This is a genomic window from Streptomyces sp. NPDC018026 (assembly GCF_044327745.1).
Taxonomy (GTDB): domain Bacteria; phylum Actinomycetota; class Actinomycetes; order Streptomycetales; family Streptomycetaceae; genus Streptomyces; species Streptomyces rubrogriseus.
On the sequence record NZ_JBIRFY010000002.1, the window covers coordinates 722175 to 777866 of the forward strand.

A 55692-nucleotide genomic window follows, 5' to 3' on the forward strand; every position below is an offset into this window, starting at 1 on the left:
GCCGCTGCCCGGCGGCGCCGACCTCGGCGACCACCCCTACACCGTCACCGCGGAACTCCAGGACGTGCTCAGCCTCGTCCCGCACTCCGCGGTACGGGTCAACGACGTCGCCGTCGGCCGGGTCACCGGCATCGAACTCGGCGAGGACGACTGGTCGGCCCGCGTCACCATGGAGGTCAACGGCGAGGTGCGGCTGCCCGCCGACGCCACCGCACGGCTCGAACAGTCCAGCCTGCTGGGCGAGAAGTACGTCCAGCTCGTCGCGCCCGCCAAGGAGACCGGAACCGGCCGGCTGACCGACGGGAGCGTCATCCCACTGGCCCGCACCAGCCGCAGCACCGAGGTCGAGGAGGTGTTCGGCGCGCTGTCGCTGCTCCTCAACGGCGGCGGCGTCAACCAGCTCAAGACCATCACCCGGGAGCTCAACGCCGCGCTCGGCGGCCGCGAACCCGAGGTCCGCTCGATGCTGAAGCGGGTCGACACCCTGGTGGGCGACCTCGACGACCACCGCGGGGACATCACCGACGCCCTCGACGCCGTCAACCGGCTCTCCTCGACCCTCGCCACCCGCAAGGACGACGTCGGCACCGTCCTCACCGACCTCTCGCCCGGACTGAAGACGCTGGAGAAGCAGCGCGGGTCCCTGCTGACCATGCTGCGCTCCCTCGACACGCTGTCCGGCGTCGCCGTCTCCACCATCAACGCGAGCAAGGACGACATGATCGCCGACCTCAAGGCCGTCGCGCCGACGCTGAGGGCCCTGGCCGACGCGGGCACGGACCTGCCCGACTCGCTCCAGGTGCTGCTGACGTACCCGTTCACCGACGAGGTGCTGCGCGGGGTGAAGGGCGACTACCTCAACACGTACCTGAGCATGGTCGCCGTGCCCGGGACCGAGGTGATCCCGCCGCTGGTGGACGGGCCCACGCCTGAGCCGACCGCGTCCGCGACGGCCTCCACCGCGCCCCTGTCGCTGCCTTCCGTGTCCGGGGCCGGACCGGCGTCCGGGGCCGGACCGGCGTCCGGGGCCGGACCGGCGTCCGGGGGTGAACACGGGTGATCACCCTCGCCGTACGGCTGAAGAACCTCGCCTTCCTCCTCATCGCCGTCCTCGCCCTCTCCTTCCTCGGCATCCGCTACGCCGACCTGGGCCGCTACGTGGGCGTCGCCGACTACTACACCGTGGACGTCCAACTCCCGCGCACCGGCGGACTGTTCACCCACTCCGACGTGACCTACCGGGGCGTCTCGGTGGGCCGCGTCGGCCCGATCGACCTCACCGCCGAGGGCGTCGTCGCCGAACTGCGCATCAAGAAGTCCGCGCCCCGCATCCCCGCCGACACCAAGGCCGTGGTCGCCGGGCTCTCCGCCGTCGGCGAGCAGTACATCGACCTGCGGCCCGAGAGCGACGGCTCCCCCTACCTCGCCGACGGCACCCGCATCGAACAGGCCGACACCGAGGTGCCGGCACCCGTCACCGACGTCCTCACCAGCGTCGACGACCTGGTCAGCTCCGTCCCGCTGGAGGATCTGCGCACGGTCGTCGACGAGTTCGGCAAGGCCTTCGAAGGGCACGGCGACGACCTCCAGGTGCTGCTCGACAGCGGCAGCGACTTCGTCGAGGCCGCCGACCGCGCCCTGCCGTCCACCACGCTGCTCATCAACGACGGCGAGACCGTCCTGCGCACCCAGGCCCAGGAGGCGCGGGCCATCCGCGACTTCGCCGTCGGCGCGAAGGACCTGGCCGCCGCCCTCAAGGGCTCCGACGCCGACCTGCGCCGCCTGCTCGCCGTCACCCCCGAGGCCGCCACCCAGGTCAGCGGCCTGCTGCGGGACCTCGACCCGAGCCTCGGAGTCGTCCTCGCCAACCTCCTGACCACCTCCGAGGTCGCCGTCACCCGGCAGCGCGGCATCGAGGAACTCCTCGTGAAGTACCCGGCGGCCGTCTCCGCCGGTGCCACCGCCGTCGACGGGGGCAAGCTGGACCTCGGCCTGGCCGTCACCTTCTTCAGCCCCCTGCCCTGCACCGACGGCTACGGCGGCACCCGCTACCGCAACGGCCTCGACCTCGGCACCGCGCCCGCCCTCAACACCGACGCCGCCTGCACCGCCCCGGCGTCGGGCGGGAAGAACGTACGCGGCTCGGCCAACGCCCCGAAGAGCGGCGCGGTCCCCGAACCGGCCCGGCCCGGCTCCCTGCCCTCGGGCGGCGGCGGGACCGCCCCGGCCAAGGGCGGCTCCCCGGCGCTGCCGGGCGCGCTCGCCCTGCCCGGACAGAGCGGTGAGGCTCCGAACGGCCTGACCGGACTCCTCGCCCCGGCCGCGGGAGGCACCCGATGAGGCGGGCCCGGATCCTCGCCGGAGCGGGGCTCGCGCTGGCCCTCGCCCTCTGCGGCACCGGCGCGTGGACGTACACGCAGGCCCGTACCGACGACGGGCTTGCCTACGGCCGGGAGCGGGACGAGGCGCTCGCCGACGGGCGCGCGGGCATCGCCGTACTCACCACGCTCGACGCCGCCACCCGGCAGCGGGCGGAGCGGAGCATCCGGGACTGGCGTGCCGTCTCCACCGGGCCGTTGCGCAAGGAACTCGGCGCCACCGAGGCCAAGGCGGGCAGCTCGGCGCGCGGCACGGTCACCGAGGCCGCCGTCACCGCGCTCGACACCCGGTCCGGCACGGCCAAGCTCATCGCCACCGTCCGCGTCCGGGTCACCCCGGCCGGGACCGCCGGGACGAAGAAGCCGGCCACCGACCGCAAGCGCCTGGAGGCGGTCCTGGCCCGCACGGGCGAGGGGGAGTGGAAGGTGAGGGCACTGAGCGCGGTGCCGGTCGCGGAGGAGAAGGGAGAGGAGCGATGACACCGACGTGGCTGCTGCGCAGGAGCGCCGCAGCGGAGCCCGGCACGGTGGACGAGCCGGCCCGCGACACGGACGCCCCTGCCGAGCCCGAGGCCGAGGCCACCGAGCCAGAGTCCCCCGCCGCCCGTCCGCCGAACGGACGCCTGCGGAAGGCGGTCCTGGTGGGCACCGCAGCCGTCCTCGTCCTCGGCGGCTGCGGATTCTTCTACGAGGCCCACCAGTTGAGGTCACAGGCGCCCGCCCGGAACCGGGCGCTCACCGACACGGAGGCCACCTCCCGCGTCGCGGGCGACGTCGGCAACGCCCTCGCCCGGATCTTCTCCTACACCCCGGACGGCACCGCGGCCGCCGAACGCTCCGCGAGCACCGTCCTCGACGGCCGCGCCGCCCGCCAGTACGAGACCCTCTTCGCCCGGGTCCGCGACGACCTCACCGAACAGCGCGTCACCCTGAGCACCCGCGCCGTGCGCACCGGAGTGATCGAACTCGACGGCGACCGGGCCCGCCTGCTGGTCTTCCTCGACCAGACCTCCCACCGCGAGACGGGCAAGGGCAAGGCCAAGGCCAAGGGCGACGCCGCGGCCACCACCGCGGCGGCCCAGCTCACCGTCACCGCACGGCTCGACGACGACCGCTGGCGGATCGTCGACATCAAGGCCCGCTGACCATGCGCGGGAGACTGGAGCACCCCATGAAACGCGCGGTCCGCCTCCTCGGCGTCGGTCGCTCCCGGCCGCTGCCCGCCCTGGCCCTGACCCTCGCCCTCGTCGCGGGCGGCTTCGCCGCCTGGGCCGGCCAGGACTGGTACCGGGCGGCCCACGACGAGCGGGCCGCCTACGCCGCACAGCGGGACGCGGCACTCTCCGCCGGCGAGCAGGCCGTGCAGAACCTGAACACGCTCGACCACCGCGAGCTTCAGCGCGGCCTGGACCTGTGGGAGTCGTCGACCACCGGCGAACTGCACGACCAACTCGCCTCCGGACGCGACGAGTTCGCCGACCGGATGAAGGAGGCGAAGACGGTCAGCACGGCCCGGGTGCTGTCCGGCGCCGTCACCGAACTCGACGACCGCGCCGGACGTGCCCGGGTGCTGGTCGCCGTGCGCGTCACCGTCGAGGCGGCCGACGGGGCGAAGAGCGACAAGGACAGCCGGATGCTCGGCGAACTCACCCGGACCGACGGCCGATGGAAGCTGAGCGCCCTGGGCCAGGCGCCCGTCGGCGGGACGTCGACCGGCTGAGCCGGTCCCGTACCGCGAGAGCCGGCCGCAGCGAGGAGGACAGCACCATGTCGACGACCCGTCACCACATCAACCGCCAGCGACGCCGCCAGGCCCGCGAGACCCGGCCCGCCGCCCCCGCCGGGCGCCCGCAGGATACGCCGGTCCGGACCGGCGGGCGCGGCGCCACGGCCGTCCTGACGCCCGCCGACACCGTCAGCGCGGACCCGCCCACGGCGGCCGGGGACGAGCAGGCCGCCCCGGCCCGGTCGCGCCGCCCCGTGGTCCTCATACTGCTCTGCGCGCTGACGGTGCTCCTCGGCGGCTTCGCGGGCTGGGCGCGCGCGGAGGCCGAGGGGCTCAGGTCCGAGCCCGCGCGGAGCAACACCGCGCTGACCGACCTCGCCCGCACCAGCGAGATCAAGGGCCAGGTGGCCAAGGCCGTCGACCGCCTCTTCTCCTACGACCACGCCGACCCCGGCGCCCTCGACAAGGCGGCGAAGGACCTCCTGACGGGCGAGGCCGTCGGGCAGCACCGCGACCTGCTCGCCGACGTACGCGCGCGTGCCGACGAGCAGAAGGCGGTGATCACCACGACGGTCACCGAGAGCGCGGTCGAACGCATCGACGGCGACCGGGCCCGGGTCCTCGTCTACGCCGACCAGAGCAGCGTCGCCACCACCGGAAAGAAGGCCGCGACGGAACAGAAGGACAAGGCGGGGGAGGGCGCCGCCGCCGCGCCGGACGAGGGCGTGTACGCGGCGGCCATGCTCGCCGTCGACGTCGTGCACCGCGACGGACGCTGGCTGGTCTCCGCCCTCGACACCTTCGGCCGCTGACCGCCGCCCGTATCCCCGACGGAACCGACAGGAGTGACGACCATGTCCGTACGCCGTGCCCGACGCCTGTACTCCGGCCGGGCCCGCAAGGGACTGCGCACGACCGCGCTCGCGGTGGCGGCCATGGCGGCCCTCACCGCCTCCCAGGCCCCCGGCCTCACCCGGGACGCCGAGGACAGCCACGCCGGGCCGGCCGCCGACGACCTGGGCCTGCCGACGGCGGACGGACCGTTCGCCGCGCTCGCGCCCCCGGGCGACGGCTCCTACCACACCGAACTCCCGCCCCTGAGAACGAGGAACGGCGGGCCGGTCCCGCCCACCCCCGCACTCGGGCCTCAGATCCGCGCCCAGTCCGGCATCCCGGCCACCGTGCTGCGCGCCTACCGCGCCGCCGAGACCGCCGTCGGGAGGACGGACCCGGGCTGCCGGCTGCCCTGGGAACTGCTCGCGGCGATCGGCAAGGTCGAGTCCGGCCAGGCACGCGGCGGCGCGGTCGACGGCAACGGCACGACCCTGCGCCGTATCACCGGACCGCCCCTCGACGGCCGGGGCTTCGCCCTCATCCGGGACACCGACGGCGGCGCCCACGACGGCGACACGGTCTACGACCGGGCGGTGGGCCCGATGCAGTTCCTGCCGTCGACCTGGGCCCGCTGGGGCGCCGACGGCAACGGCGACGGCCGCGCCGACCCGGACAACGTCTTCGACGCGGCGCTGGCGGCCGGGCACTACCTGTGCGCAGGCGACCGGGACCTGGGCCGGGCGGCGGACCTGGACCGGGCGGTCCTCAGCTACAACAACTCCCGCACCTATCTGCGACTGGTCAGGTACTGGCTGGAGTTCTACAGCCGCGGCGTCCACCCCGTCCCCGACGGCAAGGGCGTCCTCCCGAAGAGTCCCGGCGCGGGCGGCGACACCCGGGCGACCGAGCCCGTCGACGGCGAGGGCGGCGGGGGCCGGGGGAACGGCGGTGGGGGCGGGGACGGCGGCATCGTCATCGGCCCGGACCCGGGCACCACGCCGGGCAGCCCCGCGCCGTCCACCCCGACGGTGCCGTCGCCGAGCCAGGTTCCTTCCCAGCCGCCCACCGGGACCCCCACCGGGACCCCCACCGAAACGCCCTCGGAAACGCCCACCGGGTCCCCCAGTGGGACCCCCACCGACACCCCGGCACCCTCGCCGGACCCGACCGGTCCGAGCCCTTCGCCCACCCCCACGGACGAGTGCTCCGAGGAACCGGGAACCGCTTCCCCCGACCCCACGGCCGCCCCGACGGACGCACCCTGCCCGAGCCCGTCGGACACCTCGACGCCGGACACCTCGGCCGGGTAGGGGGACCAAGCACGGGGCAGCCGCGGGGAGTTCAGCCCGCCTGGCCCATGCCGGCCGCGTTCGGCCAGCCCGTGGCCGGGACCGACTCCAGGCCGTTGGTGCCCCTGACCTGGGCGGCCGTGAGACCGCCGCGGGCCGGGACACCGGGCGGGGTGGGCCCGAACGGCGCCGGGTACGCGGCGGCCGGGGCGGGCGCCGGAGCCGGGGCCGGTATGGGCTGCGGGGCCGGTGCCGGGTGGGGGACCGGCACCGGCCCGGGATACGGCACCGGCTGGGGGACCGGCACCGGCTGGGGCACCGGCACCGACTGGGGCACAGGTGCGGGGCCGGGCACGGCGGCCGCCGCCGGCGCCACCGGGACCGCGGCGGGGAGCGGCACGCCGGTGCCTGTGCCGGTGCCGGTGCCCGCGGCGGGGGCCGGAGCGGCGGCGAGCCCCGGGGCACCGGCACCGGCGGTCTGGGCGGTGATCGCGCGCATGCCGGAGCCGTTGGTCTCGTACATCAGGCGGTCCACCGCCGCCGTGCCCGAGCTGTAGCCGGTCCCTGTGGCCGGCCCGGGCACGGCGGCTCCCCTCCCGGCCCCGTAGAGCACCTGTTCCAGGCCGGACACCAGGCGGCGCACGTCCGCCTGGGGGCGCACCACGAGACGCAGGAAGCGGCTGGACGAACCGATCTTGTTGCCGCACTCCCGGACCAGCACCCGGTGCTCGGTGAGCATGCGGTCGCGCACGGCGGTGCCCTCCGCGCCCACGGGGAGGCGGACGAAGAGGAAGTTGCCCTGGGATGGGTACACGGTCAGGCCGGGCAGCGCGGACAGCTGGGCGGCCATCTCCAGGCGGTCGCGCCGCACCTGGTGCAGGCTCCGCGCGTACTCGGGGCCGTGGTCGCGCAGCATGAACACCACGTGCTCGGCGAAGGAGTTGAGGTTCCACTTGGGGAGCATGGCGCGCACCCGGCCCGCGAGCGCCGGGTTGGCGACGAGGTAGCCGAAGCGGATGCCGTGCAGCCCGAAGTTCTTGCCGAGGCTGCGCAGCACGACGACGTTGGGGCGCAGCATCGCCTCCTGGACCACGCTGGGATCGGCCTCCGCGTCGGCGAACTCCAGGAAGGACTCGTCGATCACGACGAGGTCCCGGTCGGCCATCGCGTCCATGAACTGCACCAGCGCCTGCTTGTGCAGATAGCCGCCGTCGGGGTTGTTGGGGTTGCAGACGACCACGGCCCGGGTGCCCCTGGCCCGGACGAACTCGCCGTACCGGGCGAGGTCGAGGGCGAAGCCGCCGGCCTCCTGGAGCGGGAACATGTCGACCCGCTTGCCGGTCTCCATGGGCTGGTCGGTCCAGCGGCCGAAGGTGGGGACGGGGACGGCGAGGGACTCCCGGACCAGCAGGTGGTCGATCCAGGTGATCAGCTCCGTGGAGCCGTTGCCCATCGCCACGCACTGCGGCGGGAGCTGGAGCAGACTGCACAGCTCGGCGGTGATGGTGTCGGCGCTGCTCGGGTAGTACGTGACGATGTCCCGCAGCCGGGCGGCCATCTCCTCGAACATCGCCGGGGTGGGGAAGTACGGGTTGCAGGGGATGCAGAAGTCCACCGGACCGGCGCCCGCCGCCTCGCCGCTCTCCCGCGCCAGCGCCGCCATCGAGGGGCTGTGCGCCGCGGTGCTGCGGAACAACGAGGTGACGTTGCCGGACAAGTGGACCTCCGTGAGTGGGCGGCCCGTGCGGGGACACGGGCCGCCCTTGTATACGGAGGCGGACGGGGCACCGTTCAACACGTGTGAAGAAAGTGTGCCCGCGCCGTCCGGGGTCCCCCGGCGTCGCCTACGCGTCGAAGGAGTGCACCGTCGACGTCCGGTACGTCTCGCCGGGCCGCAGCACGGTCGACGGGAACGACGGGTGGTTCGGCGAGTCCGGGAAGTGCTGCGTCTCCAGGCACAGGGCGTCGCCCTGGCGGTAGAGGGAGCCGCCGGTGCCCGTCAGGGTGCCGTCCAGGAAGTTGCCCGAGTAGAACTGGAGCCCGGGCTGGTCGGTGGCGATGCGCAGGGTGCGGCCGGAGGCGTGGTCCCGCAGGGTGGCGATGTGCTCGGGGCGGTCGGTGATGCCCTTGTCGAGCACCCAGTTGTGGTCGAAGCCCTTGGCGGTGACCAGCTGCGGGTGGGCGTCCCGGATGTCCCGGCCGACCGGCTTGGCCCGGCGGAAGTCGAAGGGCGTGCCGGACACCCGGGCCAGCTCGCCGGTGGGGATCAGGCCCGCGTCGGTGGGTGTGAAGCAGGAGGCGGCGATCGACAGCTCGTGGTCCTCGATCGTGCCGCTGCCCTCGCCGGCCAGGTTCCAGTAGACGTGGCTGGTGAGGTTGACGACGGTGGCCTGGTCGGTGGTGGCCTCGTAGTCGATGCGCCAGTCGCCGCGCCGGGTGAGGGTGTACGTCACCTTCGCCCTCAGCGTGCCCGGGTAGCCCATCTCGCCGTCGACGCTGGTGTAGTGCAGCACCAGGCCGGTGTCGGAGCCCTCGGTGAAGGGCTCGACGTCCCACACCCGGTAGTCGAAGCCCAGGGCGCCGCCGTGCAGGGAGTTCTCCCCGTCGTTGACGGAGAGCTGGTACTCCTTGCCGTCCAGGGTGAAGCGGCCCTTGGCGATGCGGTTGCCGTACCGCCCGATCAGGGCGCCGAAGTGCGGGCTGCGGGCGACGTAGTCCTCGATGTTGTCGAAGCCCAGCGAGACGTTCGCGTAGCGGCCCCGGCGGTCCGGGATCTCCAGGGACTGCACCACGCCGCCGTACGACAGCACCTTCATCCGCGTGCCGCCGTTCTCCAGCGACCAGCGGTACACCTTCGTCCCGTCGGCCAGCCTGCCGAAGAGTTCCTTCACGGGTTTCCTGCCTCCCGAGGCGTGCGCCGTGCCGCCGGCCGCGGTGGCGGCGACGCCGGCCGCGGCCGCCGACGCGATGACCGTTCGTCTGCTCAGTTCCATACGTTCGGCTCCTGTACTTCCGTGAGAAGAAGCGGGCCCCGCCGTGAGTGGCGGGGCCCGAGATCCGTTACGAACCGACCCTGCGCTTGTTCCACACGTCGAACCCGACCGCCGCCAGCAGTACCGCGCCCTTGATGACCTGCTGCCAGTCGGTGCCGATGCCGACGAGGTTCATGCCGTTGTTCAGCACGCCCAGGACCAGACCGCCGATGATCGCGCCGAGGACCGTGCCGACGCCGCCGCTCATCGACGCGCCGCCGATGAACGAGGCGGCGATGGCCTCCAGCTCGAAGTTGAGGCCCGCCTTGGGCGAGGCCGCGTTGAAGCGGGCGGCGAAGACCAGACCCGCCAGGGCCGCGAGCATGCCCATGTTCAGGAAGACCAGGAAGGTGACCTTCTTGTCCTTCACGCCCGACAGCTTGGCCGCGGGCAGGTTGCCGCCGATGGCGTAGATGTGGCGGCCGATGATCGCGTTGCGCATCAGATAGCCGAAGCCGACCACCAGCACGCCCAGGATGAGCAGCACGATCGGCGCGCCCTTGTAGCTGGCCAGCAGCAGCGTGACCACGAGGACCGCGGCGACCAGCGCGACCAGCTTGAGCAGGAACAGCTTGAGCGGCGGCACGTCGAGGGAGAACTCCAGCTGCCGCTTGCGGTCGCGGACCTCCTGGTAGACCACGAAGGCGATCAGGGCGAAGCCCAGCAGCAGGGTGAGGTTGTGGTAGTTGGTGTTCGGGCCGACCTCGGGCAGGAAGCCGTTGGCGATCTTCTGCAGGTCCTTGGGGAACGGGCCGAGGGTCTGGCCCTTGAGGAAGATCTCCGTCAGACCGCGGAAGAGCAGCATGCCCGCGAGGGTCACGATGAACGACGGTATGCCGAGATAGGCGATGAAGAAGCCCTGCACGGCACCGGCGGCGGCGCCGATGGCCAGGCAGAGGATCACCGCCACCGGCCAGGGCAGGTCGTGGTTGACCATCAGGACGGCGGCCGTCGCGCCGACGAAGGCGGTCAGTGAACCCACCGACAGGTCGATGTGGCCCGCGATGATGACGAGCATCATGCCGATCGCGAGGATCAGGATGTAGCTGTTCTGCAGCACCAGGTTGGAGACGTTGCGCGGCAGCAGCAGGTCGCCGTCCGACCACACCGCGAACAGCACCACGATCAGGCCGAGGGCCATCAGCATGCCGTACTGGCGCATGTTGCGGCGCAGGCCGTCGAGCATCAGCTGCAGCAGGCCGCCGCCGGAGGCCGGTCCCTCTCTGCCGGGCGGTGCCGGTGCGGGAGTCTTGGCTGTCACGTCCGTGCTCATCGGCTTACCTCTTCGCCCTTCAGGGTCTTCTGGTCCTGCTTGTCCTTCGTCATCTGCCGCATCAGCGCCTCCTGCGAGGCCTCGGCGCGCGAGAACTCACCCGTCAGCCGTCCCGCGGCCATCGTGTAGATGCGGTCGCACATGCCGAGCAGCTCGGGCAGTTCGGAGGAGATGAACACGACCGCCTTGCCCTCGGCCGCCAGGCGGTCGATGACCGTGTAGATCTCGTACTTGGCGCCGACGTCGATGCCGCGCGTGGGCTCGTCCAGGATCAGCACCTCGGGACCCGCGAAGATCCACTTGCTGAGGACGACCTTCTGCTGGTTGCCGCCGGACAGCTTGCCGACCGGCTCGAAGACGGTCGGCGCCTTGATGTTCATGGACTTGCGGTAGTCCTCGGCGACCTGCTGCTCACCGTGCTCGTCGACCACGCCCCGCTTGGAGACCTTGCCCAGCGCGGTCAGCGAGATGTTCCGGTTGATGGTGTCGATGAGGTTGAGGCCGTAGTGCTTGCGGTCCTCGGTGACGTAGGCGATCCCGTGCTTGACCGCCTCCGGGACGGTCTTCGTGCGGATCTCCCGGCCGTCCCTGAGGACCGTGCCGCCCGCGTGCCGGCCGTAGGTGCGGCCGAAGACGCTCATCGCCAGTTCGGTGCGCCCGGCGCCCATGAGCCCGGCGATGCCGACGATCTCGCCGCGCCGCACCTCGATCGAGACGTCGTCGACGACCTTGCGCTGCTGGTCGATGGGGTGGTGCACGGTCCAGTTGCGGATCTCCAGGGCCGGGGCCGTGCCCTCCTCGGGCTGGTGCGGGGTCCGGTCCGGGAAGCGGTTCTCCAGGTCGCGGCCGACCATCCCGCTGATGATCCGGTCCTCGGTGGTGTCCGCCGCCTTCACGTCGAGCGTCTCGATGGAGCGCCCGTCGCGGATGATGGTGACCGAGTCGGCGACCCGGCGGATCTCGTTCAGCTTGTGCGAGATGATGATCGAGGTGATGCCCTGCTCCTTCAACTGAAGGATCAGATCGAGGAGTTTGCCGCTGTCCTCGTCGTTGAGCGCCGCCGTGGGCTCGTCGAGGATGAGCAGTTTCACCTTCTTCGACAGCGCCTTGGCGATCTCCACCAACTGCTGCTTGCCCACGCCGATGTCGGCGACGCGGGTCTCCGGGTGCTCGTCGAGGCCGACCCGGCGCAGCAGTTCGGTGGCGTGCTTGAGGGTGTCGTTCCAGTTGATCAGTCCGCGCTTGGCGTGCTCGTTGCCGAGGAAGATGTTCTCCGCGATCGACAGGTACGGCACCAGGGCCAGTTCCTGGTGGATGATCACGATGCCGTGCTGCTCGCTCGCCCGGATGTCCTTGAACCGGCAGGCTTCGCCCTCGAAGAGGACGTCGCCCTCGTAACTGCCGTGCGGATGGACTCCGGAGAGCACCTTCATCAGGGTCGACTTTCCGGCGCCGTTCTCCCCGCAGATGGCGTGGACCTCGCCCTGGCGAACGGTGAGCGTGACGTCCGACAGCGCTTTGACACCGGGAAAGGTCTTGACGATCGAGCGCATTTCCAGGACGGGTCCCGCCATGGTCGTGCCTTCCAATCCTTGAGGGGGCCCGGTCAGTTGAGCTGGTCGGCGGAGTAGTAGCCGCCCTCGACGAGGACCTTCTCCCAGTTGCTCTTGTCGACGCTGACCGGCTGCAGCAGGTAGGCGGGGACGACCTTGGAGCCGTTGTCGTACGACTTGGTGTCGTTGACCTCGGGCTTCTTGTCGTTCAGGACCGCGTCGACCATGTTCGCGGCGACCTTGGCGAGTTCGCGCAGGTCCTTGAAGACGGTCTGGGTCTGCTGGCCCGCCTTGATCGACTTCACCGAGGCGATCTCGGCGTCCTGGCCGGTGACGACCGGCATGGCCTTGCTGCCGGAGCCGTAGCCGTCCGACTTCAGGGCGGACAGGATGCCGATGGAGATGCCGTCGTACGGCGAGAGCACCGCGTCGACCCGGGCGCTGCGGTAGCTGGAGGTGAGCAGGTCGTCCATGCGCTTCTGCGCGGTGCCGCCGTCCCAGCGCAGCGTGGTGACCTGGTTGAGGTCGGTCTGCTTGGAGCGGACGACGAGCTGGCCCTTGTCCAGGTACGGCTTCAGGACCTTCATCGCGCCGTTGAAGAAGTACCGGGTGTTGTTGTCGTCGTTGGAGCCGGCGAACAGCTCGATGTTGAAGGGGCCCTTCTTGCCCGCCTTCAGCCCGAGCTTGTCGACGATGTAGCCGCCCTGCAGCTCGCCGACCTTCTCGTTGTCGAACGAGGCGTAGTAGTCGACGTTCTCCGTGCCGAGGATCAGCCGGTCGTAGGAGATGACCGGGATGTCGGCGTCCTTGGCCTGCTGCATCACGTTGCCGAGGGACTTGTTGTCGATCGCGGCCACGATCAGGGCGTCCACGCCCTGCGTGATCATGTTCTCGATCTGCGAGACCTGTTGGTCCGGGTCGTCCTCGCCGAAGACCAGCTTGGTCTCGAAGCCCTTGGCCTTCAGTTCCTTCTCGACGTTGGCGCCGTCGGTGATCCAGCGCTCGGAGGACTTGGTCGGCATCGCGATGCCGACGGTGGCGCCGTCGCTGCCCGACTTGTCCTCCTCGCTGCCGCCCTCGCTGCTCTGGCCGCAGGCGGTCAGGGTGAGGGCGAGCGAGGCGGCGGAGGCTATCGCGGCGAGTGCGGCTCTGCGGTTGCGCATGGTCATCATCCTTGAGGTGAGGGCTGGTTCGGCGAGGCAGGTGTGTGGGATTGTGCGCGGTCGTGTCGTCTTTTGAGAAGGGAGTTTCCGGAACGTTATGACGAGATCTCGAACCGGTTGAGCGGGCCCGGCAGCCGGGTGCCGAGCGGCGCCATGTCGCCGTCCGCCCCGTGCCGGGCGAGCAGATCGAGGGCGAGGCGACCGCGGCGCACCCGCTCCTTCGCGGTGGCCAGCGTGAGTTCCCGCAGGTGGTGGCCGTACGGATAGATCCCGGGCGCCTTGGACAGGCCGAACTTCAGATACAGCGGGGCGCCGCGCCGGATCAGCTCGGCGACCTCGTACATGCGGACATAGCCGCCGAGGTCGTCCGGAGCCTCGATGTACATGTCCATCGGCGCGGCCGAAACCCGACGTATTTCGGTCAGGTGATCCGCCGTCAGGTCGCTGGGCACGTTGATGGAGTCGGCGCCGAGCCGCTCGTACACCGCGTACGAGGCCGGGTTGACCGGACCGACGAGCGCGGAGAGCTTGAGCGTGGTGCCGGCCGGGAGGAGGCCGGCCGCCCGGGCCCGGTGCAGCGTCCACAGCACGCCCTCGTCGGCGACCAGCAGACACTTGACGCCCAGCTCGCTCGCCCGCACGGCGTCCTCGACGCACCCGGCGACCGCGGCGTGGCCGCGCGCCCTGAGGCCCGCGCCGCCCGAGTCGGTCCGGGTGGAGGCGCCGATGTCCCAGGTGCCGCGCGGGCCGGTGAACAGGCAGAGCTCGATGTCGCGTTCGGCGGTGGCCTCGACCATCTCGGTGATCTCGGCGTCGGTCAGCATCCACACGCCGCTGCCCTGGCTGATCCGGTGGATCGGCACGTCGAGCCGCGAGGACTCCTTGAGCACCACCCCCAGCGCCTCCGGACCCTCGCAGGACGGGATCTCGGTGCGCCAGCGTCCGCCGCCCGGGAAGGAGTGCGGCGAGGTGTCGGCGGGGTCGGGGGCGGGCGCGGCCAGGCCGAGCGCGGTGAGGGCCTGCTCACCGGGCCTGCGTGCGGCGGCCGTGGCGGAAGCGTCGGTCACAAGCGTTCCTTAGTGTTCGATATGTCGGACGAAGTTCGCGGCGGCGGGTAGGAGGTGCCGCGGTGCGAGCGCCTTCGGGTTCCGGCGGCTCGGATGCGCGACGTCCGTTGCGGTGGGTGTACGCCGGTGCCAAGGCCGTCAGGTCGCCCCCGCACCGGCGTACGGCTCAGGGGAGGGCGTCCGGGTGCAGCAGCACCTTGCCGACCTTCGGGTCGCCGGAGCCCACCAGCTCGATGGCCTCCGAGAACTCCGCGAGCGGCAGCTCGTGCGTCACCAGCGGCCGCGGATCGAGCAGACCGGCGGCGAAGACCCGCACCGTGTGCGCCCAGGCGTCCGGCGGCGCCCCGAAGACGGTGTGCACCTCCAGCTGCCGTACGACCAGGTCGGTCGGGTCGAGGCCGTCGGCGCCCGGCGCCGGGATGCCGGTCAGCACCAGGCGCCCGCCCCGGCGCAGCAGCGCGGCGGCCGTACGCGCGGCGTCCGCGGACCCGGCGGTCTCGATCACGACGTCGAAGTCGTCCGTCAGCGGCCGGTCCTTGGTCCGGAAGTCGGTCGCGCCGAACTGCCGCGACAGCGCCTCCCGGTCCCCGCGCGTACCGACCACCAGCAGCTCGGCCGGGGAGGCGGCGCGCAGGAACTGCACGGCGAACATGCCGAGCGTGCCCGTCCCGACCACGGCCACCCGCTCACCGGGCCGGGCGTTCGTCTTCAGCGCGGCGGCGGCGATGCAGGCCGCGGGCTCCAGCAGGGCGGCCGCGGTGAGATCGGCGTCGTCGGGCAGGGCGTGCAGCAGCCGGGCGGGCAGGGTCAGGGTCGGGGCCATGGCACCCGGCTGGGTGAACCCGGTCTCCTCGTACCCGGCCGTGCACAGCGTCGTCTCGCCCGCGTGGCAGCGGTCGCACACCTGGCAGTTGCGGAAACCCTCGCCCACGACCTTCCGGCCGACGAGCGAGCCCGGCACGCCGGTGCCGACCCGCGCCACCGTCCCGGACCACTCGTGCCCGGGGGTGAGCGGGTAACGCACGTACCCCTCGGGCCGGTTGCCCTGGTAGACCTCGCGGTCGCTGCCGCAGATCCCCGCGGCGTGCACCCGCACCAGCGCCTCGCCGGGCCCCGGTTCACGCGGCTCGTGCGGCACCAGCCGGTGCACCCCCGGCGCCTCGACGAGGACCGCGCCGCTCATGCCCCGGCCCCCTTGGGGTCGCGCTTCTCCCAGCCCTCGGCCCACAGGTCGAACCGCGCCTGCTGCTGCGGGAACTCGGCCGCCGCGTCGGTGTCCAGCTCGACGCCGAGACCGGGCGCGTCGGAGAGGTGGAAGCACCCGTCCTTCGGATCCACCCGCGGCGCGCCCTTCACGACCTTCTTGATCTCCGCGTCGGCGAAGTCGTTGAAGTGCTCAAGGATCTTGAAGTTCGGGGAGGTGAACCCGACCTGGAGGCTCGCGGCGGTGAGCACCGGCCCGCCGACGTTGTGCGGGGCGACCAGCGTGTAGTGGGTCTCGGCGGTCGCGGCCAGCTTCCGGGTCTCCCAGATGCCGCCGATGTGGCCGACGTCGGGCTGGATGACGTCCACCGACTGGTCCTCGAACAGCTCGCGGAACTCGATCCGGTCGTGGATGCGCTCACCGGTGGCGACCGGGATGTCGACCTTCTCGGCGACCTTCTTCAGCGCCTTGAGGTTCTCCGGCGGGACCGGCTCCTCCAGCCAGGCCGGCCTGAACGGCGCGAGCTCGCGCGCGAGCCGGACGGCGGTGGACGGCGAGAACCGGCCGTGCATCTCCAGCATCAGCTCGGCGTCCGGCCCGATGGCGTCCCGCACGGCCTCGATCAGCGACACGGCGTAGTTCGTCTGCTGCTGGTCCAGCTCGAAGTGCCCGGTGCCGAACGGGTCGATCTTCAGCGCCCGGTAACCGCGCTCCATGACCCCCTGCGCCGCCTTGTGGTACGCCTCCGGCGTCCGCTCGGTGGTGTACCACCCGTTGGCGTAGGCCTTGACCCTGTCGGTGACCTTCCCGCCCAGCAGCTGCCACACCGGGACACCGAGGGCCTTGCCCTTGATGTCCCAGCACGCCATCTCGACGACCGCGATGCCGGACATCACGATCTCGCCCGCGCGGCCGAAGTCGCCGTACTTCATGCGGCGGACCAGATCCTCGACAGCGAACGGGTCGGAACCGAGAATGTGGTTGGCCTCGGCCTCCTTCAGGTAGCCGAGGAGAGCGTCGGTGTGCCCCAGCATCCGGGTCTCGCCGACTCCGGTGAGGCCCTCGTCGGTGTGCACCTGGACGTAGGTCAGGTTGCGCCACGGCGTCCCGACCACGTGTGTGCTGATTCCGGTGATGCGCACGGCGGCTGCCCTTCGCTGTGTTCGATATTTCGTCACTCGTTCGAAATGTTGGCGTGACAGTAAGGACGGGGTGCTCGGAGTGTCAATGGGTCGGACACATAACGGTTTCGGCAGTTTCGCAGACGGGGAAGAGGCGGCCCCGCGTGCTTCCCCACACAACTTTCACAGTGGCCTCTAGGAACGCACCCTTCCCGGAACTTAACCTTCCCGCGTCATGGACTACTGCCACCCGTGCCGACGGCACCTCAACGGCGCCCTCGCCTGCCCGGGCTGCGGCACGCCCTGCCACCAACTCCGCGCGGCGGACGACGCCCTGACGGCGAGTGAGGTCTTCGACCGGCGATACGGGGTCGAGCCGGCGACGGCCGACGACACCCCCCGGGAAGCCCCGGGGCGAAAGCTCGACGAGGACCCGGCCGAGACCCTCGACGACGACCCGGACGAGAGCCTCGACGAGGACCCCGACGACGCCACCCCGTCCGGCGCCCGCTCCAGCCGCCGTGACCGCAAGGCCGCCGCCCACCGCAGGCGCCGCCGCCGGACCCTGCTCGTCGTCGCGGGCTTCGTCCTGGCGGCCGGGGGACTGAGCCTGGCCGAACTCGGCATGGACGCCCCGCACTCCCCGGAGAAACCGGCCGCGGCGGGCGGCGAGACGACGGACGGCGAGGCGACGAGAGAGGTGGGCGAGGCGTCGGCGGTCCCGGCCGACGCCCCCTCGGGAACGACCACGACCTCGGACACGCCGTCCACGAGCGCGTCCGCCTCGACAACGGTGTCGGCGTCCCCGTCGTCCTCACCGGACGCCACGAAGTCGGACACGGCGACCGAGCCCGACTCCCCGTCGGCCTCCCGCCCCTCGTCCCCGGACCCCACCGGCCCCGCGAACCCGGACCCGTCGTCCCCGGAGTCCGACGACGACCCGCCCCCGACGACGACCCCCACCCCACCGCAGTCCCCGGACCCGACCCCGACGGAAACCTGCGACCGCTTCCTGTGGTGGTGCACGTAAGCGCTCCGCGTGCCCCGTGAGCGGTGCGGCCAGGACTCCCTTTGGGGTGGTTGTCGCTACTCCTGGACGGATACGGTCTTACGCAACGGGAGGTGCCGGAGCGTTCACCGTTCCGGGTGGCACGGGGAGTCGGTGGGGTATGGCCATGTCAGGGACGGCGCGGGCCTGGATCGTCATGACGGCGGTGGTGGCGGGAGCGGCCTCGGCGGCCTTGGTGCTCGTGGCGGTCCTGGCAGACCTGGACACCGCCGGACAGGCCGCGAGCCTGGCGGGCGCGGTGGTCGGCCTCCTCGCCCTGGTGGTATCGGTGATCGCCCTGTTCCGCAGCAGCACTCCGACCGCAGGGCCGCGGTCGGTGCAATCCGGCGGAGGCATCGGCCGTGCGGTTACCGGCGACCGCAACCGTCTGGGATCCGCGACACCGCCCGTCCCCACGTCGGCCTCCCCCTCTCCCTCCGGCAACGCCGTACCGGGCGAGCGAGGAGTCTCCGCTTCCGGTGGCATCGGCCAGGCCGTCACCGGCGACGAGAACGAGGACGCGTGAAGTGGTGGCGGGGCCTGCGCAAGCCCGCTGAAGCCGCCCTCCAGAACGCTTCAGCCTCCGGAGTCGGGGCGGCGGCACCGTGCGGGAGACCCCTGGAGGAGCGGGCGGTCGACGCCGATGGAGACCTGGGTGTGGTCGTCACCGGCGACCACAACAGCACCACCACGATCATGGGCGACGTGATCGTGCACGGTGCGAGCAAGGCGCCGCTCTCGGTGTACGAGGCGGAGATCCGCATACTGGCGGCCGCCCGGTTCGAGGGTAGAGAGCAGGAACTCGCCGAGATGAGCGACTTCGCTCTCGGCGAGGACGCGCACGGTCCCTCGTACTGGCGATGGCTGGCCCCGGCCTGGTCGGGCAAGACGGCGATCATGGCGCAGTTCGCCCTGAACCCTCCCGACGGCGTGCACGTACTGGCCTTCTTCATCACCGCCCGGTTGGCCGGCCGATCCGACCGCACCGCCTTCCTGTCCATGCTGCAACAGCAGTTGCGCGCCTACCTGGAGGACAGCGACCTCGACTGTGGCGGCTACGGCGGCTTCCATGACGCCCTGCGCCGCGCCGCCGAGCGGGCACTCGACCGAGGGCAGCGGCTCGTGCTGGTCGTTGACGGACTGGACGAGGACAGCGGCGTGGAATCCGCGTTCGCCGGATACAGCATCGCCGGGCTGCTACCCGCTGCCCCGACGGCCGGCTTGCGAGTGATCGTCGCCGGTCGGCCCAATCCGCCTGTTCCCGGCGATGTGTCCAACGGCCATCCGCTGCGTGCGAGTCACATCAACCACGACCTCGCCGAGTCACCCGCCGCCCGCGCGGTGCGCGTGGATGCCGAACGCAACCTGAACGACATGATCGTCGCGGGGGACCTGTCGCTCGATCTCGTCGGTCTGACTTCCGCCGCGGGCGGCGGACTCAGCGCCGCCGACTATGCCCTTCTGGTCGGGGACCGTACTCCTCGGCAGATCGAAGCGGTGCTCAGCGGTGCGACAGGGCGGTCCTTCCAGCTCCGCCCCGCGCAGTGGCCCCTCAGCGACGGCCGACGTCCCTCCCTGTACTCCTTCGCCCACCAAGAGCTCGTGGTCAGCGCCCAGCACCTGCTGCGTCCTTCCGTGCTGCGTGACTACCGAGCACGGGTGCACGACCTGGTCGACGCGTGCAGGGAAGGGGGGTGGCCGCAGGAGACTCCCGAGTACGCGCTGACGGGCTACCCGCAGATGCTGCGCCAGCAGCGGGACACCGCGCGGCTTACCCGGCTCGCGACCGATCCGGCACGGCACGAACGGCTCTGGCACACCACCGGAAGCGACACCGAAGCCCTCACCGAGATCACCGATGCCTTCACCCTGCACAGGGCAGAACCGGAAGCGGACCTCGTCTCGTGCGTGCGCCTCTCACACTTCCGTGACGAACTCAGGCGCAAGGCACTGAGTTTCCCGGCCGAGGCCATCACCGTCCTGGCCAAGCTCGGACACGTCCGAAAGGCTGTGGCGCTACTCGGTGCCAGGGTCGAGTTTTCTGCGCACGAGTCTCGACTGTTCGCGGATGTTCTCCATGAAGCATGGCTGATCGGTGAGGGGCAGGTGGTCCTGCGTGCCGCCCACGCCTTGGTGCGCCCCGCCGTACGCGACCAGGCTCTGCGAGGCTGTGTCTATGCGCTGGCGAACGTGGAAGAGGTCGATGAGGCCGTCGAACTGGCCCGCGCGATCAGCGATGTGAGTGAGCAGAGCGGAGCGTTCGTCGATGCGGCGCGGATCCTCATCAGGGCAGGACGGCTGGATCGGAGCGTCGGTCTTGCGCACGAAGCCGCTGAGACGGCTCGCTCGTCCGGCGATCCGGTGAGCCGAGTTGAAGCGCTGACCGCCGTGGTAGAGGTATTTGGGGAGGCCGGACGGACGGAGGAAGCCGCCTGCCTGGCTACCGAGACGGTCGATGTGGTGCGCAGCCTCACTGACCCGCCTCACCGGTCGTGGCCGTCGGCCGTAGCGGCTGAAGCGCTCATGGAGGCCGGGCGGCTGGAGGAGGCCGTCGGTCTGGCCCGTAACGCTGCCGAGGACGCTGGTGGCCTGGGTGATCCGGACGAGCGGGTCAGGGTGTTGCAGCAGGTCGCGTACGTGCTGGCCAAGGTTGGGCAGGGCGAGGAAGCTGTCCGGTGCGCTCAGACGATCGATGATCCGGGTCATCGGTGCGGAGTGCTGGTCGGAGTGGCCGAGGCGTTGGTGAAGGCAGGGCGGCCGGAGGAGGCCGTCGGTTCGGTGCGTGACGCTGCTGAATTGGTGGATGATCTGGCAGACCTCGAAGAGCGGGCAGGAGTCTTGGCCGAGTCGGCCCACGTGCTGGCGAAGGTGGGGCGGGGAGAGGAGGGGATCCGGCTCGCGCGCACGATCAGCGATCCCCGGCGCCGGTTCCCAGCAGTGATCGATGTGCTGTGGACGCTGGTGAAGGCCAAGCTGCCGGGGGACGCTATCGCTCTTGTCCCGCATGCTACCGAGGCGGCGGGCGACCTCGCCGAGCTGCCCGAGCGCGCCGACGCGCTCGGACGAGTGGCACAGTTGCTGGTCACTGCAGAGAGGCCGGAGGAAGCGGCACGCCTGATGGATTCGGTCAGCGATCCCGGGCACCGAGCCATGGCATGGAGCAAGGTGGCGTTGACCATGGCGACGGTCGGCTACACCGACGAGGCCATGCGGCGTGGGATCGCCGCCGCCGAGGCAGTCAGCACGGTCGGCAACGCTGCGACGCGGGCCGACGGACTCCTGCGCGTCGCACGCGTACTCAAGAAGACGGGGCAGGCCGAGGAAGCGGCGCGTCTGGTCAACCGAGCCGCCGAAGCGGCCGCCACTATCGGCGCTCCCCAACACCGCGCGGTTGCCCTGGTGGAAGCGGCTCGTGCATTGGCGGACGCGAGGGAGGCGGACCGTGCGACCCGGTACACGGAAATCGCCATCGAAGCGGCCCGCACCGCACCCGATGTCGCCCGGACGGTCTCGAGCACCCTGCAAGTGGCTCGGGCGCTGGCCCAGGTGGACCGTACGGAGGAAGCCAAGGGACTCGCCCGGGTCGCCGTCGACGCGGCGGGGTCCGTCAAGGAACCCGTCGCCCGGGCCAGGCTGCTGAGTCATGCCGCGCTTTCGTTGGCAGAGACGGGGCAGGCGGCGGAGGCAATCCAACTCAGCGATAGGTATGCCCGAGTGAGCCGAGGGCACATTGATCCTGATGATCAGGCGGAGGCCTTGGCGAACGTGGCTGGTGCGCTGGCGAAGGCAGGGTGGGCGGAGGAAGCCGTTCGTCTCGCGCACACTGCCGCCGACCTGGCGCGTGCGGCACCTGACCCAGTTTGGCGCTCCTGGGCCTTGGCAAACGTCGCTGAAACACTGGCCGAGGTGGGCTCGGCCGATGAGAGTATGCGGCTCGCGGAGACCGTCACCGAGCCCGACGACCGGGCGATGGCACTGGCGGCCGCGGCCCGGGCACTGACCAAGGCGGGCCGGACGGATGAGGCTGTCCGCCTGGCGCACATGGCCGTCCGTCTGGCGAGTACCACGCCGAACGCCTCCTACCGCGTCCTGGCACTCACCGACGCGGCGCGGGCGCTGGTGGCGGTCGGGAGACCGGGCGCCGCAGCCGAGATCGCTGAAGGCTTCATCGGGGACGAACAGGCCATGACGCTGGCCAACGTCGCTGGCGCCCTGGCAGCACTGGCGGGAGAACTCGCGCACGCGGAACATACGGAGGATGCCGTCCGTCTCGCTCATCGAGCTGCGGAGCTGGCCCGCACCGCGCCGAACGTCTCCAACCGCGCCTCGGCACTGGCTGGTGTGGCGAAGGCATTGGCCAGGGCGGGTCACTTGGACCAGGCCATCGAGGTCGCTGGCACCATCACCGAGCCGTCCCGGTGTGCCTCCGCGCTGGCGGCCCTGGCCAGGGCCCGAGGTCGCTCCCCCGAGGCGCGATCGCTGCTCCGCCGGGCGCTGTCGCTCCACACTCACCAGGAGGCACTGAAGGAATTGGCGATGATATGTCCCGAGGCGCTCGACGAGGCCCTGTCCTGCCTGCGACGGACGGGCGCTATGACTGCGGAACTACAGGCAAGCGGGTCGGAGCGTCAGTAAGTGATCTCCCAGCACCCTTGCTAGGTGACACGCTTTTGAAAGCCACCCAAACGCTTTTGCCGACCACTTGCTGTGTGACCCCCATGTCGTCGGCAACCTCCCGGACAAGCCGTAAACCGCGTCCGGAGCACGCCTCCCAGTCGGCCTCTGGGACGTCGATATCGAGCTGTCGGTCGCCGCTGTCCCGCACCGCGAGGCGGATCACCGAGCCGTCGAGTGTGAGAGTCACGCAGTACTCCCTGCCGGGCGGTGCTCCGTGGAGGAGTGCGTTGGTGGCCAACTCCGAGACGCAGAGCGTTATGTCGTCAAGTCGATCGGTGTGACCCCAGCCCGTCAGGACCTGACGAACGAAGGCGCGGGCGTCGCGCACCGAGGCGCGCGAGCGTGGGAAACGACGGTGTCGTGACAAGGACACGAGGGGTCACCTCACGGAGTTGGGGCGTCCGACGAAGCGCGACCTTACCGCTTTTTGTGAAATGTAGCTAGGTGGCAGGATAGGGAGGAACACACGGGCGAAGTCGCCTAACGTTGGCCCCCGATGGGCGTAGCGTCGGCCGCAAGGAGGGCCTCATGGGTGCGAGCAGATGGGTCAGCACGTCCCTTCCGTATCTGACGCCGCAGGAGAAGGGCAACGGCGACGCCTGGGGCGCGGAGGCCGAGGAGCAGGGTCGCCGGGGGACCCAGCGCATCCTCCATGCCGGCGAGGTGCCCGCGCCCGCCGAGGTGGCGAGACTGCTCCGCGTCGACGAAGGTGAACCGGTCGTCGTGCGTCGGCGCCTGATCCTCCTCGACGGGTTGCCGAACGAATTGACCGACACCTACTACCCACTGGCCGTCGCCCGGGGAACCGCCCTGGCGCGCACCGCCAAGATCCGCGGTGGTGCCGTCACCTTGCTCGCCGAACTCGGCCACATCGGCGTCCTGGTGCGCGAGGACGTGACGGCCACGATGCCGGACGAGGAGGAGCGCCGGGCCCTGGAGACCGCCCCTGACGAGCCGGTGCTGCGGCTCAGCCGAGTGACCCTCGACCGCGAGGGCCGCCCGATCCAGGTGGATCGTATGGTGATGCCTGCCCTGCGGCAGAGGCTGCGCTACGAGATCGAGATCGGATGACCGTGCCCCAAGCGGAAACGGAGGGTGCCGACCGTCGCTCCCTCCATGAGCGCATCGCCGCCGACCTGCGCGACGACATCATGAGCGGCGAACTGGCGCCAGGCGCGAGCCTCCCCTCCACGGCACGGCTCAAGGAGCGCTTCGACGCGTCGAACGCCACGGTGCAGAAGGCGTTGCAGCTCCTCAAGGAGGAAGGTCTTGTGGTCGGCAGGGCCGGAGCCTCCGTCACCGTCCGCGAGCATCGGCAGCGTACGGTCTCACCGGCCGCGCTCACCACAGCGGACCGCTGGCTCACAGAGGCTGCCAAGCACGGCACCCGCGCCCGCAGCGTGCTCCGTGATGTCGCGGAGGTCTGCCCGCCCGCCGACGTCCGTTCCGCCTTCGGCCTCCCCGCGGACGGCAGGGCACTGCTGCGCAGCCAGATTCTGCTGATCGACGACGAACCCGCCGAACTCGTCGACTGCTATTACCCGTTGGACATCGTCCGGGACACGGCACTCATGGAGCGCCGTCGGATCAAGAACGGCGCACCCGCGCTGCTGGCGGAACTGGGCCACCCCGCGCGCCGCAGCGTGGATCGAGTCTCCGCGCGGATTCCGACCCAGGCGCAGTACCAGGCACTCCACCTCACCAGCGGCACGCCCGTCCTGCGCACCCTCAGGGTCGTCCACGGTGACGGGGGCACCCCGGTCGAGGTGACGGTCATGGTGAAGGCCGGGCACCTCTACGAGTTGCGGTACGAGTTCGAAGCGCGCTGACGGTCAGTCCTCCGGCGAGCTCTCCCCGACCATCAGCCGCAGCGCGTCCCGCAGTGCCACCCGCTCCGCCTCCGACAGCCCCGCCAGTGGCTCGCGTGCGAAGCGCAGTGACTCGCGCAGTCCCCGGGCCACCAGGCGTCCCTCCTCCGTCGCCGCCGCGACCTTCACCCGGCGGTCGCCGGGGTCGGGGCGGCGCTCGACCAGGCCCCGCGCCCCCAGTCGGTCCACGATCCCCGTGACGTTCGACGGCTCGCACTTCAGCCTCTGGGCCAGCTTCCGCATCGGCAGCGGCTCCAGCGACAGCAGGCTCAGCAGCTTCGCCTGCGCCCCGGTCAGGGCGCGCTCCGCCGCCGCCTCCTCGTAGTCCGCGTGGAAGCGGGCCACGACCTCGCCGATCAGTTCGACGACTTCCAGGGTGAGAGCGTCGGGGCGGCGGGTCGTGTCGCGTGGTGTGGCCATGCGATCCAGGGTACCCATTTGTTTGACAAGCTGAAATGTTCAGCCGCATGGTTGTTTCAGAGCATGAAACATTCTCGGCGGCCCAGTCGGGCCCGAGCAAACCTCAGGAAAGGTGTCCCATGACCGACTCCCCAGCCCTCCCCGCCGTCAACCGCGCATGGCACCTGGTCACCCGCCCGGTCGGCTGGCCGAAGCCCGAGGACTTCGCGCTCGTCGAGTCGGAGGTCCCCACCCCGGGCGCCGGGCAGGTGCTGGTGCGCAACCTGTACGTCTCCGTCGACCCGTACATGCGCGGGCGGATGAGCGCCGCCAAGTCCTACGCCGCCCCCTACGAGCTGGACAAGCCCATGCTGGGCGGCGCGGTCGGCGAGGTCGTCGCCTCCGACGCCGAGAACGTCGCCGTCGGCGAGCACGTCCTGCACTTCTTCGGCTGGCGCGAGTACGCCGTCGTGGACGCGGCGAACGCCGTCAAGGTGGACCCGGACGCGGCGCCCCTGTCGACGTACCTGGGCGTGCTCGGCATGACCGGGCTCACCGCCTATGCCGGCCTGCTGCGCACCGCCTCCTTCAAGGAGGGCGACTCCGTCTTCGTCTCGGGCGCCGCGGGCGCGGTCGGCAGCCAGGTGGGGCAGATCGCCAAGCTCAAGGGCGCCTCGCGGGTCATCGGCTCGGCCGGCTCGGACGAGAAGGTCAAGCTGCTCCTCGACGAGTACGGCTTCGACGCCGCCTTCAACTACAAGAACGGCCCGGTGAGCGAGCAGCTGCGCGCCGCCGCCCCGGACGGCGTCGACGTCTACTTCGACAACGTCGGCGGCGACCACCTGGAGGCCGCCATCGGCTCCCTCAACCTGAACGGCCGCATCGCCATCTGCGGCGCGATCTCCGTCTACAACAACACCCAGCCCGCGCCCGGCCCGAAGAACCTCGCCCGCCTCATCCAGACCCGCGGCCGCATCGAGGGCTTCCTGGTCGGCGACCACTACGACCTCCAGCCGCAGTTCGTCCAGGAAGTCGGCCCCTGGGTGCGGGACGGCGAGCTGAAGTACCGCGAGACGGTCGTCGAGGGCATCGAGAACAACCTGGAGGCGTTCCTCGGGGTCCTGCGCGGCGACAACACCGGAAAGATGATCGTCAAGCTCTGACTTCCCGAAGATTCCGCCATGCGGTAGCGTCTTTCCGAAATCCGTCGTGATCGTGGGCGCGAGTCACGGCGGACCTAGGAGGAAGACACCCGTATGCCCATCCAGCAGTCCGAAGTGCTCTACACCGCCGTCGCCACCGCCGAGAACGGCCGCGACGGCCGGGTCGCCACCGACGACGGCAAGCTCGACGTCGTCGTGAACCCGCCGAAGGAGATGGGCGGCAACGGCGCCGGCACCAACCCGGAGCAGCTGTTCGCCGCCGGGTACAGCGCCTGCTTCCAGGGCGCCCTCGGCGTCGTGGCCCGCCAGGAGGGCGCCGACATCTCCGGGTCCACCGTGACCGCGAAGGTCGGCATCGGCAAGAACGACGACGGCTTCGGCATCATCGTCGAGATCTCCGCCCGGATCCCGGCGGTCGACGCCGCCACCGCGCGGTCGCTGGTGGAGAAGGCCCACCAGGTCTGCCCGTACTCGAAGGCGACCCGCGGCAACATCACCGTCACGCTCGCCTGACCCTGACCCTGACCCTGACCCTGACCCTGACCCTGACCCGAACCCGAACCCGGACCCGGGAACGGACCCGCGCGCCGACCGGTAGAGTGCCGCCCATGCGTGATCTTGGGGCGGGGTTCGGCCATCTGCTGAAGGGCCAGCGCTGGGTGGCCCGGCACGGCAGGAGCTACGGCTTCGGGCTCGTCCCGGGCCTGATCACCCTGGTCCTGTACGTGGGCGTGCTGGTCGCGCTCGCGCTGTGGGGCGAGGACTTCGTCGCATGGGTGACCCCCTTCGCCGACGACTGGTCGAGCCCCTGGCTCGGACTCTTCCGCGGCTTCCTCACCGCCGTGCTGTTCGCCCTCGCCCTGCTCCTCGCCGTCCTCACCTTCACCGCGGTGACCCTGCTGGTCGGCCAGCCCTTCTACGAGGCCCTCTCCGAACGCGTCGACCGCGACGTCTCCCCGGACGGCACGGCGCCCGAGTCCCACCTGCCGCTCTGGCGCGAGCTGTGGATCTCCGGCCGCGACAGCCTGCGGATCCTCGTACGCGCCGTGCTCTGGGGCGTGCTGCTCTTCGCGCTCGGCTTCATCCCGGTCGTCGGCCAGACCGTGGTCCCGGTGGTCGGCTTCTTCGTCACCGGCTTCTTCCTCACCGAGGAGCTGGCCGCCGTCGCCCTCCAGCGCCGCGGCGTGGAACTGCGCGAACGCCTCGCCCTGCTGCGCTCCCGCCGGATGCTGGTCTGGGGCTTCGGCACCCCGCTGGGCGTGTCCTTCCTGGTGCCGTTCGTCGCCGTGTTCCTGATGCCGGGCGCCGTCGCCGGCGCCACGCTCCTCGCCCGGGAACTGCTGGGCGAGGAGACCCGCGACGGCGACGACGACCCGTCCGAAGGCGGTACCGCCGACCCGGCGGTCAGCCCCGGTCCGTCCCCGGGGCACTGACCGCCACGGCCACGATCGCCCGCGTCTGCGCCACGATGTCCAGCCGGTTGCGCACGAACTCCGGGTCGGTGACCGCCCCCGTCGCCGGATCGGTGTTCCCGGTACCGAACTGGAGCACCGGCGTGTGCACGTGCCCGCCCGGCAGCGTGCCGTGCAGCCCGAGCCGGTCCCGCAGCAGCGTCGCGCGGTAGGCGATCTCGTTGGAGAGGTAGTTGCCGCCGCCGCCCTCCCGGGCCGTCGACCCGGGCGTGGGCCCGTCCGGCCGTACGACCGGCTCGTCGCCGCCCGCCGGGATCTCGGTCACGGTCGTGTTGTCGTACACCGGGAAGCGTCCGGTGTCCGCCGCCGTGATCGCCGCGTACGGCAGCGTGGTCGTCGTCCACTGCGGCTGCGAGGCCGGGTCGGCCACCGGGACCGTCTCCGTGCGGGAGACGTTGTCGTTGTCCGGGAAGCCGCCCCGCCAGGCCCCGTTGGTCCGCTCCACGTCGAACCGGCCGACCCGGCCCTGGCTCACCGTGGTGAACAGGTCCACCCCGGGCAGGTACGGCCGCAGCGCCCGCTCCACCGTCCCCTCGGCGAAGTCCGCCCAGCGCACCGGGAACACCGCCGTCTCCACCCGGGCGGGACCGTCCGGGGTGTCGATCACCGTGCCGTCCAGGGCGAGCGCGACGGCGCCGGACGGGTTGGAGATCCGGACGTCCCGGTCCAGCGTGAAGGGGTCGAAGCCGGTGAGCAGCACCCGCTTGACCCCCTTGCCGTGCCCGCCGTGCCCGTCGCGGTGGCCGCGCGGCAGGCGCAGGTCGCCCTGCCCGCGCGAGGCGCGCTCCAGCTCCGCCAGCAGCGCGGCCCGCTGCCGCGCGCCCAGATCGAACCCGGGCTCCCAGGTGCGCAGCTCGCGCGTCATCCCGAGCCGTGCCCAGTACAGCGGCCGGTCGTCGTCCCGGCTCAGGTCGCCGCGGGCCGGACCGCGCCCCTGCACCCGGTCCACCGCCCGCCGCCACAACGCCGCGCCCTCGCGCGCGACGACCCGCCGGGCCTCGCGGTAGGAGTCCGCCCGCCCGAGCCCCCGGGCGAACGCCGGTGCCACCGCGGCGAATCCGGAGCGCCGCAGGATCTCCCGGGGCACCTCCCCGTCCAGCCGCCGCTCCTCCACGGTGGGTGCGGGGGCGGCACCGCCCGCCTCGGGAGCCGCCGTCGCCGTCGTGGGGGCCGCGAGCCCCGCCACCAGGGCCAGTCCGAGTACGCCGATCCGAACACGTATGGGTCTCAAGGGAGTCCAGGTCCTTCCGTCGCCGTGGGGTGCTGCCGGAACGGCGGCAGTATCGCGTGACGGAAGGGGTGGACGCCATGGCGCGTGACCGACCGACTCATGGCTGTTTGTGAAGGGTTCGTACGAACTCCTGACCGGGCGCCTGATCACGGACCGCCGGATCACCGCGGCGATTAACGTCGGACCCGGGACGCCCGCGAGCGCGCCGTCCCCGTGAACAGCCCCGGCCCGTGACCTGACGGCCGGGCCGGGGCTCGGCCACCCCGGCCGCCCGCCTCCTACCGCACCGAGAAGCCGTACACCGTCTCCGAGCGGAACACCTCGCCCGGCCGCAGCACCGTGCTCGGGAAACCGGGCCGGTTCGGGGAGTCCGGGAAGTGCTGGGTCTCCAGCGCGATCCCGTCCCCGGGGGCGAAGGGCTCGCCCAGGTGGTCGGCGGTGTACAGCTGGAGCCCCGGCTCGGTCGTCGCCACCGTGAGCACCCGCCCCGACGCCGGGTCGTACAGCTCGGCGACCTCCTCGGCGGTGGCGGTCACGCCCTTGTCCAGCACGAAGTTGTGGTCGTAGCCCGAGCCGACCTTGCGCGCCCGCCGGAAGTCGAAGCGGGTGTCCGTCACGTCGTCGAGACCGCCCGTCGGGATCAGGCCCGCGTCCACCGGCGTGATCCGGGAGGCGGCCAGCCGCAGTTCGTGCCCGCCCGCGTGCCCGGAACCGCTCAGGTTGAAGTAGCTGTGGTTCGTCGGGTTCAGCACGGTCGGCGCGTCCGTGACCGCCTCGTAGACGATCCGCAGCGCGCCCGACCCGTCCAGCGTGTACGTCACCGACATCTCCAGGCGCCCCGGGAAACCCTCCTCGCCGTGCGGGGAGATGCGGCTCAGCCGGACGCCCTCCTCGACCGCCGCCACGTCCCACACCCGCTTGTCGAAGCCCCGCACGCCGCCGTGCAGCGTGTTGGCCCCCTCGTTGGGCGCCAGCGCGTACGTCCGCCCGTCCAACGGGAAGCGCCCGCCCGCGATCCGGTTGGCGTACCGCCCGACCAGCGCGCCGAAGTAGGGCTCCGGGTGCGACACATAGCCGTCCAGGTCCGCGAACCCCAGTACCACGTCGGCGGTGTTCCCGTCCCGGTCCGGAACCTCGGCCGACTGCACGATCCCGCCGTACGACAGGACCCGTACCCGTACGCCGGCCCGCTCCAGGGTCCAGCGGTGTACCGGGGTGCCGTCGGAAAGTGTGCCGAAGAGTTCGCTCATGTGCGGAACTCTAGGACACGCCCAGGTCAGCGGCCGGGTCAGGGACTCTTCGCGGTGACCGCGCGGTAGGCGATCTCCGCCAGCCGGGCCTGGCCGTCCACGCTCGGGTGGAACCAGTCCCAGTGGCTCAACTGGTCCGTGCCGAACCGGAACTCGTGCACCGCCCCGTCGTCGGTGCGGCACCGCCGGTCCTTCGCGCAGACCTCCCGCAGCACCTCGTTGTAGTCCGCGACCCGGTCGCGCACCGTGTTGCGCCGCAGGGTCGCCGCCGAGTCCAGGGAGTCCGCGTCGCCCAGCATCGACGGGCACAGGCCGAGCTTCCACACCTGCTTGCCCAGCGGGTTGGTGCGGCCCTGGGACCAGAGCCGCTTGAGGTCCGGGATGCTCGACACGTACACCTGCGCCTTGGGGAGCTTCTCGCGCAGGGTGGCCATCGCCTCCTCGAACTGCGCGCGGAAGTCCGCCACCGGCGTCATCGCCGCGGTCGTGGACCGGCACGCGTCGTTCGCCCCGGCCATCACCGCCACCAGCTCCGGCCGGCGCTGCGCCGCCCGCGTCACCTGAGCGGTCAGATCCGCCATCCGGGCCCCGGTGACCGCGTAGTTCCAGCTGTGCTCGGCCGCGTCCGCCTTCCCCAGCAGCCGTACGGCCAGCGAGTCGACCTTCGCGCTGCTGCCGGTCGCCCACGACACCTCCGGGCAGTCCGACAGCACCGCACAGGCGTCGAAGCCGCGCGTGATGGAGTCGCCCACGGCGGCGACCGACGCCGGGCTCGTGTCCCAGGCGGGCGCCGTCCTCGTCCGCTTCGACGGGCTGCCGGAAGGAGCGGGGGAGTCGCCGCCCGCGGCGTCGCAGCCCGCCGCACCCGCGCCCAGGACCGCCGCGGTCAGGGCGGCGAGCGCGGCACGCGCCCGGCGACGGCCGTGCCGCGTCCGCTGGTCCGTCCCTCGACCCATACCGGTCCCACCCCTCGGCTCGTGCCTCCACCGTGCTCAACCCATGACACCGCGCGAGGGTTCCCGAGGACGGCGATGCAACGGCTCACACCCGTACAAGCGTCCTGCCGGGTGAATGGCGGAGGTTTGTCGGCGGCGGGACCGACGGTACGTCACACTCCTTGCCCCGCCGCACGGTAGCCTCGCCATCAACGTGACCCGCCCGGTCACGGCCGTTCCACCCGTTCCACCCGTTCCGAGAAGTCCCGCTCAGCCCGGAGGTTCCGGTGACGACACGTGGAGTCCTGTACGTGCACTCCGCGCCGCGCGCGCTCTGCCCGCACGTCGAGTGGGCCGTCGCCGGGGTGCTCGGCACGCGCGTCGGCCTGGACTGGATCCGGCAGCCCGCCGCGCCCGGCACCTGGCGCTCGGAATTCTCCTGGCAGGGGCAGGCCGGCATCGCCTCCAAACTCGCCTCCGCACTGCGCGGCTGGCAGCTGCTCCGCTTCGAGGTCACCGCGGAGCCCTCCGCGAACGCCGAGGGCGAGCGCTACAGCTGCACCCCCGACCTCGGCATCTTCCACGCCGTCACCGGCATCCACGGCGACATCATGATCCCCGAGGACCGGCTGCGCGCCGCCCTGGTCCGCTCCCAGCGCGGCGAGACCGACCTCGAGTCGGACATCGCCAAGCTCCTCGGCAAGCCCTGGGACGACGAACTGGAGCCCTTCCGCCACGCCGGCGAGGGCGCCCCGGTCCGCTGGCTGCACCAGGTGGTGTGACGCCCCACCGCGCCCCACCTCTCCTCGCACGCGTGAAGGGCCCCCACCGGCCGGTGGGGGCCCTTCACATGCGTACGGCGGTCGCTCAGACCGACCGGAACGCGAGCACCACGTTGTGCCCGCCGAAGCCGAACGAGTCGTTCAGCGCGGCGATACGGCCCTCCACCGGAAGCTTGCGGGCCTCGCCGCGGACGATGTCCGCGTTGGCCTCGGCCTCCGGGTCGAGGTTCTCGACGTTGATGGTCGGCGGTGCCACCCGGTGGTACAGCGCGAGCACGGTCGCCACGGACTCCACGCCGCCCGCGCCACCGAGCAGGTGACCGGTCATCGACTTGGTGCCGGAGACCGCCATGTGGTCGACGTCGTCGCCGAGGACCTTGCGCAGCGCCTTCAGCTCGGCGATGTCACCGGCCGGCGTCGAGGTGGCGTGCGCGTTGACGTGCACGATCTCGGCCGGGTCCAGGTCGTTGCCGGCCAGCAGGTTCTGCAGGGCGGCGGAGATGCCGCGGCCCTCCGGCTCCGGCTGCACGATGTCGTGGCTGTCGGCGGAGATGCCCTGGCCGACCGCCTCCGCGTAGACGCGGGCGCCGCGCGCGGCGGCGTGCTCGGCGGACTCCAGGACCAGGACGCCGGCGCCCTCACCGAGGACGAAGCCGTCACGGCCCGTGTCGAAGGGGCGGGAGGCGCCCTGCGGGTCGTCGTTGTTCTTGGACATCGCCATCATGTTGCCGAACGCGGCGATGGGCAGCGGGTGGATCGCCGCCTCCGTGCCACCCGCGACGACGACGTCGGCGCGGCCGGTGCGGATCATCTCGATGGCGTAGCCGATGGCCTCGGCGCCCGAGGCGCAGGCGGAGACCGGGGTGTGCACGCCCGCACGGGCGCCCACGGCCAGGCCCACGTTGGCGGAGGGGCCGTTCGGCATCAGCATGGGAACGGTGTGCGGGGAGACGCGGCGGACGCCCTTCTCCTTCAGCACGTCGTACTGGTCGAGCAGCGTGGTCACGCCGCCGATGCCGGAGGCGATGACCGCACCGAGCCGGTCGGGGTCGACGTGGGCCGCGCCCTCCTCGGCGGGGCTCTCGCCCGCCTTGCCGGCGTACCCGGCGTCCTTCCAGGCCTCCTGCGCCGCGATCAGCGCGAACTGCGCCGAGCGGTCCAGGCGGCGGGCCTGCGGCCGCGGGATGACCTCGGAGGGGTCGACGGCGGCCGGCGCGGCGATGCGGACCGCCTGCTCGGCGGCCCACTCCTGCTCCAGGGGCCGGACGCCGGACCTGCCGGCGACCAGGCCCTCCCAGGTCGAGGCTGCGTCGCCACCCAGCGGTGTGGTTGCGCCGATACCGGTGACGACCACGGTGCGATTGGTCGAGCTCACGGGAATTCTTTCTCCAACGGGATACGGATTCGTACGGCGCCACCGCCGGGCGGCGGGGCAGTCTGCCCGGATCTGCCCTGTACTCGGGTCATGCCCGAGTATCGGCGGATCAGGCCTGGTGGTCGAGGATGTACTGCGTCGCGTCGCCGACCGTCTTGAGGTTCTTGACGTCGTCGTCCGGGATCTTGACGTCGAAGCGCTCTTCGGCGGCGACGACGACCTCGACCATGGACAGCGAGTCGACGTCCAGGTCGTCGGTGAAGGACTTGTCCAGCTTGACGTCCTCGACCGGGATGCCGGCGATCTCGTTCACGATCTCCGCGAGACCGGCGACGATCTCTTCCTGAGTGGCCATGACGGCGCTCCTTCTTTGTTGTCCAGAGGGTGTGGCGGCCCACCGCGTCGGCGGCGGGCGGTGCTGCTCTCCGTTCCGGACCGGGGTGATCCGGCACGGAGTGCCTAGGGGAGGGTAACGACCGTCGCGGCGTAGACGAGACCCGCCCCGAAGCCGATGACGAGCGCGGTGTCGCCGCTCTTCGCGTCGCCGGTCGCCAGGAGCCGCTCCATCGCGAGCGGAATCGAGGCGGCCGAGGTGTTGCCGGTGGTGCGGATGTCACGGGCGACCGTGACGTGCTCCGGCAGCTTGAGCGTCTTCACCATCGAGTCGATGATCCGCACATTGGCCTGGTGCGGGATGAAGACGTCCAGGTCGTCCGGGCTGATCCCGGCCGCGTCCAGCGCCTGCTGTGCGACCTTCGCCATCTCGAACACGGCCCAGCGGAACACCGCCTGGCCCTCCTGCGTGATCGCAGGAAACTTGACGTTGCCCTCGGAGTCGAGAGGCAGTTCGGAGACGTCGCCGGACCTGAAGCGGTCCCAGGAGACCGTCTGCTTGATCGTTTCGGCCTTGTCGCCCTCCGAGCCCCAGACCGTCGGGCCGATCGCCGGCTCCTGGGACGGGCCGACCACGACCGCGCCGGCGCCGTCGCCGAACAGGAAGGCCGTGGCCCGGTCCTCCAGGTCGGTCAGGTCGGACAGCCGCTCCACGCCGATGACCAGCACGTACTCTGCCGAACCTTCGACGACCATGCCCTTGGCCAGGGTCAGCCCGTAGCCGAAGCCCGCACAGCCGGCCGAGATGTCGAAGGCCGCGGCCTTGTCCGTGCCGAGGCGGTCGGCGATCTCGGTGGCGATCGCCGGGGTCTGGCTGAAGTGCGACACGGTCGAGACGACAACGGCACCGATCCGCGAGGCGTCGATCCCGGCGTCGGCGAGTGCCTTCCCGGAGGCCTCCACGGACATCGCCGCGACGGTCTCCTCGGGACCCGCCCAGTGCCGGGTCTCGATGCCGGAGCGCGAGCGGATCCACTCGTCGGACGAGTCGATCTTCTCGAGGATCACCTCGTTCGGCACCACCCGCGTCGGACGGTATCCGCCGACGCCGAGGATGCGCGCGTACGGGGCGCCCTTGCTGGGCTTGATCTTCGACATGCTCTCGCGCTCCTTGTCAGGCCTGGGTGTGCTCGGCGACGAGCTCACGGGCCGCGTCGAGGTTGTCGGGGGTCTTCAGGGCCAGCGTCTTCACGCCGGGCAGCGCCCGCTTGGCCAGCCCGGTCAGCGTGCCGCCCGGACACACCTCGATGATCGCGGTGACGCCCAGCTCCTTGAACGTCTCCATGCACAGGTCCCAGCGCACCGGGTTGGCGACCTGGCCGACCAGCCGGTCCAGCACCTCGGTGCCGGAGGCGACGGCCCGCCCGTCCTTGTTGGAGACGTACGTCACCTTCGGGTCGGCCGGCGTCAGCGCCTTGGCGGCCTCGGCGAGCTTGTCCACGGCGGGGGCCATGTGGTGGGTGTGGAACGCGCCGGCCACCTTCAGCGGGACGACCTTGCGGACACCCTCGGGCTTGTCCTCGTTCAGCGCGGCCAGTTGCTCCATGGTGCCCGCCGCCACGATCTGACCGGCGCCGTTCACGTTCGCCGGGGTCAGGCCGAGCCGCTCCAGGTGCGCGACGCTCACCTCGGGGTCGCCGCCGAGCAGCGCCGACATGCCGGTCTCGGTGACCGCGGCGGCCTCGGCCATGGCCAGGCCGCGGCGGCGTACGAGGGACAGCGCGGCGGTGTCGTCGAGGACACCCGCGAAGACGGCGGCGGTGATCTCGCCGACGCTGTGCCCGGCGACCGCGCCGGGCGCGATCCCGGGACCCGTCGCGTCAGCGACAGATGTCTGCGTACCGAGTGCCGCGGCGGAGAGGATTCCGGCGGCGACCAGCAGCGGCTGGGCCACGGACGTGTCTCGGATCTCGTCCGCGTCGGCCTTGGTGCCGAAGTGGGCGAGATCGAGTCCGATGGCGTCCGACCACGCGGCGACGCGGTCAGCGGCACCGGGCAGGGCGAGCCAGTCAGTCAGGAAGCCGGGCGTCTGGGCGCCCTGGCCGGGAGCGACGAGTACGAGCACTCTCACACTCTCTCTTGAGGACGGCCACGACCGCCCGTGGGGACAGGGACGAAGAACAGGAGCGGGTTTTGTGGACCCTGCACAAAATCCTAGAGCTGCGGATCTCCGTCGGCCAGACGCCCCAGGATGAGCGCGATCCGCAGTGTGAACGCAGACCGTACATCAGAGGGCGACCATCCGGTGACGTCAGTCACACGTCGGAGCCGGTAGCGCACGGTGTTCGGGTGAACGAAGAGCATCCGGGCGGCGCCCTCCAGACTGCTCGCCTGTTCGAGATAGACGCTGAGCGTCTCGAGGAGCGCCGCCCCCGCTTCCTCCAACGGTCTGTAGATCTCCTCCACCAGTTGCTCACGGGCCGAGGGGTCGGAGGCGATCGCGCGCTCCGGCAGCAGGTCGTCGGCGAGCACCGGACGCGGCGCGTCCTGCCAGGCGGTGCACGCCTTCAGCCCGGCCGCGGCGGCCTGCGCGGACCGGGTCGCGGCCAGCAGGTCCGGCACCACGGGCCCGGCGACGACCGGCCCCTGCGCGAACGGCCCGATCAGCGACTTCGCCACCGCCAGCGGGTCGTTGCGGCCCCCGGCGATCACCACGAGCCGGTCCCCGAGCACCCCGGTCAGCACCTGGAGCTTGGCGTGCCGGGCCGCGCGCCGGATGGCCTCCACGGTCAGCTCGGAGTCCCCGTCGGGAGCGGTGCCCAGCACGACACAGACATGATCGGGCGAGTTCCACCCGAGGGCGGCGGCCCGGGACACGGCCCCTTCGTCGGCCTCGCCGCTGAGCACGGCGTTCACCACCAGCGACTCCAGGCGGGCGTCCCAGGCACCGCGTGCCTCGGCGGCCTGCGCGTACACCTGGGCGGTCGCGAAGGCGATCTCCCGGGCGTACACGAGCAGCGCCTCGCGCAGCACCGACTCGTCGCCGGGAGCCGCCACCTCGTCGATGGCGGACTCCATCACCTCGATGGTGGTGCGCACCATCTCCACGGTCTGCCGCAGCGTGATCGCCCGGGTCAGCTCGCGCGGCGCGGTCCCGAAGACGTCGGTGGAGATGGCCTGGGGCGCGTCCGGCTGCCGGAACCACTCGGTGAACGCGGCGATGCCGGCCTGGGCGACCAGCCCGATCCAGGAACGGTTCTCCGGTGGCATGGCCCGGTACCACGGCAGCGTCTCGTCCATGCGTGCGATGGCCTGCGCGGCGAGCGAACCGGAGGACTGCTCCAGCCGCTTCAGGGTCGCGGTATGCGGGTGGGCGGGCTTGGCGGGGGCGTCGGGCTTACCGGTTTCGGGTTCGGGCACGGGACAAGACTGCCTTATCGGGCCGGGCGGGTGTGCCGCCGGGGCTACCGTGAACGACGTGATGGACGTACGCCGCGCCGACGAGCGCTACCCGGGCGGTGATCCGGCAGCCGGGATCACCTCCCGCCACGCCTTCTCCTTCGGCCCCCACTACGACCCCGGCAACCTGCGCTTCGGGGCCCTGCTGGCCTGCAACGAGGAACGCCTCGCCCCCGGCGCGGGCTTCGACGAGCACCCGCACAGCCACACCGAGATCGTCACCTGGGTCGTGGCGGGCGAGCTGACCCACCGCGACAGCACCGGCCACGAGACGGTGATCCGCGCCGGGGACGTGCAACGCCTCAGCTCGGCGGCCGGCGCCCGCCACGTCGAGCGCAACGACGCCTCGGTCCCCCTCACCTTCGTCCAGATGTGGCTGGCCCCGCTGGACCCTGGCGGCGACCCCGCCTACGAGATCGTCCGGGGCATCGCCGACTCCACCCCGTACGCCGTCCCGGAGGCCGGCGCGATGCTCCACGTACGCCGCCTGGCGGCGGGGGAGCGCACGGCGGTGCCGGACGGGGCGTACGTGTACGTGCACGTGGTGCGGGGCGAGGTTGACCTGGACGGCGAGCGGTTGGGACCGGGCGACGCGGCCCGCGTCACGGACGCCGAGGCGCTGGACGCGGTGGCGGTGACAGGGGCCGAGCTGCTGATGTGGGAGATGGCGACGCCCTGACGGGGCCGGCCGGCGGTCGGGTCAGCGGGTCCATGAAGTGAGGATTCCCGCGCGCAGTTGATCCGTCAGCTCGATGATGATCTTCCATACGTCACCGACCTGAGGGCGTTCCACGCTGATGAATTCCGCGAAGACGCCGATCTCGGCCTCGCTGCCATCAGCGGCACGGATCCAGTACTCCGTGGTGCCGTCGGCGTCCTTCTCCGGCCCGGCACGGACGGGCGGGAGCACCGCCCGGACCGCATCCGGGTCGGGCTCGGCCGGCTCGCCGTCCGCGAACCGGTAGAGGCCCAGGTGGTAGCTCATCGCGGTCGGGTCAGCCCCGTGCCTCCGCGAGTACCGCGTCCGTGAAGGGCGGCCACGTCTCGATCGCCCAGGGGCCGAAGGCGCGGTCGGTGAGGGACACGCAGGCCAGGGCGGCGTCCGGGTCGATCCACAGGAACGTGCCGGACTGGCCGAAGTGGCCGAAGGTGCGCGGGGAGGAGGCGGCGCCCGTCCAGTGCGGGGACTTGCCGTCGCGGATCTCGAAGCCGAGGCCCCAGTCGTTGGGGTTCTGGTGGCCGTAGCCCGGCAGCACGCCCTTCGTGCCCGGGTACTGGACCGTCATCGCCTCGGCGACCGTCCGCGGGTCGAGCAGGCGCGGTGCCTGGACCTCGGCGGCGAAGCGGAGCAGGTCCTCGACCGTGGACACGCCGTCCTTCGCCGGGGAGCCGTCGAGGGAGGTGTGCGCCATGCCCAGCGGCTCCAGCACCGCCTGCCGCGCGTACTCGGCGAACGGCATGTCCGCCGCCTTCGCGATGTGGTCGCCGAGCTGCTCGAAACCGGCGTTGGAGTACAGCCGGCGGTCCCCGGGCGGGGCCGTCACCCGGTGCTCGTCGAAGGCCAGGCCCGAGGTGTGGGCGAGCAGGTGGCGGACCGTCGCCCCGGGCGGACCGGCGGGCTCGTCCAGCTCGATCGCGCCCTCCTCGTACGCCACCAGCGCCGCGTACGCCGCGAGCGGCTTGGTGACCGAGGCGAGCGGGAAGCGGTGCGCGGCCGGGCCGTGGGTGCCGAGGACGGTGCCGTCGGCCCGTACGACGCCCGCCGCGGCGGTGGGGACCGGCCAGTTCTCGATCGACGCGAGGCTCTTCAGGGACATGGTGTCGAGCCTAGGCGCTCAGAGTGTCAGCTCCAGCAAGGGGTCCGGCTTGGGCCGGAAGCCCATCGACGCGTACAGGGGCTCGGCCTGTGCGGACGCGGTGAGGCGGACCCGCCGGGCACCCCGCTCGCGGAACCACTCCAGCAGCGCCTCCATGCAGGCGCGCGCGTATCCGCGGCGGCGCGCGTCCGGGTCGGTGGCGACGCTGAACACGTAACCGTCGGTGCCGTGCGGATTGCCCGCGCCGCCGATGCGGTAGTCCACCGTGCCGGCCACCAGCGCCGCCAGCGTCCCCGGGCGCTCCGGACGGTCCACGACGAACGCGGCGAAGACGCCGTCCGGCTCGGCCAGCCTGCCGCGCAGCACGGGCAGGGACTCGGCGTGCCACTCGGTGGAAGGGCTGGACCGGGCCAGGGAGTCGATCATCACCTGACGCAGCCGGAGTACTTCCTCCGCGTCCTCGGGGCGTGCACGGCGTACCAGGGTCGTCATGGCGGGCATGCTAATCAGCGGTCGTGCCCGGCATCGCGCCATTTTCCCGGCGTACGCGCTTGCCTGGAGTGCACTCCAAGGTCATAGCGTTACGGTCATGACGGTGATGCAGACCACGGCCGGGACCCTCGTGCCGAACGCCACCAGCAACTCCACCGGCAACGCCAACGGCAACTCCACCGGAACGGACATCTGCTCCGCCCCGCCCCCGAGCCACCCGTGCCCCGACGGGCAGGACCGCTACACCATCAGCGAGGTCGTCGCCGTCACCGGCCTGACGGCCCACACGCTGCGCTGGTACGAGCGGATCGGCCTGATGTCCCACATCGACCGCTCGCACACCGGGCAGCGCCGCTACAGCAACCGCGACCTGGACTGGCTCGACTTCGTCGGCAAGCTGCGGATGACCGGCATGCCGGTCGCCGACATGGTGCGGTACGCCGAGATGGTGCGCGAGGGCGAGAGCACCTACCTCGACCGGCGGGAGCTGCTGGAGTCCACCCGGCGCGACGTGCTGACGCGGATCGCCGAGCTCCAGGACACCGTCGCCGTACTCGACCGCAAGATCAGTTTCTACGGGGACGCCGGACGTGCCCGTGAAGGGGAGAGGGACCGATGACCGACCACAGGATCCCGACGGCACGGCTCGGCACGGGCGGCCCGGAGGTGGGCGCCCAGGGCCTCGGCTGCATGGGCATGAGCTTCGCCTACGGCCCCTCGGACGCCGAGGCCTCCCGCGCCACCCTGGAGCGGGCGCTGGAACTGGGCGTGACGCTCTACGACACCGCGGACGCGTACGGCGCCGGCGAGAACGAGCGGTTCCTCGCGCCGTTCTTCAAGGCCCACCGCGACGAGGTCGTGGTCGCGACCAAGTTCGCCCTGTCCATCCCGCCGGACGAGCCGACCAGGAGGATCATCCGCAACGACGCGCCGTACATCCGCGAGGCCGTCGAGGCGAGCCTGCGCCGTCTGGACCTCGACGTGATCGATCTCTACTACATGCACCGGCGCGACGTGAACGTGCCCATCGAGGAGACCGTCGGCGTCATGGCCGACCTGGTCCGCGAGGGCAAGGTCAAGCAGCTCGGGCTGAGCGAGGTGACGGGGGACGAGCTGCGGGCCGCACAGACGGTGCACCCCATCGCCGCGGTGCAGTCGGAGTGGTCGCTGTTCAGCCGGGACATCGAGGCGGGCGTGGTACCGGCCGCCCGCGAACTGGGCGTGACCCTCGTCCCGTACTCCCCGCTCGGCCGGGGCTTCCTCACCGGCTCCTTCGCCAACGCCGAACAGGACCTCACCGAAGGTGACTTCCGCCGTCAGCAGCCCCGGTTCACCGGCGACAACGCGGCGGCCAACGCGGCCCTCCTCACCCCGGTCCGCGCCCTCGCCGAGGCCCACGACGCCACCCTCGGCCAGATCGCCCTGGCCTGGGTCCAGCAGCGGGCACAGGTACACGGCCTGCCGGTGATCCCGATCCCGGGCACCCGGAAGCCGACGCGGGTGGAGGAGAACACGGCGGCGACCCGGCTCGTCCTGACGGCGGCCGAGCTGTCCCTGCTGGACCCGATCGCGGACAAGGTCGCGGGGGACCGCTACGCGGACATGACGTTCGCTTCCGCCGGACGGGAGTAGAGAGGCGCCCTGAAGGGGCGCGGGGCTGTATCGATATGCGGCTCCGCCGCGTGGGCGCGAGCAACCCCCCACCGGGCTGGAGTCGAAAACGAAACCCCACCCGGCAGACGCGTCAAAGCTCCGCCAGCAACTCCGCCTTCTTCGAGGAGAACTCCTCGTCCGTCACCAGCCCCTGCTGATGCAGCTCCCCGAGATGCCGGATCCGCTCGGCGATGTCGGCCGGGTCCCGCCGGGGCGCCGGCACGGTAATCGGCACCGGGGCGCTCGCGCCCCGCTCCCGCACCGCCGCCAGCACCGCCGCCGCGAACGGCAGCGACTCGTGCACCGGCCCGTACCCCAGCCCGAACACGACCGCCGCCGGATCCTGGTCGGCCTGCGGGACGGCCGGCGCGGCCCCCGCGGGCCCGGCGGCCGCGCCGGCCGCCGACGCGTCGGCATCGCGCGGCAGCAGCCGCAGGTACCCCTCGAACATCTCCGGGGAGCGCCACTCCACCCCGCCCAGGTCGGCGACCGGGAAGCTCTGGTCGCCGGCCTTCCACTTCGCCGACGACGCGCCCGTCCAGGACCACCGGAAGGACACGGCCTTCCCGTCGAAGGACGCCTTCCCGTCGTACGCCTTGAAGTGCAGCGGTGCCTCGGGCGGGGCCACCAGGTAGCGCTCGGTCTTGCCGGACTCGGTCAGCAGCGCCCGCAGCTCGTCGGCGTAGTACTCCGCGAGCGTCTCCCGTTCGGCGGGCAGCACCAGCCGGTAGGGGTCGCCGCCCTCCTTCAGCTGTCCGGCCGCCGCCTCGATCAGGGGATCGGCGCCCGCGCGCGGTTCGGCGCGCAGTACGACGGTGCCGCGCCTGCCGGGCGTGAGCGTCACGCCTTCGATCGCCTCCAGGGGCACCCGGCGTTCCCCCAGGGCCTGGAACAGCTTGGGTGTTCGAATCCCCCGTTCGTAGCGGATGAGCACGGAGTCGGACTCGAACTCCCAGGCGGCATGAAATCCGGCCAGTACGTCACCCATGCGGCTCATCGTATGCGGCACGAGCCTTCCCGTCCCCTCCCCGTGCAAACCGGAGTTTCTGCGCCTCTACGCGCGTCCGGCCGCCGTAGCCACGGACAAACCCGCCCGGCATGTGTCGTCTTCGTCGGCGCAGGCGACCGTGCGGTATGCGCCAACCCCGATCCCCGCGAAGTTCCGCAGGCTGTCCGTGCCCGGCACGAAGTAGCCGCTGTGGCCCTGGGCGTCCCGCGCGGACAGCACCCGCGCCCCGAAACCGGCGGACACCGGATCGGCGCCGTGCCCGAGGCCGCCGACCTCCAGGTACGGCACGTCCTGGATCCAGTCGTCGGCGTCCCGCATCGCCCACACCCGGGCGGAGGTGTCCAGGTGGGAGGCGTTCTCGGCGCGCATGCCGGGACTGCCGGCCACCGCTATGTCGGTCACCCGCGCGGGGAGCGTGTCGGCGGCGAGGCCGCACACCACCGAGCCGTAGCTGTGGCAGAAGAGGGAGACGGGGGTGTGGCCGGGCAGCGCGCGCAGCAGCGCGTTCAGCCGTACGGCCCCGTGTGCGGCGCGGTTCGCGGTGGCCGCCTCCATGCCGAGGCCGCTGGGCGAGGTGTAGTCGGCCCAGGCGATCACGGCCGTGCCGGTGCCGGGGCTCGCCGCGCGCTCGGCCGCGTACAGCGACTTCGCCATGCCGACGGGCGCCGAGTACTTCTTGCGGTCGGTGCGCTGGAAAGTGAGCAGTTCGGTGTCCACGCCGGGCACGACGACGGACACGCGCTCGGCGCGGTCCAGGTTCCCGAAGACCTCGGCGACCCTGCCCGAGCCCGCCGGGTCGAAGGCGAGGATGTGCCGGCCGGGGTCGAGCAGCGCCTCGTAGTTGTGCATCCTTCGGCCGGCCTCGCGCTGCCCGGCCGGGGACAGCCGCTTGTCGTGCGTGCGCTCCCGCTCCACCGACCGCGCCTTCTCCAGCGCGGAGCGGTTGGCGAGGTAGCGCAGTTGGACGGGGGCGCCGTTCATGTTGCCGACGGCCAGGGGATACCGGTGCGCCAGGCTGGTGCGCTGCCATGAGGTGAGCGAGGCGAAGAAGCGGGCCAGCCGCGCGGGCGTCGCCTGCGCGTCGGGCAGCCGCCGTCCGTCGATCCGGCCGTGCTCCCAGGCCTTGACGGACGCTTCGAGGGCGGTGGGGCCCCGCTGGTCGCGCAGGGCGGTCCAGCCGGTGGTCGCCAGCATCACGAACACCACGGCCAGGGCGAGCAGTACGCGCCAGACGTTCAGCTGTGGGGAGGTGTCGAAGGAAGTCACTGGGAGGACACACTAGGAGAACGGGCCGGTCTCGCGTGAATCCAGTGACACGGATCACGTTTCGGCGCGGCGCCAGTTTCCGGTGAGCGCGGGCGCCACGTGGTCGAGGTAATCGGCCGTCAGGTCCCGCAGGGCCGCCAGGCTCGCGTCGTCGCGCGCCGACCAGATCCGCTCGGTGACCCGCATCACCGCTCCGAAGACGGCCACGACCACCCGGGGCCGCGGGTCGGTGTCCACGTCGAGGCCCTCGCGGACGGCGACGACCCGGGCGATCTCCTCCTCCAGCTCCGTCGCGCGTCGCAGGTGCGCGGCGAGCAGCGCGGGCGTCGACTCGATCACCCGGTAGAAGCGCATGTGCAGCTCGAGCGGTACCAGCTGCTCGACGGCCTCGCCGATGGTGCTCCAGCTCTCCGCGAGCGCCAGGCGCAGCGCGTCCAGGGGCGCCTCCTCGGGCGGGCGGGCGAGCACGGCCTCGACGAAGTGCGACTCCGCGAGCCGTGCCACGAAGAACGCCGCGTCCTCCTTGGAGGCGAAGTACCGGAAGAAGGTGCGCTGCGAGACGTCGGCGGCCTCGGCGATGTCGTCGACGGTCGTCGCCTCGTAACCGCGCTCGGTGAACAGTTCGAGGGCGGAGCGCAGCAGCAGGTCCCGGGTGCGCTGTTTCTTGAGTTCGCGCAGGCCAGGACGGGAGGCCGCCGGTGCGGTCTCCGGGGGCGCCGACGTGCCGGCCACCTTCAAAAGTTCTCTCCTTCGTACGGTTTCCCCAGTTCAGGCTATATGGGGGTGTCTTGTCAGTTACTGACTCGTGAATTGGTTTGTCAACTGTCAGAGGCTGTCATTAGCCTCAGCGGTATGACTAGTCAGACCACGCTCGGCAAGCCGGGGCCGGGTGACGGAGCACCGACGGATTCACCGCCCGCCAAGGGATGGCGGGGCCATCCGTGGGTCACCCTCGTCACCGTCGCGGTCGGGGTCATGATGGTGGCCCTGGACGGCACCATCGTGGCGATCGCCAACCCGGCCATCCAGGACGATCTGGACGCCAGCCTCGCGGACGTCCAGTGGATCACCAACGCCTACTTCCTCGCGCTCGCGGTCGCCCTGATCACCGCGGGCAAGCTCGGTGACCGCTTCGGCCACCGGCAGACCTTCCTCATCGGCGTGGCGGGCTTCGCGGCCTCCTCCGGCGCCATCGGACTGTCCGGCAGCATCGCCGCGGTCATCGTCTTCCGGGTCTTCCAGGGCCTGTTCGGCGCGCTGCTGATGCCGGCCGCGCTCGGCCTGCTGCGGGCCACCTTCCCGGCCGAGAAGCTCAACATGGCCATCGGCATCTGGGGCATGGTCATCGGCGCCTCCACCGCGGGCGGCCCGATCCTGGGCGGCGTGCTGGTCGAGCACGTCAGCTGGCAGTCCGTGTTCTTCATCAACGTGCCGGTGGGCATCGTCGCCGTCGTGCTCGGCGTCATGATCCTGCTGGACCACCGGGCCGAGAACGCGCCGCGCTCCTTCGACGTCCTGGGCATCGTGCTGCTGTCGGCCTCGATGTTCGCCCTCGTCTGGGCGCTGATCAAGGCTCCCGAGTGGGGCTGGGGCTCCGGCCAGACCTGGACGTACATCGTCGGCTCTGTGGTGGGCTTCGTCCTGTTCTCCGTGTGGGAGACCAAGGTGAAGGAGCCGCTGATCCCGCTGGCGATGTTCCGCTCGGTGCCGCTGTCGGCCGGTGTGGTCCTGATGGTGCTGATGGCCATCGCCTTCATGGGCGGCCTGTTCTTCGTCACCTTCTACCTGCAGAACGTCCACGGCATGAGCCCGATCGACGCCGGTCTGCACCTGTTGCCCCTCACCGGCATGATGATCGTCGCCTCGCCGCTGGCCGGCGCCATGATCACCAAGGTCGGCCCGCGCATCCCGCTGGCCGGCGGCATGGTGTGCACCGCGGTCGCCATGTTCGGCATCTCCACGCTGGAGACGGACACCGGCAGCGGTCTGATGTCGATCTGGTTCGCTCTGCTCGGTCTCGGCCTCGCGCCCGTCATGGTCGGCGCCACCGAGGTCATCGTCGGCAACGCGCCGATGGAGCTCTCGGGCGTGGCCGGCGGTCTCCAGCAGGCCGCGATGCAGATCGGCGGCAGCCTCGGCACGGCCGTGCTCGGCGCCGTGATGGCCTCCAAGGTCGACAGCGACCTCCCGGGCAACTGGACGGACGCCGGACTGCCCGAGCTGACGCCGGAGCAGGCGGACCAGGCCTCCGAGGCGGTCCGGGTCGGTGTCCCGCCGGTGGCGCCGGGCACCCCCGCCGAGGTCGCCGGGAAGATCGCGGACGTCGCCCACGACACCTTCATCTCCGGCATGAGCCTGGCCTCGCTGGTCGCCGCCGGGGTCGCGGTCGTGGCGGTGTTCGTCGCCTTCCTGACCAAGCGCGGCGAGAACACGGAGGCGGGCGCGGGCGTGGGCCACATCTGATCCGGCCCGCGGAGCTCGCCGGCCCCGTCGCCCGTTTCGTCCATCAGGGTGACAGGGCCGCGAACCCGCCCCTCCACCGGACCGCGCAGGTCACAGTGGGTCACGTCCTCCGCAGGGCACGGAGGGCGTGCGGCTGCGGCGCGCTGCCGGAGGGGGGCGGCGCGCGGGCAGCACATTCGAAGCAGGCATGACATTCCGCACGGGGGTACTCGAACTCCACAAGGAGTTCAGGGCGTTGACGGCGAGCCTCGGACAGGGATCGCGCGGGTGCCCCCGCTCACGTGGCCGGACGTGGTCATGGACCGGGCAGGATCGCGCGACGCCCGCCGTCGCCGGAGCCGTCCGCGCGGACACCGGCCTCCGCGGTCACCGGCCTCTGCGGTCACCGGCCTCTTGGCGCCGGGGATCGTGCCCGGCCCCGGCGTCACCCTTCGCCCGGATGTTCCCACCCCCGCCCGTTTCGGACGGGGGTGAGTCATGTGCCACCCCGGCCGGGTACGGGGTGCGGTGCGGCGTACGGCCTTATGCGGGCACGGGCGTATGGGGGTACGGGGGTACGGGCGTACGGGGGTACGTCCTACGCGTCCCCGCCGGCCACCCCCGGGTCGGCCGCGGGCACGTCGAGCAGCCGGTACCGGTCGATCGCCTGCTTCAGCACCGACCGGTCGACCTTCCCCTCCCGGGCCAGCTCGCTCAGCACGCCCACCACGATCGACTCCGCGTCGATGTGGAAGAACCGCCGCGCCGCCCCCCGGGTGTCCGCGAAGCCGAACCCGTCCGCGCCCAGCGACTGATACGTCCCCGGCACCCACCGCGCGATCTGGTCCGGCACCGACCGCATCCAGTCGGACACCGCCACGAACGGCCCCTGAGCCCCCGCCAGCTTCCGCGTGACCCAGGGCACCTGCTGCTCCTCCTCCGGATGCAGCAGGTTGTGCTCCTCGCAGGCCACGGCCTCGCGCCGCAGCTCGTTCCAGGAGGTCGCCGACCAGACGTCGGCGCGCACGTTCCACTCCTCGGCGAGGATCCGCTGCGCCTCCACGGCCCACGGCACCGCGACCCCGGACGCCATGATCTGCGCCGGGATCGAGCCGCCGGTGCCCTCGCTGAAGCGGTGGACGCCCTTGAGGATGCCCTCGACGTCCACGTTCCCCGGCTCGGCCGGGTGCCGGATGGGCTCGTTGTAGACGGTGAGGTAGTAGAAGACGTCCTCGCCGTGCGGGTGCTGCTCGTCGCCGCCGTACATCCGGCGCAGCCCGTCCTTGACGATGTGCGCGATCTCGAACCCGAAGGCGGGGTCGTACGCCACGCATGCCGGGTTGGTCGAGGCGAGCAGCTGCGAGTGTCCGTCCGCGTGCTGGAGGCCCTCACCGGTCAGCGTCGTACGGCCCGCGGTCGCGCCCAGTACGAAACCGCGCGCCAACTGGTCACCCATCTGCCAGAACTGGTCACCGGTGCGCTGGAAACCGAACATCGAGTAGAAGACGTAGACCGGGATGAGCGGTTCGCCGTGCGTGGCGTACGCCGATCCGGCCGCGATCGCCGAGGCCGTGCAGCCCGCCTCGGAGATGCCGTCGTGCAGCATCTGCCCGTTCGGCGCCTCCTTGTAGGCGAGCAGCAGTTCGCGGTCCACGGACTCGTACTGCTGCCCGAGCGGGTTGTAGATCTTCGCGCTCGGGAAGAACGAGTCCATGCCGAACGTGCGGTACTCGTCCGGCGCGATCAGCACGAACCGCCTGCCGATCTCCTTGTCCCGCATGAGGTCCTTCAGCAGTCGCACGAAGGCCATCGTCGTGGCGATGGACTGCTGACCGGACCCCTTCTTCACGGTCGCGTACGTCTTGTCGTCGGGCAGCGCGAGCGGCTTGGACCGCACGACCCGGGTCGGCACGTACCCGCCGCAGCCCAGGCGCCGGTCGTGCATGTACTGCATCTCCTCGGTCTCCCGGCCGGGGTGGTAGTACGGCGGCGGGCCGGACTCCAGCTCCTTGTCGGAGATCGGCAGGTGCAGCCGGTCGCGGAAGCGCTTGAGGTCGTCGACCGTCAGCTTCTTCATCTGGTGCGTGGCGTTGCGGCCCTCGAAGTTCGGGCCCAGCGTCCAGCCCTTGATCGTCTTGGCCAGGATGACCGTCGGCTGGCCCTTGTGCTCCAGCGCCGCCTTGTACGCCGCGTAGATCTTCCGGTGGTCGTGACCGCCGCGGCCCAGGTGCAGGATCTGGTCGTCGGTCATGTTCTCGACCATCGCGCGCAGCCGGTGGTCGTCGCCGAAGAAGTGGTCGCGGATGTAGGCGCCGGACTCGGTGGCGTACGTCTGGAACTGGCCGTCCGGCGTCGTGTTCATGCGGTTGACCAGCACGCCGTCGCGGTCCTGGGCCAGCAGCGGGTCCCAGGTGCGGTCCCAGACCAGCTTGATCACGTTCCAGCCGGCGCCCCGGAAGACCGACTCCAGCTCCTGGATGATCTTGCCGTTGCCGCGTACCGGGCCGTCGAGGCGCTGGAGGTTGCAGTTGACCACGAAGGTCAGGTTGTCCAGGCCCTCCCGGGCGGCGATGGACAGCTGGCCCAGCGACTCCGGCTCGTCCATCTCGCCGTCGCCGAGGAAGGCCCACACGTGCGACTTGGAGGTGTCCGCGATCTCGCGCGCGTGCATGTAGCGGTTCATCCGCGCCTGGAAGATCGCGCTGATCGGACCGAGGCCCATGGAGACCGTCGGGAACTCCCAGAAGTCCGGCATCGACCGCGGGTGCGGGTACGAGGACAGCGCGTGCGGCGCCTTGGACTTCTCCTGCCGGAAGCCGTCCAGGTGCTCTTCGCTGAGCCGGTCCAGCAGGTACGCGCGCGCGTAGATGCCCGGCGAGGCGTGCCCCTGGAAAAAGACCTGGTCGCCGCCGTCGCCCTCGTCCTTGCCCCGGAAGAAGTGGTTGAAGCCCACGTCGTACAGGGAGGCGGAGGAGGCGAAGGTCGCGATGTGGCCGCCGACGCCGATCCCGGGCCGCTGCGCGCGCGAGACCATCACCGCCGCGTTCCAGCGGGTGGCGTTGAGGATCTTGCGCTCGATCTCCTCGTTGCCGGGGAAGAACGGCTCGCTCTTGGTCGGGATGGTGTTGACGTAGTCCGTGCTGCGCATCTCGGGCACGGCCACGCGCTTCTCGCGGGCCCGCTCGATCAGCCGCAGCATCAGGTAGCGGGCCCGTTCCCGGCCGCGCTCGTCGACGGCGGCGTCGAGCGAGTCGAGCCACTCCTGGGTTTCCTCGGGGTCGAAGTCAGGAACCTGACTGGGAAGGCCGCCAATGATGATCGGACTGCGATCACTGCGATCGGATGCGGAAGCCACGCTGTTCCTTCGCTGTCAGAGGGCCGTTTTTCCGGGTTTCTGTGCCGATTCCCCCGCTGGTTCCCCATCGTGTACCTCGCGGGGGCGATCGTCATCTGTACCGTGGGGTAACCGGTTCTCCCGTGAGGATCGGGGGCACGTTCATTCGAGTCTCGTACCCACACATGGTTCCCAAATACGCAAACGGGGCAGATAGGTGTGGTGTACGTCACCTTCGGGCTGGACGGCATGGTTGGAGTTGCGGCGACACAGCCGGGATCGTCACCGTTTCGGCGGTCCCAGACGCCGGGTACTTGCGCGATCCGTCCCGCCCGTGTGGACTACGGCCAAGCCTCGCGCACGCGCGTGGCTGAAGACATCTACCGAAACATGATCAGGAGGCAACCCGTGAGCGCGACCGCGGACCACGCGGAGGAGCGGACGAACCCTGCCGCCAGGCTGGGTTTCCAGCCCGGGCAGGTGGTCCAGGAGATCGGCTACGACGACGACGTCGACCAGGAGCTCCGCGAGGCCATTGAGGGCGCCGTCGAGGGCGAGCTGGTGGACGAGGACTACGAGGACGTGGCCGATGCCGTCGTGCTGTGGTTCCGTGACGACGACGGCGACCTGACGGATGCGCTGGTGGATGCCACCACGTACATCGAAGAAGGCGGGTCGATCCTCCTTCTCACGCCGAAGACCGGCCGTGACGGGTACGTCGAGGCCAGTGACATCTCGGAAGCCTCGACGACCGCCGGACTGACGGCGTCCAAGAGCGTCAGCGTCGGCAAGGACTGGAGCGGCAGCCGGCTGGCGACGCCCAAGGCCGCCAAGTCCAAGCGGTAGCCCGAGCGGGCTCCGTGACATTCCGGACTCCGGGCGGGTCGACGGCCGACGGCTGTCGGCCCGTCCGCGGGTCCGCGACCGTCCCTGCGTAGGGTGTTTCCAGCGAATCACCCACGGAGATCTTCCCGCGGAGATCTTCCTACGGAAGGGACGAACGGGACATGGCGATCCAGGTCGGCGACAAGGCCCCCGACTTCGAACTCAAGGACAACCACGGCAGGGCCGTCCGGCTGTCCGAGTTCCGCGGCCGGAAGAACGTCGTGCTGCTCTTCTACCCCTTCGCCTTCACCGGTGTGTGCACCGGCGAGCTGTGCGAGGTGCGCGACAACCTGCCGCAGTTCTCCGACCGGGACACCGAGGTGCTCGCCGTCTCCAACGACTCCATCCACACCCTGCGCGTCTTCGCCGAGCAGGAGGGTCTGGAGTACCCGCTGCTGTCCGACTTCTGGCCGCACGGCAACGTCTCGCGCGCCTACGGCGTCTTCGACGAGGACAAGGGTTGCGCCGTGCGCGGCACCTTCGTGATCGACCAGGAGGGCGTCGTGCGCTGGACCGTGGTCAACGGTCTGCCGGACGCCCGTGACCTGGCCGAGTACGTGAAGGCGCTCGACGCCCTGTGACCGGCGCCCCCGCCGGCCGGCACCGCGTGGCGACCCCGCGCGGCGCCGCCGGGTGCCGACACCACGTGATTGGTCGGCTCCGGGGACTGCGGGGCGCGGGAACCCGTCACTAGGATCAACTCGTTGATCCGATATCCACGCACTACGGGGCACCCCGCCCCTGGACACCAATGGAGGACTCGTGGGAGTCAGCCTCAGCAAGGGCGGCAACGTTTCGCTGACCAAGGAGGCCCCCGGCCTGACCGCGGTCATCGTCGGTCTGGGGTGGGACATCCGCACCACGACCGGCACCGACTTCGACCTCGACGCCAGCGCGCTGCTGCTGAACAGCGGCGGCAAGGTCGCCAGCGACGCGCACTTCATCTTCTTCAACAACCTGAAGAGCCCGGACGGATCGGTCGAGCACACCGGCGACAACATCACCGGTGAGGGCGAGGGCGACGACGAGCAGATCAAGATCAACCTCGCCACGGTCCCCGCCGACATCGAGAAGATCGTCTTCCCGGTCTCGATCTACGACGCCGAGAACCGCCAGCAGTCCTTCGGCCAGGTGCGCAACGCGTTCATCCGCGTCGTCAACCAGGCCGGCGAGGCCGAGATCGCCCGCTACGACCTGAGCGAGGACGCCTCCACGGAGACCGCCATGGTCTTCGGCGAGCTCTACCGCCACGGTGCGGAGTGGAAGTTCCGCGCCATCGGCCAGGGCTACGCCTCCGGCCTGCGCGGCATCGCCCAGGACTTCGGCGTGAACGTCTGAGTCACCGTCTCGACACGTCCGGCGCCGCACGGTTTACGTGCGGCGCCGGACGCGCAGGAAACCAGGAACCATCACCCGGGGAGGGACCATCACCATGGGCGTCACGCTTGCCAAGGGCGGCAACGTCTCCCTGTCCAAGGCCGCACCGGACCTCACGCAGGTACTGGTCGGGCTCGGCTGGGACGCGCGTTCCACCACCGGAGCACCCTTCGACCTCGACGCCAGCGCACTCGTGTGCAGCAGCGGCCGGGTGCTCGGCGACGAGTGGTTCGTCTTCTACAACCAGCTCAAGAGCCCGGACGGCTCGATCGAGCACACCGGCGACAACCTCACCGGCGAGGGCGACGGCGACGACGAGTCGCTGCTGGTCGACCTCTCCCAGGTGCCGGCCCACTGCGACAAGATCGTCTTCCCGGTCTCGATCCACATGGCCGACGAGCGCGGCCAGACCTTCGGCCAGGTCAGCAACGCCTTCATCCGGGTCGTCAACCAGGCCGACGGCCAGGAGCTGGCCCGCTACGACCTCAGTGAGGACGCCTCCACGGAGACCGCGATGATCTTCGGCGAGCTCTACCGCTACCAGGGCGAGTGGAAGTTCCGTGCGGTGGGGCAGGGGTACGCGTCGGGGCTGCGCGGCATCGCTCTAGACTTCGGAGTCAACGTTTCGTAAAGCCGAGTACGGCGCGGGGGAGCCCCGTACACACACGATTGGGTAGCCAGTGCTTCTGAAAACCTTCGGCTGGTCGTTCGCGGTCACCGCGCTCGGCCTGGTCGCGGCGGTCTTCTACGGGGGGTGGACCGCCTTCGGCATCGTCGCGATCCTCTCCATCATGGAGATCTCGCTGTCCTTCGACAACGCGGTGGTCAACGCCGGGATCCTGAAGAAGATGAATGCCTTCTGGCAGAAGATCTTCCTCACCATCGGCATCCTCATCGCCGTGTTCGGCATGCGCCTGGTCTTCCCGGTCGTGATCGTGGCGATCAGCGCCCAGCTCGGACCGATCGAGGCAGTCGACCTCGCGCTCACGGACAAGGACCGCTATCAGGAGCTGGTGACGGACGCCCATCCGTCGATCGCCGCCTTCGGTGGCATGTTCCTTCTGATGATCTTCCTCGACTTCATCTTCGAGGACCGGGAGATCAAGTGGCTGGCCTGGCTGGAGCGTCCGCTGGCCAAGCTCGGCAAGGTCGACATGCTGTCGGTCTGCATCGCCCTGATCGTGCTGCTGGTCTCCGCGATCACCTTCGGCGCCCACGCCCACCAGCACGGCGGCGCCCATGCCGACAAGGCGGAGACGGTCCTGCTGGCGGGCATCGCGGGTCTGATCACCTACATGATCGTCGGCGGTCTCTCCGGCTACTTCGAGGACAAACTCGAAGAGGAGGAGGAACGGGAGCACGAGGAGGAAGAGGAAGCCGCGCGCACCGGCAAGCCCAAGTCGGCCGTCAAACTGGCGGGCAAGGCCGCGTTCTTCATGTTCCTCTACCTGGAGGTCCTGGACGCGTCCTTCTCCTTCGACGGTGTGATCGGTGCCTTCGCCATCACCAACGACATCGTCCTGATGGCCCTCGGCCTGGGCATCGGCGCCATGTACGTCCGGTCGCTCACGGTCTACCTGGTCCGCCAGGGCACCCTCGACGACTACGTCTACCTGGAGCACGGCGCCCACTACGCCATCGGCGCCCTCGCCATCATCCTGCTGGTCACCATCCAGTACGAGATCCACGAGATCATCACGGGCCTCGTCGGCGTCGCCCTGATCGGCTGGTCCTTCTTCTCCTCGGTGCGCCGCAACCGCGCACTGGCGGCGGCCGGGGGAGACGGCGACCAGGAGAAGGCCGAGGTCTCCTCCGGGGTGTGAAACCCTTGATCCCCGGGCCGGGGCGCGCCCCCGGTGCGCCCGCACCCCTGGTGTGAACCCGGCCCGGACGAGGAACGCTCTGAGCGGGGCGGCCGACGAGGACGACTCCTCGGGGCCGCCCCGTCGGCGGTGACGCGAAGGTGGGGCGGGAATGGGCTTCCTGGACGGGCTGTGGCGCGGCCGCGAGTCCGAGTTCGACTCGGGCAGCGCGGCGACCAACTCCATACAGCTGACCAAACGGCACAGTCAGGTCTCCCTGACCAAGCAGGGCGCGGCGACCGGCAATCTCCGCATCAACCTCTCCTGGCGGATGCGGACCTCCGACATCTCGGGCGTCCAGCGGGAGAGCCTGCTGCGGCACCCCTTCAAGGCGCTCAAGCCCCCCGAGGTCGTCGGCCACAGCCAGAGCATGGTCAACGTCGACCTCGACCTCGGCTGCCTCTACGAACTCAAGGACGGCACCCGCGGGGTGGTCCAGCCGCTCGGCGGCTTCCTGGGCGACGTCAACGCCCCGCCGTACGTCAAGCTCAGCGGCGACGACCGCTTCGGCTCGGCCTCCGGCGAGACGCTCTACGTCAACCTCGACCACAAGGACGAGATCAAGCGCCTGCTGCTCTTCGCCTACATCTACGACCAGACGCCGGCCTTCGACCGGACGCACGCCGTCGTCACGCTCTACCCGAGCAACGGGCCCCGCATCGAGATCGGCCTCGACGAGCGGCATCCGCAGGCCCGGTCCTGTGCCGTGGTGATGATCGAGAACGTCAAGGACGAGATCCTCGTCCGCCGCGAGGTGAAGTTCGTCTACGGCTTCCAGGGCGAGCTGGACCGGCTGTACGGCTGGGGCCTGCAATGGGGCCGGGGGCACAAGAGCAAGGCGGAGCGCTGAGCCCCGGCCACCGGCCGCCGTCCGCGGTGGCTACCGGCCGACGAACTGCGGACCCTGCGGGGGCAGCCGGAAGTCCGGATCGGGCGCCCCGGCGACCGGCTGCGGATAGCCGTAGCCGGACTGCGCTCCGGTGACCCCGGCCGCCGCGGGCGCCTGCGGATACCCGTACCCGGGCCGGCCGGCGTCCGGCTGGGGGTAGCCGTAGGCGGGCTGGGCCGCCGCCGGCTGCTGCGGATAGCCGTACGCGGGCTGCGTCGGTACGCCGGTGGGCTGCTCGGGCGGCAGGGGGCGCGAAGGCCCCGGGAGCGGCTGCACGGCCGTCGGGTGGTCGGGGCCGACCGCCGGCGGAGCGGGGGTGGACTGCGCGGGCGTCGGCTGGTCGGGCGTGGCCTGCGAGGGGGCGGACGGCGAAGCGGCGGAAGGGGAGGCGGTGGAAGGGACTGCGGGGGACGTCGACGCGGCGTCGGGCCGGGGGGCCGACATGGGGTCGTCCGCACCCTCCGACTCGTCCACCGAGATGCCGAAGTCGGTCGCCAGGCCCTTGAGCCCGTTGGAGTAGCCCTCGCCCAGCGCCCGGAACTTCCAGCCCTCCCCGCGCCGGTACAGCTCGCCGCAGATCAGCGCCGTCTCCTGGCCGGTCTCCGGTGTGACGTCGAAGTACGCCAGCGGTTCCGCGTCGGCCGCCGCGTCGTGCAGCAGGATGCGCAGCGACCGGACGCGGTCGAAGGTCACGCCGTCCGCCGACGCGACCAGCAGGATCCGGCCCACCGAGGGCTCGACGCCGGAGAGGTCCGTCTGGATCGTGTCGGTCAGGCCCTCGGTGACCCGCTTCTTGCCGAGCCGCCAGACCTGCCCGGAGGGATGCCGTGGCTGGTTGTAGAAGACGAAGTCCTCGTCGGAACGCACGCGGTCGTCCGGCCCCAGCAGCAGCGCGGAGGCGTCGACGTCGGGAACCCCCTGCCCGGGAGTCCAGCGCAGCACGGCGCGTACCGTGGTGGCTTGCAGCGGGACGTTCGACCCCTTCAGCATCGCGTGCGTCATGTCGTCATCCTGCCCTCTCGGTCCTGGTCACGACAACGCGGGGGCGGTACTCGGCTCGCGTCCGCCCGCCTCGGGTCGCCGTCGCCGACACGGCCGGGTTACCTGGAATTCATGCCCGGTGGGAACCTCCGACATCACTACCTACGTACTATTACCGGCCACCTTTCGACGATTCCAGGTCGCCCAGACACCACGGGGGAGTTTAAATGCGTCACTTCGGACAGATAGCCCCTGATGTGCGGAAGCGTCTCTTTCATCAGGAGCCCTGCTCCTTCACCGCGGACTCCCCGGCCAGGCTGCTGTCCGCGGCCCTGGGCGCCACGCTCTACAGTCCGGCCACCCGGCCCAGCCTCGCCGACGACATCCTGAAGCAGAGCGCGCGCGGACTGGTGTCGATGGTGCTGTGCCTGGAGGACTCGATCGACGACGCCGACGTCCCCGTCGGCGAGGCGAACCTCGTCCGTCAGCTCACGGACCTGGCGGAACGTTCCGCCGACGAGGTCCCCCTGCTGTTCGTCCGGGTCCGCACCCCCGAGCAGATACCCGACCTCGTACGGCGCCTCGGCCCCGCCGTGCGGCTGCTGTCCGGGTTCGTGCTGCCGAAGTTCACCGAGGAACGCGGCATGCCCTTCCTGGAGGCGCTCGCCGCCGCCGAGGCCACCAGCGGCCGCAGGCTTTTCGCCATGCCCGTGCTCGAGTCCCCGGACCTGCTGTACCGGGAGTCCCGGGTCCAGACGCTGGAGGGCATCTTCCGCGCGGTCGACAAGTACCGCGACCGCGTGCTGGCCCTGCGGCTCGGCGTGACCGACTTCTGCTCCTCCTACGGACTGCGCCGAGGCCCCGACATGACGGCCTACGACGTCCAGATCGTCGCCTCCGTGATCGCCGACGTGGTCAACATGCTCGCCCGCGCCGACGGCACCGGATTCACGGTGACCGGGCCCGTGTGGGAGTACTTCCGCGTCCAGGAGAGGATGTTCAAACCGCAACTGCGTCAGAGCCCCTTCCTGGAGGGGCAGGCCGTCGAACTGC

Annotated in this window: 53 protein-coding genes (2 of these 53 running past the window's edge); 27 read left to right on the top strand and 26 right to left on the bottom strand. The window is 71.2% G+C overall.

The window, feature by feature from the left end:
• The 7 genes in view from ACH4D3_RS08815 to ACH4D3_RS08845 are tightly spaced (at most 47 nt apart) and all read left to right on the top strand, a layout consistent with a single transcriptional unit that may run on beyond the window.
• Positions 1–1060, top strand: partial view of an MCE family protein gene (locus ACH4D3_RS08815; protein WP_398318219.1) — the 3' portion only. 137 nt of this gene lie to the left of the window's left edge; the window shows 1060 of its 1197 coding nt (coding positions 138–1197); the start codon falls outside the window, past its left edge; its stop codon occupies positions 1058–1060.
• Entirely contained in the window at positions 1057–2340 is a 1284-nt protein-coding gene (locus tag ACH4D3_RS08820) for an MlaD family protein (RefSeq protein WP_398318222.1), read from the top strand. Before ACH4D3_RS08815 ends, ACH4D3_RS08820 begins: the two co-directional genes overlap by 4 nt.
• On the top strand, positions 2337–2858 hold the full coding sequence (locus tag ACH4D3_RS08825; RefSeq protein ID WP_398318225.1) for a hypothetical protein: 522 nt from the start codon (positions 2337–2339) through the stop codon (positions 2856–2858). Before ACH4D3_RS08820 ends, ACH4D3_RS08825 begins: the two co-directional genes overlap by 4 nt.
• Entirely contained in the window at positions 2855–3523 is a 669-nt protein-coding gene (locus ACH4D3_RS08830) for a hypothetical protein (RefSeq protein ID WP_398318228.1), read from the top strand. The genes ACH4D3_RS08825 and ACH4D3_RS08830 overlap by 4 nt, the downstream gene beginning before the upstream one ends.
• A 26-nt stretch (positions 3524–3549) precedes the next feature.
• Complete coding sequence (locus ACH4D3_RS08835; protein WP_398318231.1) at positions 3550–4098, top strand: nuclear transport factor 2 family protein; 549 nt, start codon at positions 3550–3552, stop codon at positions 4096–4098.
• A gap of 47 nt (positions 4099–4145) precedes the next feature.
• Entirely contained in the window at positions 4146–4916 is a 771-nt protein-coding gene (locus ACH4D3_RS08840) for a hypothetical protein (protein WP_398318234.1), read from the top strand.
• 42 nt (positions 4917–4958) lie between these two features.
• Positions 4959–6248, top strand: coding sequence for a lytic murein transglycosylase (locus ACH4D3_RS08845; RefSeq protein WP_398318237.1), 1290 nt, complete (start codon positions 4959–4961; stop codon positions 6246–6248).
• Between the two features lie 31 nt (positions 6249–6279).
• On the opposite strand, the gene ACH4D3_RS08850 is transcribed toward ACH4D3_RS08845, so the two are convergent.
• The 8 genes from ACH4D3_RS08850 to ACH4D3_RS08885 all read right to left on the bottom strand — a co-directional run bounded on the left by ACH4D3_RS08850 (position 6280) and on the right by ACH4D3_RS08885 (position 16661).
• A complete protein-coding gene (locus ACH4D3_RS08850; RefSeq protein ID WP_398318239.1) occupies positions 6280–7944 on the bottom strand; it encodes a pyridoxal phosphate-dependent aminotransferase in 1665 nt (554 codons plus the stop codon).
• 127 nt (positions 7945–8071) lie between these two features.
• Positions 8072–9220 carry an aldose epimerase family protein gene (locus ACH4D3_RS08855; RefSeq protein ID WP_398318242.1) on the bottom strand — a complete coding sequence of 383 codons (1149 nt, stop codon included), beginning with the start codon at positions 9218–9220 and terminating at the stop codon, positions 8072–8074.
• Between the two features lie 67 nt (positions 9221–9287).
• Complete coding sequence (gene mmsB, locus ACH4D3_RS08860) at positions 9288–10532, bottom strand: multiple monosaccharide ABC transporter permease (protein ID WP_398318245.1); 1245 nt, start codon at positions 10530–10532, stop codon at positions 9288–9290.
• Positions 10529–12106, bottom strand: a complete 1578-nt coding sequence (gene mmsA / locus ACH4D3_RS08865; protein WP_398318248.1) for a multiple monosaccharide ABC transporter ATP-binding protein — start codon at positions 12104–12106, stop codon at positions 10529–10531. Before mmsA ends, mmsB begins: the two co-directional genes overlap by 4 nt.
• A gap of 32 nt (positions 12107–12138) precedes the next feature.
• A complete protein-coding gene (gene chvE, locus ACH4D3_RS08870; RefSeq protein ID WP_398318251.1) occupies positions 12139–13248 on the bottom strand; it encodes a multiple monosaccharide ABC transporter substrate-binding protein in 1110 nt (369 codons plus the stop codon).
• 95 nt (positions 13249–13343) lie between these two features.
• Positions 13344–14315 carry a hypothetical protein gene (locus tag ACH4D3_RS08875; protein ID WP_398318254.1) on the bottom strand — a complete coding sequence of 324 codons (972 nt, stop codon included), beginning with the start codon at positions 14313–14315 and terminating at the stop codon, positions 13344–13346.
• A gap of 166 nt (positions 14316–14481) precedes the next feature.
• Positions 14482–15498, bottom strand: a complete 1017-nt coding sequence (locus tag ACH4D3_RS08880; RefSeq protein WP_398318257.1) for a zinc-binding dehydrogenase — start codon at positions 15496–15498, stop codon at positions 14482–14484.
• Positions 15495–16661, bottom strand: a complete 1167-nt coding sequence (locus ACH4D3_RS08885; protein ID WP_398318260.1) for a mandelate racemase/muconate lactonizing enzyme family protein — start codon at positions 16659–16661, stop codon at positions 15495–15497. The genes ACH4D3_RS08880 and ACH4D3_RS08885 overlap by 4 nt, the downstream gene beginning before the upstream one ends.
• Before the next feature lie 214 nt (positions 16662–16875).
• Here ACH4D3_RS08885 and ACH4D3_RS08890 point away from each other — a divergent pair, with 214 nt between their 5' ends.
• The 3 genes from ACH4D3_RS08890 (at position 16876) to ACH4D3_RS08900 (ending at position 22323) form a co-directional block, all read left to right on the top strand.
• A complete protein-coding gene (locus ACH4D3_RS08890) occupies positions 16876–17670 on the top strand; it encodes a hypothetical protein (protein ID WP_398318263.1) in 795 nt (264 codons plus the stop codon).
• A gap of 139 nt (positions 17671–17809) precedes the next feature.
• The gene (locus ACH4D3_RS08895) at positions 17810–18214 is read left to right on the top strand and encodes a hypothetical protein (RefSeq protein WP_398318266.1); all 405 of its coding nucleotides are present in this window, start codon (positions 17810–17812) and stop codon (positions 18212–18214) included.
• A 131-nt stretch (positions 18215–18345) separates the two neighbouring features.
• Positions 18346–22323, top strand: a complete 3978-nt coding sequence (locus ACH4D3_RS08900) for a hypothetical protein (protein WP_398318269.1) — start codon at positions 18346–18348, stop codon at positions 22321–22323.
• Here the strand turns inward: ACH4D3_RS08900 and ACH4D3_RS08905 are convergent.
• Entirely contained in the window at positions 22280–22738 is a 459-nt protein-coding gene (locus ACH4D3_RS08905) for an ATP-binding protein (RefSeq protein ID WP_398318272.1), read from the bottom strand. The two genes, ACH4D3_RS08900 and ACH4D3_RS08905, sit on opposite strands and share 44 nt — an antisense overlap.
• Positions 22739–22893: 155 nt before the next feature.
• Between ACH4D3_RS08905 and ACH4D3_RS08910 the strand changes: the two genes are divergently transcribed.
• Positions 22894–23436 carry a GntR family transcriptional regulator gene (locus ACH4D3_RS08910; protein ID WP_398318275.1) on the top strand — a complete coding sequence of 181 codons (543 nt, stop codon included), beginning with the start codon at positions 22894–22896 and terminating at the stop codon, positions 23434–23436.
• Entirely contained in the window at positions 23433–24194 is a 762-nt protein-coding gene (locus ACH4D3_RS08915; protein ID WP_398318278.1) for a GntR family transcriptional regulator, read from the top strand. The genes ACH4D3_RS08910 and ACH4D3_RS08915 overlap by 4 nt, the downstream gene beginning before the upstream one ends.
• A gap of 3 nt (positions 24195–24197) precedes the next feature.
• Here ACH4D3_RS08915 and ACH4D3_RS08920 read toward each other — a convergent pair whose 3' ends face one another.
• Entirely contained in the window at positions 24198–24653 is a 456-nt protein-coding gene (locus ACH4D3_RS08920) for a MarR family winged helix-turn-helix transcriptional regulator (protein ID WP_398318281.1), read from the bottom strand.
• Positions 24654–24772: 119 nt separating this feature from the next.
• Here ACH4D3_RS08920 and ACH4D3_RS08925 point away from each other — a divergent pair, with 119 nt between their 5' ends.
• The 3 genes from ACH4D3_RS08925 to ACH4D3_RS08935 all read left to right on the top strand — a co-directional run bounded on the left by ACH4D3_RS08925 (position 24773) and on the right by ACH4D3_RS08935 (position 27228).
• Complete coding sequence (locus tag ACH4D3_RS08925) at positions 24773–25795, top strand: NADP-dependent oxidoreductase (protein ID WP_398318284.1); 1023 nt, start codon at positions 24773–24775, stop codon at positions 25793–25795.
• A 93-nt stretch (positions 25796–25888) separates the two neighbouring features.
• Positions 25889–26308, top strand: coding sequence for an organic hydroperoxide resistance protein (locus ACH4D3_RS08930; RefSeq protein WP_398318287.1), 420 nt, complete (start codon positions 25889–25891; stop codon positions 26306–26308).
• A gap of 95 nt (positions 26309–26403) precedes the next feature.
• A complete protein-coding gene (locus ACH4D3_RS08935) occupies positions 26404–27228 on the top strand; it encodes an EI24 domain-containing protein (RefSeq protein WP_398318290.1) in 825 nt (274 codons plus the stop codon).
• On the opposite strand, the gene ACH4D3_RS08940 is transcribed toward ACH4D3_RS08935, so the two are convergent.
• The 3 genes from ACH4D3_RS08940 to ACH4D3_RS08950 form a co-directional block, all read right to left on the bottom strand.
• Positions 27200–28498: a pyroglutamyl peptidase gene (locus tag ACH4D3_RS08940; RefSeq protein ID WP_398318293.1), complete on the bottom strand. Its 1299-nt coding sequence runs from the start codon at positions 28496–28498 to the stop codon at positions 27200–27202. The two genes, ACH4D3_RS08935 and ACH4D3_RS08940, sit on opposite strands and share 29 nt — an antisense overlap.
• Positions 28499–28776: 278 nt before the next feature.
• Positions 28777–29748 carry an aldose epimerase family protein gene (locus tag ACH4D3_RS08945; protein ID WP_398318296.1) on the bottom strand — a complete coding sequence of 324 codons (972 nt, stop codon included), beginning with the start codon at positions 29746–29748 and terminating at the stop codon, positions 28777–28779.
• Between the two features lie 38 nt (positions 29749–29786).
• Positions 29787–30704 (bottom strand): SGNH/GDSL hydrolase family protein, encoded by a 918-nt coding sequence (locus ACH4D3_RS08950; RefSeq protein ID WP_398318299.1) that lies wholly within the window; start codon positions 30702–30704, stop codon positions 29787–29789.
• A gap of 266 nt (positions 30705–30970) precedes the next feature.
• Here ACH4D3_RS08950 and ACH4D3_RS08955 point away from each other — a divergent pair, with 266 nt between their 5' ends.
• On the top strand, positions 30971–31465 hold the full coding sequence (locus ACH4D3_RS08955; protein ID WP_003976415.1) for a DUF3145 domain-containing protein: 495 nt from the start codon (positions 30971–30973) through the stop codon (positions 31463–31465).
• 85 nt (positions 31466–31550) lie between these two features.
• Here ACH4D3_RS08955 and ACH4D3_RS08960 read toward each other — a convergent pair whose 3' ends face one another.
• From ACH4D3_RS08960 to fasR, 5 genes are all read right to left on the bottom strand, one after another.
• Positions 31551–32840, bottom strand: coding sequence for a beta-ketoacyl-[acyl-carrier-protein] synthase family protein (locus ACH4D3_RS08960; RefSeq protein ID WP_398318302.1), 1290 nt, complete (start codon positions 32838–32840; stop codon positions 31551–31553).
• A gap of 109 nt (positions 32841–32949) precedes the next feature.
• The gene (locus ACH4D3_RS08965) at positions 32950–33195 is read right to left on the bottom strand and encodes an acyl carrier protein (protein ID WP_398318305.1); all 246 of its coding nucleotides are present in this window, start codon (positions 33193–33195) and stop codon (positions 32950–32952) included.
• Between the two features lie 104 nt (positions 33196–33299).
• The gene (locus tag ACH4D3_RS08970; RefSeq protein ID WP_398318308.1) at positions 33300–34331 is read right to left on the bottom strand and encodes a ketoacyl-ACP synthase III; all 1032 of its coding nucleotides are present in this window, start codon (positions 34329–34331) and stop codon (positions 33300–33302) included.
• Positions 34332–34347: 16 nt separating this feature from the next.
• Positions 34348–35298 carry an ACP S-malonyltransferase gene (locus ACH4D3_RS08975; RefSeq protein ID WP_398318311.1) on the bottom strand — a complete coding sequence of 317 codons (951 nt, stop codon included), beginning with the start codon at positions 35296–35298 and terminating at the stop codon, positions 34348–34350.
• Positions 35299–35387: 89 nt separating this feature from the next.
• Positions 35388–36593 carry a fatty acid biosynthesis transcriptional regulator FasR gene (gene fasR, locus ACH4D3_RS08980; RefSeq protein ID WP_398318313.1) on the bottom strand — a complete coding sequence of 402 codons (1206 nt, stop codon included), beginning with the start codon at positions 36591–36593 and terminating at the stop codon, positions 35388–35390.
• A 61-nt stretch (positions 36594–36654) separates the two neighbouring features.
• Here fasR and ACH4D3_RS08985 point away from each other — a divergent pair, with 61 nt between their 5' ends.
• Entirely contained in the window at positions 36655–37311 is a 657-nt protein-coding gene (locus ACH4D3_RS08985) for a pirin family protein (RefSeq protein WP_398318944.1), read from the top strand.
• 21 nt (positions 37312–37332) lie between these two features.
• On the opposite strand, the gene ACH4D3_RS08990 is transcribed toward ACH4D3_RS08985, so the two are convergent.
• The 3 genes from ACH4D3_RS08990 to ACH4D3_RS09000 are packed head-to-tail and all read right to left on the bottom strand — an operon-like array spanning position 37333 to position 38950.
• Complete coding sequence (locus ACH4D3_RS08990; protein ID WP_398318316.1) at positions 37333–37617, bottom strand: hypothetical protein; 285 nt, start codon at positions 37615–37617, stop codon at positions 37333–37335.
• Positions 37618–37627: 10 nt separating this feature from the next.
• Positions 37628–38449, bottom strand: a complete 822-nt coding sequence (locus tag ACH4D3_RS08995; protein ID WP_398318319.1) for a serine hydrolase domain-containing protein — start codon at positions 38447–38449, stop codon at positions 37628–37630.
• A gap of 18 nt (positions 38450–38467) precedes the next feature.
• Entirely contained in the window at positions 38468–38950 is a 483-nt protein-coding gene (locus tag ACH4D3_RS09000) for a GNAT family N-acetyltransferase (protein WP_398318322.1), read from the bottom strand.
• 88 nt (positions 38951–39038) lie between these two features.
• Here ACH4D3_RS09000 and ACH4D3_RS09005 point away from each other — a divergent pair, with 88 nt between their 5' ends.
• Together ACH4D3_RS09005 and ACH4D3_RS09010 are read left to right on the top strand one after the other, a co-directional pair.
• Positions 39039–39560, top strand: a complete 522-nt coding sequence (locus ACH4D3_RS09005; RefSeq protein WP_398318325.1) for a MerR family transcriptional regulator — start codon at positions 39039–39041, stop codon at positions 39558–39560.
• The gene (locus ACH4D3_RS09010) at positions 39557–40573 is read left to right on the top strand and encodes an aldo/keto reductase (protein WP_398318328.1); all 1017 of its coding nucleotides are present in this window, start codon (positions 39557–39559) and stop codon (positions 40571–40573) included. The genes ACH4D3_RS09005 and ACH4D3_RS09010 overlap by 4 nt, the downstream gene beginning before the upstream one ends.
• Before the next feature lie 112 nt (positions 40574–40685).
• On the opposite strand, the gene ACH4D3_RS09015 is transcribed toward ACH4D3_RS09010, so the two are convergent.
• The 3 genes from ACH4D3_RS09015 to ACH4D3_RS09025 form a co-directional block, all read right to left on the bottom strand.
• The gene (locus ACH4D3_RS09015; RefSeq protein WP_398318331.1) at positions 40686–41582 is read right to left on the bottom strand and encodes a DUF4429 domain-containing protein; all 897 of its coding nucleotides are present in this window, start codon (positions 41580–41582) and stop codon (positions 40686–40688) included.
• 66 nt (positions 41583–41648) lie between these two features.
• Positions 41649–42869 (bottom strand): alpha/beta hydrolase family protein, encoded by a 1221-nt coding sequence (locus ACH4D3_RS09020; RefSeq protein ID WP_398318334.1) that lies wholly within the window; start codon positions 42867–42869, stop codon positions 41649–41651.
• Between the two features lie 54 nt (positions 42870–42923).
• On the bottom strand, positions 42924–43607 hold the full coding sequence (locus ACH4D3_RS09025) for a TetR family transcriptional regulator (RefSeq protein WP_398318337.1): 684 nt from the start codon (positions 43605–43607) through the stop codon (positions 42924–42926).
• A 114-nt stretch (positions 43608–43721) separates the two neighbouring features.
• On the opposite strand from ACH4D3_RS09025, the gene ACH4D3_RS09030 reads away from it, so the two are divergent.
• Positions 43722–45332 (top strand): MFS transporter, encoded by a 1611-nt coding sequence (locus tag ACH4D3_RS09030; RefSeq protein ID WP_398318340.1) that lies wholly within the window; start codon positions 43722–43724, stop codon positions 45330–45332.
• A gap of 577 nt (positions 45333–45909) precedes the next feature.
• On the opposite strand, the gene aceE is transcribed toward ACH4D3_RS09030, so the two are convergent.
• Positions 45910–48666 carry a pyruvate dehydrogenase (acetyl-transferring), homodimeric type gene (aceE, locus tag ACH4D3_RS09035; protein WP_398318343.1) on the bottom strand — a complete coding sequence of 919 codons (2757 nt, stop codon included), beginning with the start codon at positions 48664–48666 and terminating at the stop codon, positions 45910–45912.
• Between the two features lie 387 nt (positions 48667–49053).
• On the opposite strand from aceE, the gene ACH4D3_RS09040 reads away from it, so the two are divergent.
• The 6 genes from ACH4D3_RS09040 (at position 49054) to ACH4D3_RS09065 (ending at position 53619) form a co-directional block, all read left to right on the top strand.
• Positions 49054–49491 (top strand): DUF3052 domain-containing protein, encoded by a 438-nt coding sequence (locus ACH4D3_RS09040; protein WP_007449195.1) that lies wholly within the window; start codon positions 49054–49056, stop codon positions 49489–49491.
• A 161-nt stretch (positions 49492–49652) separates the two neighbouring features.
• On the top strand, positions 49653–50111 hold the full coding sequence (locus tag ACH4D3_RS09045; protein ID WP_115741894.1) for a peroxiredoxin: 459 nt from the start codon (positions 49653–49655) through the stop codon (positions 50109–50111).
• A 181-nt stretch (positions 50112–50292) separates the two neighbouring features.
• The gene (locus ACH4D3_RS09050) at positions 50293–50868 is read left to right on the top strand and encodes a calcium homeostasis/redox stress adaptation protein (RefSeq protein WP_003976436.1); all 576 of its coding nucleotides are present in this window, start codon (positions 50293–50295) and stop codon (positions 50866–50868) included.
• Between the two features lie 94 nt (positions 50869–50962).
• The gene (locus ACH4D3_RS09055; protein WP_398318348.1) at positions 50963–51538 is read left to right on the top strand and encodes a TerD family protein; all 576 of its coding nucleotides are present in this window, start codon (positions 50963–50965) and stop codon (positions 51536–51538) included.
• Positions 51539–51587: 49 nt separating this feature from the next.
• On the top strand, positions 51588–52730 hold the full coding sequence (locus ACH4D3_RS09060; RefSeq protein ID WP_398318351.1) for a DUF475 domain-containing protein: 1143 nt from the start codon (positions 51588–51590) through the stop codon (positions 52728–52730).
• Positions 52731–52881: 151 nt separating this feature from the next.
• Positions 52882–53619, top strand: a complete 738-nt coding sequence (locus ACH4D3_RS09065; protein WP_398318354.1) for a Tellurium resistance — start codon at positions 52882–52884, stop codon at positions 53617–53619.
• Between the two features lie 30 nt (positions 53620–53649).
• Here ACH4D3_RS09065 and ACH4D3_RS09070 read toward each other — a convergent pair whose 3' ends face one another.
• Positions 53650–54660: a TerD family protein gene (locus tag ACH4D3_RS09070; RefSeq protein WP_398318357.1), complete on the bottom strand. Its 1011-nt coding sequence runs from the start codon at positions 54658–54660 to the stop codon at positions 53650–53652.
• A 206-nt stretch (positions 54661–54866) separates the two neighbouring features.
• On the opposite strand from ACH4D3_RS09070, the gene ACH4D3_RS09075 reads away from it, so the two are divergent.
• On the top strand, positions 54867–55692 hold the 5' portion of the coding sequence (locus ACH4D3_RS09075; RefSeq protein ID WP_398318360.1) for an HpcH/HpaI aldolase/citrate lyase family protein. Its footprint extends 341 nt past the window's final position; 826 of the gene's 1167 nt are visible here — the first part of the coding sequence; the start codon lies at positions 54867–54869; its stop codon lies off the right edge, out of view.

Bases quoted from the DNA above. Each gene is read 5' to 3' on its own strand.
- ACH4D3_RS08995 (WP_398318319.1), bottom strand. From the start codon at position 38,449: ATGTCCCTGAAGAGCCTCGCGTCGATCGAGAACTGGCCGGTCCCCACC.
- ACH4D3_RS09005 (WP_398318325.1), top strand. From the start codon at position 39,039: ATGACGGTGATGCAGACCACGGCCGGGACCCTCGTGCCGAACGCCACC.
- ACH4D3_RS08890 (WP_398318263.1), top strand. From the start codon at position 16,876: ATGGACTACTGCCACCCGTGCCGACGGCACCTCAACGGCGCCCTCGCC.
- ACH4D3_RS08915 (WP_398318278.1), top strand. From the start codon at position 23,433: ATGACCGTGCCCCAAGCGGAAACGGAGGGTGCCGACCGTCGCTCCCTC.
- ACH4D3_RS09070 (WP_398318357.1), bottom strand. From the start codon at position 54,660: ATGACGCACGCGATGCTGAAGGGGTCGAACGTCCCGCTGCAAGCCACC.
- ACH4D3_RS08935 (WP_398318290.1), top strand. From the start codon at position 26,404: ATGCGTGATCTTGGGGCGGGGTTCGGCCATCTGCTGAAGGGCCAGCGC.
- ACH4D3_RS08990 (WP_398318316.1), bottom strand. From the start codon at position 37,617: ATGAGCTACCACCTGGGCCTCTACCGGTTCGCGGACGGCGAGCCGGCC.
- ACH4D3_RS09010 (WP_398318328.1), top strand. From the start codon at position 39,557: ATGACCGACCACAGGATCCCGACGGCACGGCTCGGCACGGGCGGCCCG.
- ACH4D3_RS08925 (WP_398318284.1), top strand. From the start codon at position 24,773: ATGACCGACTCCCCAGCCCTCCCCGCCGTCAACCGCGCATGGCACCTG.
- ACH4D3_RS08970 (WP_398318308.1), bottom strand. From the start codon at position 34,331: ATGTCGAAGATCAAGCCCAGCAAGGGCGCCCCGTACGCGCGCATCCTC.
- ACH4D3_RS08840 (WP_398318234.1), top strand. From the start codon at position 4,146: ATGTCGACGACCCGTCACCACATCAACCGCCAGCGACGCCGCCAGGCC.
- ACH4D3_RS08920 (WP_398318281.1), bottom strand. From the start codon at position 24,653: ATGGCCACACCACGCGACACGACCCGCCGCCCCGACGCTCTCACCCTG.
- ACH4D3_RS09045 (WP_115741894.1), top strand. From the start codon at position 49,653: ATGGCGATCCAGGTCGGCGACAAGGCCCCCGACTTCGAACTCAAGGAC.
- ACH4D3_RS08950 (WP_398318299.1), bottom strand. From the start codon at position 30,704: ATGGGTCGAGGGACGGACCAGCGGACGCGGCACGGCCGTCGCCGGGCG.
- ACH4D3_RS09015 (WP_398318331.1), bottom strand. From the start codon at position 41,582: ATGGGTGACGTACTGGCCGGATTTCATGCCGCCTGGGAGTTCGAGTCC.
- ACH4D3_RS08845 (WP_398318237.1), top strand. From the start codon at position 4,959: ATGTCCGTACGCCGTGCCCGACGCCTGTACTCCGGCCGGGCCCGCAAG.
- ACH4D3_RS08880 (WP_398318257.1), bottom strand. From the start codon at position 15,498: ATGAGCGGCGCGGTCCTCGTCGAGGCGCCGGGGGTGCACCGGCTGGTG.
- ACH4D3_RS09000 (WP_398318322.1), bottom strand. From the start codon at position 38,950: ATGCCCGCCATGACGACCCTGGTACGCCGTGCACGCCCCGAGGACGCG.
- ACH4D3_RS08835 (WP_398318231.1), top strand. From the start codon at position 3,550: ATGAAACGCGCGGTCCGCCTCCTCGGCGTCGGTCGCTCCCGGCCGCTG.
- chvE (WP_398318251.1), bottom strand. From the start codon at position 13,248: ATGCGCAACCGCAGAGCCGCACTCGCCGCGATAGCCTCCGCCGCCTCG.
- ACH4D3_RS08945 (WP_398318296.1), bottom strand. From the start codon at position 29,748: ATGAGCGAACTCTTCGGCACACTTTCCGACGGCACCCCGGTACACCGC.
- ACH4D3_RS09055 (WP_398318348.1), top strand. From the start codon at position 50,963: ATGGGCGTCACGCTTGCCAAGGGCGGCAACGTCTCCCTGTCCAAGGCC.
- ACH4D3_RS08830 (WP_398318228.1), top strand. From the start codon at position 2,855: ATGACACCGACGTGGCTGCTGCGCAGGAGCGCCGCAGCGGAGCCCGGC.
- mmsB (WP_398318245.1), bottom strand. From the start codon at position 10,532: ATGAGCACGGACGTGACAGCCAAGACTCCCGCACCGGCACCGCCCGGC.
- ACH4D3_RS08965 (WP_398318305.1), bottom strand. From the start codon at position 33,195: ATGGCCACTCAGGAAGAGATCGTCGCCGGTCTCGCGGAGATCGTGAAC.
- ACH4D3_RS08895 (WP_398318266.1), top strand. From the start codon at position 17,810: ATGGCCATGTCAGGGACGGCGCGGGCCTGGATCGTCATGACGGCGGTG.
- ACH4D3_RS08985 (WP_398318944.1), top strand. From the start codon at position 36,655: ATGGACGTACGCCGCGCCGACGAGCGCTACCCGGGCGGTGATCCGGCA.
- ACH4D3_RS08825 (WP_398318225.1), top strand. From the start codon at position 2,337: ATGAGGCGGGCCCGGATCCTCGCCGGAGCGGGGCTCGCGCTGGCCCTC.
- ACH4D3_RS08855 (WP_398318242.1), bottom strand. From the start codon at position 9,220: ATGGAACTGAGCAGACGAACGGTCATCGCGTCGGCGGCCGCGGCCGGC.
- mmsA (WP_398318248.1), bottom strand. From the start codon at position 12,106: ATGGCGGGACCCGTCCTGGAAATGCGCTCGATCGTCAAGACCTTTCCC.
- ACH4D3_RS09030 (WP_398318340.1), top strand. From the start codon at position 43,722: ATGACTAGTCAGACCACGCTCGGCAAGCCGGGGCCGGGTGACGGAGCA.
- ACH4D3_RS08910 (WP_398318275.1), top strand. From the start codon at position 22,894: ATGGGTGCGAGCAGATGGGTCAGCACGTCCCTTCCGTATCTGACGCCG.
- ACH4D3_RS09065 (WP_398318354.1), top strand. From the start codon at position 52,882: ATGGGCTTCCTGGACGGGCTGTGGCGCGGCCGCGAGTCCGAGTTCGAC.
- ACH4D3_RS08930 (WP_398318287.1), top strand. From the start codon at position 25,889: ATGCCCATCCAGCAGTCCGAAGTGCTCTACACCGCCGTCGCCACCGCC.